This window comes from Thiothrix sp. UBA5583 (genome assembly GCA_002425225.1).
In the GTDB taxonomy this organism is placed as follows: domain Bacteria; phylum Pseudomonadota; class Gammaproteobacteria; order Thiotrichales; family Thiotrichaceae; genus Thiothrix; species Thiothrix moscowensis.
The window spans coordinates 1-53,784 of sequence record DILV01000001.1 but is presented as its reverse complement, the minus strand read 5'-3'; the positions used below and the strand labels follow the sequence as shown (position 1 = coordinate 53,784).

At 52.2% G+C, this 53,784-nt stretch carries 45 protein-coding genes and 1 CRISPR repeat array; of the genes, 17 read left to right on the top strand and 28 right to left on the bottom strand.

Annotation, left to right across the window (positions count from 1 at the left end; translation table 11 throughout):
• Positions 1-3,344, bottom strand: a 3,344-nt coding sequence (locus B2U47_RS00225) for an NBR1-Ig-like domain-containing protein (protein WP_296688187.1), incomplete at its 3' end; no start/stop codon positions are given.
• 247 nt (positions 3,345-3,591) lie between these two features.
• On the opposite strand from B2U47_RS00225, the gene B2U47_RS00220 reads away from it, so the two are divergent.
• Complete coding sequence (locus tag B2U47_RS00220) at positions 3,592-4,554, top strand: hypothetical protein (protein ID WP_296682940.1); 963 nt, start codon at positions 3,592-3,594, stop codon at positions 4,552-4,554.
• 29 nt (positions 4,555-4,583) lie between these two features.
• On the opposite strand, the gene uvrA is transcribed toward B2U47_RS00220, so the two are convergent.
• The 3 genes from uvrA to guaB all read right to left on the bottom strand — a co-directional run bounded on the left by uvrA (position 4,584) and on the right by guaB (position 10,738).
• On the bottom strand, positions 4,584-7,403 hold the full coding sequence (uvrA, locus tag B2U47_RS00215) for an excinuclease ABC subunit UvrA (protein WP_296682943.1): 2,820 nt from the start codon (positions 7,401-7,403) through the stop codon (positions 4,584-4,586).
• A 235-nt stretch (positions 7,404-7,638) separates the two neighbouring features.
• Complete coding sequence (guaA, locus tag B2U47_RS00210; protein WP_296682946.1) at positions 7,639-9,216, bottom strand: glutamine-hydrolyzing GMP synthase; 1,578 nt, start codon at positions 9,214-9,216, stop codon at positions 7,639-7,641.
• Positions 9,217-9,277: 61 nt separating this feature from the next.
• The gene (guaB, locus tag B2U47_RS00205) at positions 9,278-10,738 is read right to left on the bottom strand and encodes an IMP dehydrogenase (RefSeq protein WP_296682949.1); all 1,461 of its coding nucleotides are present in this window, start codon (positions 10,736-10,738) and stop codon (positions 9,278-9,280) included.
• A gap of 146 nt (positions 10,739-10,884) precedes the next feature.
• On the opposite strand from guaB, the gene B2U47_RS00200 reads away from it, so the two are divergent.
• A complete protein-coding gene (locus B2U47_RS00200) occupies positions 10,885-11,295 on the top strand; it encodes a hypothetical protein (protein ID WP_296682954.1) in 411 nt (136 codons plus the stop codon).
• 59 nt (positions 11,296-11,354) lie between these two features.
• Complete coding sequence (gene xseA / locus B2U47_RS00195; RefSeq protein WP_296682960.1) at positions 11,355-12,707, top strand: exodeoxyribonuclease VII large subunit; 1,353 nt, start codon at positions 11,355-11,357, stop codon at positions 12,705-12,707.
• Here the strand turns inward: xseA and B2U47_RS00190 are convergent.
• The 4 genes from B2U47_RS00190 to oppB all read right to left on the bottom strand — a co-directional run bounded on the left by B2U47_RS00190 (position 12,676) and on the right by oppB (position 16,863).
• Positions 12,676-13,683 carry a hypothetical protein gene (locus tag B2U47_RS00190; RefSeq protein WP_296682961.1) on the bottom strand — a complete coding sequence of 336 codons (1,008 nt, stop codon included), beginning with the start codon at positions 13,681-13,683 and terminating at the stop codon, positions 12,676-12,678. The genes xseA and B2U47_RS00190 overlap by 32 nt on opposite strands.
• Complete coding sequence (tsaD, locus tag B2U47_RS00185) at positions 13,680-14,684, bottom strand: tRNA (adenosine(37)-N6)-threonylcarbamoyltransferase complex transferase subunit TsaD (RefSeq protein ID WP_296682964.1); 1,005 nt, start codon at positions 14,682-14,684, stop codon at positions 13,680-13,682. The genes B2U47_RS00190 and tsaD overlap by 4 nt, the downstream gene beginning before the upstream one ends.
• A 417-nt stretch (positions 14,685-15,101) precedes the next feature.
• Positions 15,102-15,950, bottom strand: a complete 849-nt coding sequence (locus B2U47_RS00180) for an ABC transporter permease subunit (protein WP_296682967.1) — start codon at positions 15,948-15,950, stop codon at positions 15,102-15,104.
• Complete coding sequence (gene oppB, locus B2U47_RS00175) at positions 15,943-16,863, bottom strand: oligopeptide ABC transporter permease OppB (protein WP_296682970.1); 921 nt, start codon at positions 16,861-16,863, stop codon at positions 15,943-15,945. The genes B2U47_RS00180 and oppB overlap by 8 nt, the downstream gene beginning before the upstream one ends.
• Positions 16,864-16,978: 115 nt before the next feature.
• Between oppB and B2U47_RS00170 the strand changes: the two genes are divergently transcribed.
• The gene (locus tag B2U47_RS00170; RefSeq protein ID WP_296682973.1) at positions 16,979-17,875 is read left to right on the top strand and encodes a CPBP family intramembrane glutamic endopeptidase; all 897 of its coding nucleotides are present in this window, start codon (positions 16,979-16,981) and stop codon (positions 17,873-17,875) included.
• A gap of 9 nt (positions 17,876-17,884) precedes the next feature.
• Here the strand turns inward: B2U47_RS00170 and B2U47_RS00165 are convergent, their stop codons facing one another.
• Positions 17,885-19,459: a peptide ABC transporter substrate-binding protein gene (locus tag B2U47_RS00165; protein WP_296682977.1), complete on the bottom strand. Its 1,575-nt coding sequence runs from the start codon at positions 19,457-19,459 to the stop codon at positions 17,885-17,887.
• 143 nt (positions 19,460-19,602) lie between these two features.
• Between B2U47_RS00165 and B2U47_RS00160 the strand changes: the two genes are divergently transcribed.
• The 4 genes from B2U47_RS00160 (at position 19,603) to B2U47_RS00145 (ending at position 26,105) form a co-directional block, all read left to right on the top strand.
• Entirely contained in the window at positions 19,603-20,937 is a 1,335-nt protein-coding gene (locus B2U47_RS00160) for a hypothetical protein (RefSeq protein ID WP_296682978.1), read from the top strand.
• A gap of 8 nt (positions 20,938-20,945) precedes the next feature.
• On the top strand, positions 20,946-21,641 hold the full coding sequence (locus B2U47_RS00155) for a hypothetical protein (RefSeq protein WP_296682980.1): 696 nt from the start codon (positions 20,946-20,948) through the stop codon (positions 21,639-21,641).
• A gap of 475 nt (positions 21,642-22,116) precedes the next feature.
• Positions 22,117-25,494 (top strand): CheR family methyltransferase, encoded by a 3,378-nt coding sequence (locus B2U47_RS00150; RefSeq protein WP_296682982.1) that lies wholly within the window; start codon positions 22,117-22,119, stop codon positions 25,492-25,494.
• On the top strand, positions 25,491-26,105 hold the full coding sequence (locus B2U47_RS00145) for a response regulator transcription factor (protein ID WP_296673988.1): 615 nt from the start codon (positions 25,491-25,493) through the stop codon (positions 26,103-26,105). The genes B2U47_RS00150 and B2U47_RS00145 overlap by 4 nt, the downstream gene beginning before the upstream one ends.
• 3 nt (positions 26,106-26,108) lie before the next feature.
• On the opposite strand, the gene B2U47_RS00140 is transcribed toward B2U47_RS00145, so the two are convergent.
• Both B2U47_RS00140 and B2U47_RS00135 read right to left on the bottom strand, forming a co-directional pair.
• Positions 26,109-26,822 (bottom strand): hypothetical protein, encoded by a 714-nt coding sequence (locus tag B2U47_RS00140; RefSeq protein WP_296673986.1) that lies wholly within the window; start codon positions 26,820-26,822, stop codon positions 26,109-26,111.
• 221 nt (positions 26,823-27,043) lie between these two features.
• The gene (locus tag B2U47_RS00135; protein WP_296673985.1) at positions 27,044-27,550 is read right to left on the bottom strand and encodes an Rrf2 family transcriptional regulator; all 507 of its coding nucleotides are present in this window, start codon (positions 27,548-27,550) and stop codon (positions 27,044-27,046) included.
• Between the two features lie 125 nt (positions 27,551-27,675).
• Between B2U47_RS00135 and B2U47_RS00130 the strand changes: the two genes are divergently transcribed.
• Entirely contained in the window at positions 27,676-28,587 is a 912-nt protein-coding gene (locus B2U47_RS00130) for a LysR family transcriptional regulator (RefSeq protein ID WP_296673983.1), read from the top strand.
• Between the two features lie 18 nt (positions 28,588-28,605).
• Here the strand turns inward: B2U47_RS00130 and B2U47_RS00125 are convergent, their stop codons facing one another.
• Positions 28,606-30,105, bottom strand: coding sequence for a tetratricopeptide repeat protein (locus tag B2U47_RS00125; protein WP_296688181.1), 1,500 nt, complete (start codon positions 30,103-30,105; stop codon positions 28,606-28,608).
• A gap of 73 nt (positions 30,106-30,178) precedes the next feature.
• On the opposite strand from B2U47_RS00125, the gene B2U47_RS00120 reads away from it, so the two are divergent.
• Positions 30,179-30,919, top strand: a complete 741-nt coding sequence (locus B2U47_RS00120) for a HesA/MoeB/ThiF family protein (protein WP_296673979.1) — start codon at positions 30,179-30,181, stop codon at positions 30,917-30,919.
• Between the two features lie 47 nt (positions 30,920-30,966).
• Here the strand turns inward: B2U47_RS00120 and B2U47_RS00115 are convergent, their stop codons facing one another.
• The 11 genes from B2U47_RS00115 to fabD all read right to left on the bottom strand — a co-directional run bounded on the left by B2U47_RS00115 (position 30,967) and on the right by fabD (position 41,075).
• Positions 30,967-32,448 carry a DegQ family serine endoprotease gene (locus B2U47_RS00115; protein WP_296673978.1) on the bottom strand — a complete coding sequence of 494 codons (1,482 nt, stop codon included), beginning with the start codon at positions 32,446-32,448 and terminating at the stop codon, positions 30,967-30,969.
• Between the two features lie 90 nt (positions 32,449-32,538).
• Entirely contained in the window at positions 32,539-32,910 is a 372-nt protein-coding gene (locus tag B2U47_RS00110) for a PilZ domain-containing protein (protein ID WP_296673976.1), read from the bottom strand.
• A gap of 54 nt (positions 32,911-32,964) precedes the next feature.
• Positions 32,965-33,903 carry a DNA polymerase III subunit delta' gene (gene holB, locus B2U47_RS00105; protein ID WP_296673974.1) on the bottom strand — a complete coding sequence of 313 codons (939 nt, stop codon included), beginning with the start codon at positions 33,901-33,903 and terminating at the stop codon, positions 32,965-32,967.
• Entirely contained in the window at positions 33,900-34,526 is a 627-nt protein-coding gene (gene tmk / locus B2U47_RS00100; RefSeq protein ID WP_296673992.1) for a dTMP kinase, read from the bottom strand. Before tmk ends, holB begins: the two co-directional genes overlap by 4 nt.
• Positions 34,527-34,537: 11 nt before the next feature.
• Positions 34,538-35,587 (bottom strand): endolytic transglycosylase MltG, encoded by a 1,050-nt coding sequence (gene mltG / locus B2U47_RS00095; protein WP_296673973.1) that lies wholly within the window; start codon positions 35,585-35,587, stop codon positions 34,538-34,540.
• A complete protein-coding gene (gene pabC, locus B2U47_RS00090) occupies positions 35,584-36,393 on the bottom strand; it encodes an aminodeoxychorismate lyase (protein ID WP_296673971.1) in 810 nt (269 codons plus the stop codon). Before pabC ends, mltG begins: the two co-directional genes overlap by 4 nt.
• The gene (locus B2U47_RS00085; protein ID WP_296673968.1) at positions 36,380-37,723 is read right to left on the bottom strand and encodes an aminodeoxychorismate synthase component I; all 1,344 of its coding nucleotides are present in this window, start codon (positions 37,721-37,723) and stop codon (positions 36,380-36,382) included. Before B2U47_RS00085 ends, pabC begins: the two co-directional genes overlap by 14 nt.
• A 6-nt stretch (positions 37,724-37,729) precedes the next feature.
• Entirely contained in the window at positions 37,730-38,974 is a 1,245-nt protein-coding gene (gene fabF / locus B2U47_RS00080) for a beta-ketoacyl-ACP synthase II (RefSeq protein WP_296673966.1), read from the bottom strand.
• An 80-nt stretch (positions 38,975-39,054) separates the two neighbouring features.
• On the bottom strand, positions 39,055-39,291 hold the full coding sequence (gene acpP / locus B2U47_RS00075; RefSeq protein WP_296673964.1) for an acyl carrier protein: 237 nt from the start codon (positions 39,289-39,291) through the stop codon (positions 39,055-39,057).
• 81 nt (positions 39,292-39,372) lie between these two features.
• On the bottom strand, positions 39,373-40,128 hold the full coding sequence (fabG, locus tag B2U47_RS00070; protein ID WP_296673961.1) for a 3-oxoacyl-ACP reductase FabG: 756 nt from the start codon (positions 40,126-40,128) through the stop codon (positions 39,373-39,375).
• A complete protein-coding gene (fabD, locus tag B2U47_RS00065; RefSeq protein ID WP_296673959.1) occupies positions 40,128-41,075 on the bottom strand; it encodes an ACP S-malonyltransferase in 948 nt (315 codons plus the stop codon). The genes fabG and fabD overlap by 1 nt, the downstream gene beginning before the upstream one ends.
• Positions 41,076-41,291: 216 nt before the next feature.
• Between fabD and infA the strand changes: the two genes are divergently transcribed.
• On the top strand, positions 41,292-41,510 hold the full coding sequence (gene infA / locus B2U47_RS00060; protein WP_002706917.1) for a translation initiation factor IF-1: 219 nt from the start codon (positions 41,292-41,294) through the stop codon (positions 41,508-41,510).
• Positions 41,511-41,558: 48 nt separating this feature from the next.
• On the opposite strand, the gene clpA is transcribed toward infA, so the two are convergent.
• From clpA to icd, 3 genes are all read right to left on the bottom strand, one after another.
• Positions 41,559-43,850 (bottom strand): ATP-dependent Clp protease ATP-binding subunit ClpA, encoded by a 2,292-nt coding sequence (gene clpA, locus B2U47_RS00055; protein WP_296673956.1) that lies wholly within the window; start codon positions 43,848-43,850, stop codon positions 41,559-41,561.
• A gap of 4 nt (positions 43,851-43,854) precedes the next feature.
• The gene (clpS, locus tag B2U47_RS00050) at positions 43,855-44,208 is read right to left on the bottom strand and encodes an ATP-dependent Clp protease adapter ClpS (RefSeq protein ID WP_414717874.1); all 354 of its coding nucleotides are present in this window, start codon (positions 44,206-44,208) and stop codon (positions 43,855-43,857) included.
• Between the two features lie 159 nt (positions 44,209-44,367).
• Complete coding sequence (gene icd, locus B2U47_RS00045) at positions 44,368-45,621, bottom strand: NADP-dependent isocitrate dehydrogenase (protein WP_296673952.1); 1,254 nt, start codon at positions 45,619-45,621, stop codon at positions 44,368-44,370.
• Positions 45,622-46,164: 543 nt separating this feature from the next.
• Between icd and B2U47_RS00040 the strand changes: the two genes are divergently transcribed.
• From B2U47_RS00040 to B2U47_RS00025, 4 genes are read left to right on the top strand one after another with little or no spacing between them, the layout of a single operon-like run.
• Positions 46,165-46,701, top strand: a complete 537-nt coding sequence (locus B2U47_RS00040) for a hypothetical protein (protein WP_296673951.1) — start codon at positions 46,165-46,167, stop codon at positions 46,699-46,701.
• Positions 46,701-47,066: a hypothetical protein gene (locus B2U47_RS00035; RefSeq protein WP_296673949.1), complete on the top strand. Its 366-nt coding sequence runs from the start codon at positions 46,701-46,703 to the stop codon at positions 47,064-47,066. The genes B2U47_RS00040 and B2U47_RS00035 overlap by 1 nt, the downstream gene beginning before the upstream one ends.
• Positions 47,056-48,528 (top strand): FtsK/SpoIIIE domain-containing protein, encoded by a 1,473-nt coding sequence (locus B2U47_RS00030; protein ID WP_296673947.1) that lies wholly within the window; start codon positions 47,056-47,058, stop codon positions 48,526-48,528. The genes B2U47_RS00035 and B2U47_RS00030 overlap by 11 nt, the downstream gene beginning before the upstream one ends.
• The gene (locus B2U47_RS00025; protein ID WP_296673945.1) at positions 48,525-49,247 is read left to right on the top strand and encodes a hypothetical protein; all 723 of its coding nucleotides are present in this window, start codon (positions 48,525-48,527) and stop codon (positions 49,245-49,247) included. Before B2U47_RS00030 ends, B2U47_RS00025 begins: the two co-directional genes overlap by 4 nt.
• 36 nt (positions 49,248-49,283) lie before the next feature.
• On the opposite strand, the gene B2U47_RS00020 is transcribed toward B2U47_RS00025, so the two are convergent.
• Both B2U47_RS00020 and B2U47_RS00015 read right to left on the bottom strand, forming a co-directional pair.
• On the bottom strand, positions 49,284-50,798 hold the full coding sequence (locus tag B2U47_RS00020; RefSeq protein WP_296673944.1) for a fumarate hydratase: 1,515 nt from the start codon (positions 50,796-50,798) through the stop codon (positions 49,284-49,286).
• Positions 50,799-50,802: 4 nt separating this feature from the next.
• Positions 50,803-51,642, bottom strand: coding sequence for an ATP-binding cassette domain-containing protein (locus tag B2U47_RS00015; RefSeq protein WP_296673941.1), 840 nt, complete (start codon positions 51,640-51,642; stop codon positions 50,803-50,805).
• A gap of 61 nt (positions 51,643-51,703) precedes the next feature.
• On the opposite strand from B2U47_RS00015, the gene B2U47_RS00010 reads away from it, so the two are divergent.
• A complete protein-coding gene (locus B2U47_RS00010) occupies positions 51,704-52,366 on the top strand; it encodes a TRADD-N-associated membrane domain-containing protein (protein WP_296673939.1) in 663 nt (220 codons plus the stop codon).
• Positions 52,367-52,381: 15 nt separating this feature from the next.
• Positions 52,382-53,302 (top strand): signal peptidase I, encoded by a 921-nt coding sequence (lepB, locus tag B2U47_RS00005; RefSeq protein WP_296673931.1) that lies wholly within the window; start codon positions 52,382-52,384, stop codon positions 53,300-53,302.
• Between the two features lie 92 nt (positions 53,303-53,394).
• A CRISPR array of direct repeats spans positions 53,395-53,718; the repeat unit is 37 nt; unit sequence GTTTCAATCCACTCCCGACTAAATAAGCCGGGAGAAT.
• Between the last annotated feature and the right edge of the window lie 66 nt (positions 53,719-53,784).

The window sequence follows — 53,784 nt, the reverse complement described above, 5'->3', positions numbered from 1 at the left end:
GCAGGTGGTACATCCTTGATGGTCAGGGTTTTGCTGCCGCTCTTGGTTGTGCCGTTGTGGGTGTAGCTTGCCGTTACCGCCACACTTTGGTCACTGCTGACGCTGCTGGTGGTCAGTGTCCCACTGCTGCTGATGCTGGCGTAGCTGGAGTTTTCCGACCAACTGAAACCGCTGCTGGTGGTACTGCCATCACTGAAGGAAGCAATCGCTGAACAAGAAGCACTGCTGTTCTCGTTCACACTGGCTGGGCAGGTGACGTTCACACTGCTCAGGGTCTTCGCCCCACCTTTCACCTTAATGCGTGCATATACGTCATATGTACCTACCCGTACTCCCGCAGCATTGGTTAAACGCCAGTCTTGCCTGTATGTCATTTCAGTTGCTTGAGCTATAGGGGCTTTCATCTTGACAACAAACGTATGGCTGGCTCCCGGTGCTACTGTACCGCTTACACACGCCTTGACTGATCCCAAACTGCTACCACCTGTAACAGGATTGAGACAGTAACTACTATTCCATGTACTTGTACCGGTGTTTTGTAATACCCAACTCTTATCGAACGAATCACCACCATTGAACACTGTGTCGTCTTTTGGTGAATCAGTCACAAACTTCATACTATCAAGTGCGACTACATCCTTGATGGTCAGGGTTTTGCTGCCGCTCTTGGTTGTGCCGTTGTGGGTGTAACTTGCCGTTACCGCCACACTTTGGTCACTGCTGACGCTGCTGGTGGTCAGTGTCCCACTGCTGCTGATGCTGGCGTAGCTGGAGTTTTCCGACCAACTGAAACCGCTGCTGGTGGTGCTGCCATCACTGAAGGAGGCAACCGCTGAACAGGAAGCACTGCTGTTCTCGTTTACGCTAGCTGGACAGGTGACATTCACACTGCTCAGAGTCTTCACAGACGGAACAACAAACTCCAGCACATTGCTATAGCCTGAGTAAGTAGAACCACTAAACGCCCTGACACGGAAGTACACTTTTGTACCCGAAGTTATGCCCACTGTTGAGCCTGATATTTGGGCAATATTAGAAACTGTTGAGCCTACTTCTTGCCAAGCCTTATTATCAGTACTACGTTCAATCTTAAAGCCAGCCTCATTAGAACTATTGTCATTCCATGCAAGTGTGTAACTAGTTCCACTAAAGCTAACCCGCAAATTGGTAGGAGCATTTACGCTGCCGCCCTGTACAGTTACGGTGAACCTTGCTCCTTCTACTGCTTGCCCTGCATTATCTTTTGCCCACAAAGTTACGGTGTACACTCCCGGTGTTCCTGCATAGGTTGAACTACTACTATCAAAATAGTAACTAGACAAACTTACAGACGTACCAGAAAGTGTATTACTGAATCCAAGAATATCGTTGCCTTTTGGCCCACTAACCATCATGCTCAGCATTGACAAACCTTTATCATCAGATAAAGCACCTGTAAAATACAGCTTACCCGGCACTGTTACACTTGTAGGTAAGGTTACGCTACTAAAGGTTGGAATTTTATCTACAACACTTGGTGTTGCGCACGGTGAGTAACCCATGCTCATAAAATACTGCCGATAAGATGAATAAGCTTTAAACAAATTTTCCTCATCATTTGGTGATGTAGCATAATCTGTTGCCCATCTTGCAAAAGACGTACCATTATTCATCTTGCTGGTCATATCCCAGCTTGTTCCTGCTATTTGCGCAAGGAATCCATAATATGTCAGATCTGTACCACTGCCTTTAACGCCATAACCTGTAGCCTCATTTAATTTCTTTAAAAGCACACTGCCGCTATAGTTCATGGAGGCTGAACTGATAAGGCTTTGTTCTTTCTGAAGAAAAGCCAACAATAATACCGGATTCATTTTATTTTCTTTTGCAGTCAAATAAATGAGTTTTGCAGCATCATAACGTTGATTAGTCGGTGTATTATTAGCAAGCTCTTGCAATCCCCAACGTGCTAGTGGGTTAGTAACGGTCGTATAAAACTGAGAAGCAGTTTTCCCACCGCGTTTCGTGTTCTCAACTGGATCAAATGGATAGCTAGAAGTAGCCAGCTTAGCCAACGTCATGTCCAAGCTAGACAGTACACCTCCTTGATTGCTCAAGAAAGCTCTTATTTGGGCTTCAGGTATCTCAAAGAACTTAACTTCATTTTCAGGAATAATAATATTCGGGTTGAAAGTACCCAAACTTGAAGGGCAATTACCTGAAACTGCATTGCTTTTTATAGTGATTTTTTGTTCTCCTAATGTTACCCATGTATTGTTTTGATAAATTTTTGCAATCACTAAGTAATCACCAGCAGTGGGTGTATCTGTCACAATTTTACCTGTCTGCCAAGGTACATTTGGATTAAGATTAATGTTATTAAAAAGTTTCATATCTTTAAGGTAGGTTTTTGCAGCATCTACTTTATGTAAAGCCAAAGCCACTTGTGACAAGAACATAGTTGATGTGGATTTATTTATCAATTTGAATTGGGCATCGAAACCAGATGGGGTTTTTTCGAAAATTTCTCCAGATTTAATCCAGAAATCTTTGATTTCCATGTTAAGTTGATTAGCAGGCTTTGAATTAATAAATTTTAATGGGTCTGTATATCCCGCTTTGTCAACAGACGCAACCCTGCAAGTTAATGATGCCGATGATATATTAGTACAATTGGTTGGTGCAAACCTTTGAAAATCAGCAAGTCCAAACCATTTATTAAATGTCAAGTCGGTATTTGTTCTGATTTCAAAATGTAAATGTGGTGACCACGTAACATCCCAGTACATTGAGTTGGATACACCTGCAAAGTATGGATTATCACTCTTTGAACTGCTACATGTATTTCCCGACTTATCTGCGATATAGCCAATTTTCTGCCCTACATCAACAAAACTACCCTCTTTAATGCTATCAAGCGGTGCAATATGTGCATATTGGCTTACTATTTCCTGATAAACTCCATTTTTATTTAAAAACCGATGTTGAATCGAAATAATCCCACCCCAACTAGCACCTCCGTGAGCAGAAGCAATAACTATACCTTTGCCTATTGCTAATACAGCACGTCCACAGTCATTTGTAGTATTTATATCTTCACCAGCATGAAGTGTGGTATTGCCACTAACCCATTTATCTGCATAATTATACCCATCATTGATAGTGGCTGGGTCATTAAATGTTATATTGGTAGTTGGCAGAATAAAATCCGTTGCAATATGATTTATTTCCGTCAATCGCTTTGATGCTTCTTGAGAAGTCATTTCTGCATTTACTGAAATACTTGCAATTAATAACAGAAAACCTGCTAGGAGTTGATCTAATCTTAGCAAATGAGCAGCAATCTTCTGATATTGATAATACATAACTCTTACTCCTCGTAACCTTAAGTTTTATCCAGCAACCCTTTTTGTACCACTGGTAACGGTATCTAAGGATTATTCATAATATTACGATAATAATTTTCTATAAAAGATCAGTCAACGATATGGCTTAATTATATTTAACAGGAAAAACTCGTTAATTAGGAAAATTAATTGATTATTTATTTGTCAGCCAGATGGGCATTATCTATAATCAGATTTATCTATAGTAAACCTGATTGGATAGTGCATGTACATCCCACAAGACCACACACTACTGAAAACTGAACGCATCAAGTACTTTCCTAAAAGCCAGACTACACTAGCCCAAGCAATGACTGAGGAACTGCAACGCTTCGGGATTGAGCAGATACATCAATCGCGTATTTCCGAGTTGCTTTCAGGCGACAAAACTTTAAGTATCATTGAGTTGCTGGTTATGGCTAAGCTCTTCCACCGTCAACCTCACGAACTGCTCAAGTCGGAGTTACAACACTACTGTGTGGAAGGCGAAGGCATTAGTGTACGAGCATTTGCCAGTGAAGCAGAAAGCGATGCTTATCTGACAGAGTTGGAACATGAAGGAAGGATTCTTGCCTTTGGGCAATTCCCCTCTTTCCTGTTTTACACGGATAGCCAACCGTTGCGGCAAGAGCAGTTCAACCAACCCAGCTTCGAGAACAGGGAATTCTACACGCTGGATGCTTACATCAACTTCCTGTTTTCTGTCTCCAGCCGCTACACTCTGCAAAAACGGATAGACATCCTGACGCGCTACATTGAGTATTTTGACCCAACCAAAAAAGGTAGCCTGAACAAGAAAAACATTGTGTTCTTCTCACGCCACGCCTACCCAACCCTGAGCCGCTTTGCCAATATGGAATTTTTCCCCAAGAAAGAGCTAATCATTGTGCTTGCCCCCATCTTGCAGGAAAGTGAAGGTGATATTTTCCTAGAAATCCGCAACATTGAGCTGTGCCGACAGGTTGCCGAATTCTATTCCGAGAAAATAGAGCCACTCGCTAACCCCATGATGTTACTTCGATTAGGCAGAAAAATCCTGCAACAACGCATCAACGACAAAATGCCGCTCGAAACCGCAATCCGCAGTTTCTACTACGACTGCCAGAATATTATGTTTGACTCCACAGACCCCGATACGATTTTGCGAAACTTTAGCCCTGAGTTTCAGGAAATGTTAACGCAGCCATAAATATCCATCAGCTTGTTTATCGGGGAGATTCACAACATCCGCTTGAGAAACTCCCCGGTAAACGACCCTTCCACCCCCGCCACCTCTTCCGGCGTCCCCACCGCAATAACCTTCCCACCCCTACTTCCCCCCTCCGGCCCCAGATCCACCACCCAATCCGCCGTCTTGATCACGTCGAGGTTGTGCTCGATCACCACCACGGTGTTGCCGCCATCGCGCAAGCGGTGCAGCACCTTCAGCAACTGGTCAACGTCGTGGAAATGCAACCCGGTGGTCGGCTCGTCCAGAATATAAATGGTCTTGCCAGTTTCGCGCTTGGATAGCTCTTTCGCCAGCTTGACACGCTGTGCTTCGCCGCCGGATAGCGTGGTGGCGTTCTGCCCTAGGGTGATGTAGGACAGCCCCACGTCCATCAGGGTTTGCAGCTTGTTGTGGATAGCAGGCACAGCAGCGAAAAATTCGGTGGCGTCTTCCACCGTCATGTCCAGTACTTCGCTGATGTTTTTGCCCTTGTAGCGGATGTCGAGGGTTTCGCGGTTGTAACGCTTGCCGTCGCACACTTCGCAGGTGACGTACACGTCGGGCAGGAAGTGCATTTCGACTTTGATCACGCCGTCGCCGGAACAGGCTTCGCAGCGCCCGCCTTTGACGTTGAACGAGAACCGCCCCGGCTGGTAGCCGCGTGACCGTGCTTCTTGCGTAGCGGCGAAGATGTCGCGGATGGCGGTGAATACACCTGTGTAAGTAGCGGGGTTGGAGCGCGGGGTACGCCCGATCGGGCTTTGGTCGATGTCGATGATCTTGTCGATCTGCTCCACACCCAAGACTTCACGTACTGGGGCAACCTCCACGCTGCTGTCGTGCAGATGCCGCGCGAGGTAGGGGTAGAGGGTGCGGTTGATCAGGGTGGATTTGCCCGAGCCGGACACGCCAGTGACGCAGGTCAGTAGCCCCAGCGGGATTTCCAAGGTGACATCCTGCAAGTTGTTGCCGGTTGCCCCCACCACCGTGAGGGTACGTTGTGGGTTGAAGGGGGTGCGTTCCGCCGGGATGGCAATCTTGCGCCGCCCGGAGATGAATTGCCCGGTGATGGAAGCATCCACTGCCGCGACTTCTGCCGGTGTGCCTTGGGCGATGATATTGCCGCCATGCACGCCCGCGCCGGGGCCGATGTCGAGCACGTAGTCAGCGGAACGGATGGCGTCTTCGTCGTGTTCCACCACGATCACGGTGTTGCCGAGGTCGCGCAGGCGGAACAGCGTTTTCAGCAACCGGTCATTGTCACGCTGATGCAAGCCGATGGATGGTTCATCCAACACGTACATGACACCGACCAGCCCCGCGCCGATCTGTGAGGCGAGACGGATGCGCTGCGCTTCGCCGCCGGACAGGGTTTCGGCGCTGCGGCTGAGGGTCAGGTAGTCCAGCCCGACGTTGACTAGGAATTCCAACCGCAGGGTGATTTCGCGCACGATCTTTTCCGCGATTTTGCCTTGTGTGCCGGGCAACGCCAGCATGTGGAAAAAGGCATGGCATTCACCGATCGGTAGGTGGGTGATGGCAGGCAGGTTGCGTCCGGCAATAAACACGTTGCGGGCTTGTTCGTTGAGGCGTGTGCCACCGCAGTCTGGGCAGGCGCGAGAGGCAAGGTATTTAGACAGTTCTTCGCGCACAGCGCTGGAGTCTGTTTCGCGGTAGCGGCGTTTGAGGTTGTTCAGCACACCTTCAAACGGATGAGCGCGTTTATAGACCTGCCCTTTCTGACCGATGTAGGTGAATTCGATTTCCTTCAGGCCACTGCCGTAGAGGATCAGTTTTTGTACGGCTTCAGACAGATCTTCCCACGGTACTTCAACATCAAAGCCATAATAATCGGCAAGTGAGGTGAGCATCTGGAAGTAATAGGCGTTGCGCCGATCCCAGCCACGTACTGCACCATTAGCAAGACTCAAGTGCGGATTGGAAATTACCCGTTGCGGGTCGAAAAACTGTTCCACGCCCAAACCGTCACAGGTCGGGCACGCGCCTGCGGGTGCGTTGAACGAGAATAGGCGCGGTTCCAGTTCGGTCAGCGACCAGCCGCAATGCGGACAAGCATAGTTGGCGGAAAAAATCATGTCTTCGCCGTCACCGTCCATCCATGCCACGCTTGCCAGCCCGTTGGCAAGTTTTAGCGCGGTTTCAAACGATTCCGCGAGGCGTAGCTGCATGTCTTCGCGCACTTTGAAACGGTCGATGACCACTTCGATGGTGTGTTTCTTGCGCAATTCCAGCGTCGGCGGCGCGTCCAGATCGTAGACCACGCCATTCACCCGCGCCCGCAGATAGCCTTGCGCCTTGAGTGAATCAAACAGTTGCACATGCTCGCCCTTGCGTTCACGCACCACCGGAGCAAGCAGCATCAGTTTGCTGCCTTCAGGCAAGCTCAATACCTGATCGACCATCTGGCTGACAGTTTGCACTTGTAAATCAACGTGATGCGTCGGGCAACGCGGCACACCGGCACGCGCATACAGCAAGCGCAGGTAGTCGTAAATCTCGGTGATCGTGCCGACGGTGGAACGCGGGTTGTGCGAGGTGGTTTTCTGTTCGATAGAAATCGCCGGGGAAAGCCCTTCGATGTGGTCGATGTCCGGCTTTTCCATCATCGACAGGAACTGGCGGGCGTAGGCGGAAAGCGACTCCACGTAGCGCCGCTGCCCTTCCGCAAAGATCGTGTCGAACGCCAGCGAGGACTTGCCCGATCCCGACAGGCCGGTGATCACGATCAGCTTGTCACGCGGCAGGTCGACGTCGATGTTTTTCAGATTGTGGGTGCGTGCGCCGCGAACGCGGATGAATTTTTCCATGAGGCTAGTCGGGTTTGTGTTGGCAAAGTGCGGATTCTAGCAGGTTTACCCCATAAATGAGGTATTCCCCCCAGTGGCAAAATGGTTGCGGCTACACCACAGGAAATACAGCAACGCTCCTAGCACCAGCACAAACCCAATCACTGGCATGAAAATCAGGCACGCCCATGCTAAAAACGTCTTGTGAACATCACGTTCCAAACCACCAGCAAGTCGCAAACGCCATTCACGTGCCTCACTCCCACTCAATCGTAGCCGGTGGTTTACCCGAAATATCATAAACCACCCGCGAAACCCCACGTATTTCATTGATAATCCGCCGCGACAGCAAATCCAGCAACTCATACGGCAAATGTGCCCAACGTGCCGTCATAAAGTCGATGGTTTCCACCGCCCGCAACGCAATCACGTAATCATAACGACGCCCATCGCCCGTCACCCCAACCGATTTTACCGGCAGGAACACCGCAAATGCCTGCGAAGTCTTGTCGTACAGATCATGTTTGCGCAGTTCCTCAATGAAAATGTGGTCAGCCAGACGCAGCAGGTCGGCATATTCCTTTTTCACTTCGCCAAGGATACGCACGCCCAGGCCAGGGCCAGGGAATGGATGGCGGTAAACCATTTCTGGTGGCAAGCCAAGTTCCACCCCCATCACGCGCACTTCATCCTTGAACAGTTCACGCAGCGGTTCGACCAGCCCCAGCTTCATGTTTTCCGGCAAGCCACCGACATTGTGGTGCGACTTGATCAGGTGCGCCTTGCCAGTTTTTGCCCCGGCAGATTCGATTACATCCGGGTAAATCGTGCCTTGTGCCAGCCATTTGGCGGAAGTCAGCTTGGCAGATTCTTCGTCGAAGATGTCGATGAACAGGCCACCGATGATCTTGCGCTTTTTCTCCGGGTCAGTGACGCCTGCAAGGGCAGCAAGGAAACGGCTTTCCGCATCCACACGGATGACTTTCACCCCCATATGCTCAGCGAACATCGCCATCACCTGGTCGCCTTCGCGGTAACGCAGCAAGCCAGTATCGACAAACACGCAGGTCAACTGCTCGCCAATGGCTTTATGCAACAGCGCGGCAACCACGGAAGAATCCACCCCGCCAGACAGACCGAGGATCACTTCATCGGAACCCACTTTCTCACGCACACTGCGGATGTTGTCTTCAATGATGTTGGCGGTCGTCCACAGCCCTTCACAACCGCAAATGTCGCGCACGAAACGTTGCAGGATGCGCTTGCCCTGTTTGGTATGGGTCACTTCCGGGTGGAATTGCAGCGCGTAGAGCTTGCGACTTTCATCTGCCATCCCCGCTATCGGTGCAGAATCGGTACTCGCCATCAGTTTGAAACCTTCCGGCATTACCGTGACTTTATCGCCGTGCGACATCCATACATCCAGCAAGCCGAAACCGTCCGGGGATACATGGTCTTCAATTTCACGCAGTAACTCAGTGTGACCACGGGCGCGGACTTGCGCGTAACCGAATTCGCAATGGCTGGATGCCTCCACCTTGCCGCCCAGTTGCGCCGCCATGGTCTGCATCCCGTAACAAATGCCCAGTACCGGCACACCCAACGCAAACACCGTATCAGGCGCACGCGGTGGTTCGGCGTCGGTCACGGATTCGGGACCGCCAGACAGGATGATGCCTTTGGCTCCAAAGGACGCAACAGCTTCCGCTTCTACATCCCACGGATAAATTTCACAGTAAACACCCACTTCGCGCACCCGACGGGCAATCAACTGCGTGTACTGGGAACCAAAATCAAGGATCAGCACCCGATCCGCATGAATATTTTGTGTCATGACAACTCTCTTGCTCCCCTCTCGCCTTGAGGGAGAGGGGCTGGGGGTGGGGGAAATAAAACTACACCCGGTAGTTTGGTGATTCTTTGGTAATGGTCACATCATGCACATGGGATTCACGCATACCCGCGCTGGAAATCCGTACAAACTGCGGTTTGGTACGCATTTCATCCATATCCTTGCAACCCACATAACCCATGCTGGAACGCACGCCGCCCATCATCTGGTGAATGATCGGTGCAAGTGGCCCTTTGTATGGCACGCGCCCTTCAATACCTTCCGGCACGAGCTTGTCAGCGGCATTTTCCGAACCATCCTGGAAGTAACGGTCGCTGGAACCTTTTGCCATCGCCCCCAAGGAACCCATGCCTCGGTAAGACTTGTAGGAACGCCCCTGGAACAATTCCACTTCACCCGGTGCTTCTTCTGTACCCGCGAACATGCCGCCGAGCATCACAGTATGTGCCCCCGCCGCAATCGCCTTGGCAATATCACCAGAATAGCGGATGCCGCCATCAGCGATCAGCGGTACGCCTGTACCTTCCAGTGCTTTAGCCACATTCATAACCGCAGAAACTTGCGGAACGCCCACACCTGCCACGATACGGGTCGTGCAGATAGAGCCGGGGCCAATACCCACTTTAACTGCATCAGCGCCATACTTGACCAGATCCAGCGCCGCTTCACCAGTCGCAATGTTGCCACCGATCACCTGTACCTGCGGGAAATTATCCTTGACCCATTTGACGCGATCCAGCACTCCCTGTGAATGACCGTGGGCGGTATCAACCACCACGACATCCACACCGGCTTCCACCAGTGCCCGTACCCGGTCTTCCGTGCCGTAACCAACGCCCACCGCTGCACCGACGCGCAGACGCCCTTGGTCATCCTTACAGGCATTGGGAAAATCAGTGGATTTCTGGATGTCCTTGACTGTAATCAGACCACGCAACTGGAACTGGTCGTTGATAACCAGTACTTTTTCGATGCGGTGCGTGTGCAACAGCTTGCGGATTTGACCTTTGCTTGCGCCCTCTTCCACTGTCACCAGTCGTGCTTTCGGGGTCATGATGGTACTGACCGGCTCATCCAGATGGGTTTCAAAACGCAGGTCACGTCCGGTAACAATACCCACCAGATCTTCACCATCGACGACTGGTACGCCGGAAATGTTCTTGGCGCGGGTCAACGCCAATACTTCACGGATAGTGGTGTTGGGACCGACAGTAAACGGATCCTTGATGATACCGCTTTCGTATTTCTTGACTGCACGCACCTGATCAGCCTGCGCCTGAATACTCATGTTCTTGTGGATGATGCCAAGGCCGCCCTCTTGTGCCAGCGCGATTGCCAGACGGGCTTCCGTAACAGTATCCATCGCTGCTGACAGCAAGGGGATGTTCAAAGTGATTTCACGGGTCAAACGGCTTTGCAGGTTGGCATCGGCAGGCAACACGACAGAGTGCGCCGGAACCAGCAAAACGTCATCAAAAGTAAGGGCTTCCTGAAGGATACGCATGAGGCTTATGTCCGTCTGTGAGAAATAAGCGCTTCATTATAGAGTTTGACCTTGAAGCGGTAAACTGCTATCAATACCGCGTCAGATATTTCAGGAAATCCTGACTTATCTCACTAATGTATGTTCTAGAGAGGAGGATTTTTTCGATGAGTTTAAAAGCACTGTTTGTTGCTTCAGCACTTTCCCTGCTGACATCTGTTGCCATCGCTGAAGAGAAAAAAGCAGCGGATGCCAAGCCTGCCGAAGCCGCAGCCGCTCCAGCAGCCAAAGCAGACGCCAAGCCTGCTGAAGAAAAGGTCGAGCTCAAGGCGGATGCAGACCCTGAAGTCAAAGCTGCGATCGAAGCAGCCGATGCTGCCAATGCTGCTGCCAAGAAAGCCGGTTTTGAATGGTATATGGATGGCAAAACCATGTCCCAGCATCTAGAAGGTGCAATCAAAGCAGCCAACGAAGGTGACAAAGAGAAAGCCCTGAAAATCGCCAAGAAAGTTGAAAAGTCTGGCAAAGCAGGTCAGGATCAAGCTGAAGCTGCCAAAAAAGCAGCACCACGCATCTAAGTTACGGCACGATGCCGAAAAAGCCGGGCACGTCCCGGCTTTTTTGTCAGGCTTTCCCCATGCCAACAGAACGCACCATCCTCAGCATTTCCCAGCTTAACAACGAAGTCAGCCAGTTGCTGACGCAAGGTTTCCCTGCCTTATGGGTCGAAGGTGAAATATCCAACTTCACCCGTGCCGCATCGGGTCATTTGTACTTCAGCCTGAAAGACGCCAGTGCACAGGTACGCTGCGCCATGTTCCGCAACCGTAGCGCTTATCTGAAAGCCAACCCACGCAACGGCCTGAAAGTACTCGTCCGGGGCAAGGTTGGCCTGTACGAACCACGTGGCGAGTTCCAGTTCATCATCGAACAGATGGAAGATGCCGGAATCGGCGCATTACAACGGCAATTTGAGGAACTCAAACATAAATTGCAGGCACAAGGGCTGTTTGCTGAAGCACACAAACAGGTATTGCCCACATTTCCGCGCTGTATCGGCGTCATTACCTCCCCAACTGGCGCTGCTATCCGTGACATTCTCAACGTGCTGCAACGCCGCTGCCCGCAAATTCCCGTCCTAGTTTACCCGGTGCTGGTACAAGGCGAAGGCTCCAAAGAACAGATTGTGCAAGCTATCCGTCAGGCAGAACGTGAACAGCGTTGCGATGTACTGATTTTGGCGCGTGGCGGCGGCTCCATCGAAGACTTATGGTCATTCAACGAAGAAATGGTTGCCCAAGCCATTCATGCCTGCCGCATCCCGGTCATCAGTGGTGTCGGGCATGAAATCGACTTTACCATCGCCGATTTTGTCGCAGACCGGCGTGCACCAACCCCTTCGGCGGCTGCCGAGCTAGTCAGCCCGGATATGGCAACCTTGCAAACCCATCTGCAACGCCTGTCCGCACAACTATCGCGCAACCAGCAGCGCCGGATGCAACGGCTGGACGAACACCTGCAACGCCTGCAACAACGGCTGACAAACCAGCGCCCCACCAACCGTTTGCAACAGAAAGTACAACGGCTGGATGAACTGGACATGCGCCTGCAAGCTGCCCTCAATCGCCATCTGCAAGTTCAACAAACCCGACTGGATAATCAGCGCACCCGTTTACAGGCACAAACACCTGAGAGAAAAATTCGCCAGCAGCGCGAACAACTGGCGCGTGCTCAGCAATACCTGAGCCTACAAGTACATCAGCATCTGGAAAAAGCCCGTAATCGCTTGCAAATGCAGGCAGGTCAACTTCACGCATTCAGCCCGTTGGCAACCCTAGAACGGGGTTACAGCATCGTGCGTCATGCGGATAACCACCAGCTTGTACGCAGTATCGCACCGCTAAGGCTGGGGCAAACGGTGGCTGTCCAGTTACAGGATGGTCGTTTCGAGAGTATTGTTACGCGGATTGAAGCAGTTGATCCCAGCTAGCGGCTCTGGTTTGCCAGAATTTCCATGAAGATGGTGGCTGACAATGCAGTATTCGCCCATCACAACTGCTCAGGCTGACTTCAAACTTGCCGGATTTCAGCCCATTGAGCGCAGGCAAAAACCAGTTTTCTGCCAGTTCATGCATGGCTTGCTGCCATTGCTGTGGGTTATCACTCACCGCAGGAAGCAGTAGTTCTTCAAGAATAATGTAGTAATCACCTGATTCAAAACGGCATTCTGCCAATTTATCCGCAGCTTGATGATCAATATCGCCCGCATGTGCAAGGGCTTTGGCTGTTATGCTGGAACCGACAAACCCCGCCTGCATTTGCAAGCCAGGCTGGTGGGAAGCTGCGGCAGCACCCCACAACCACAGTGCATTAGTACTCATATTACCATGGCTATGCAGTACCATCTGGATTTCATTCAACAGGCGATGCCAGTAGCGTTTGTTACCTTGCGGCAAGAGTGGAAAAATACCCTGACCCAAGGCTTGTGACAGCGGCGTAGTGCGCAGGTCAGGATCAGCCACCTTTTCCCCACACAAATACCAGCGCTGCGGGTAGGCAGCACACAGTTGCAAACCGTCCTCAGCCAGATGTTTGTTCAGGACATACAGCAATTCAGTGACCGCATCCATGGCCAGCATTGGCAATTCAGGCCGGAGTAATACCTGATCAATGCCGCTTTGCAAAAACACGGGGTCTGCGCACATGAGTGGTTGTTCCGGCAACGCGGCAAAATCCAGTTGGTAGCGATAATGGGCAAACGGGATTTCTGCCCCGGCAGGATGCCCCAGACAGGACAACAAGGTGTTTTCCAGCCCAATAACCGGCAGTTGTTGCGTCTCTACGCTGGCACACAGTCTGAGAAAACTGTCTGCTACTGGCTGAAAGGCAAAATCCTTGCGCCACAACATCAGCGGCTGGAACAAACCGGGAAGGTAAAAATACAGGTGTGGTCTGGACAGGCTCATGCGGGAGGCAACAATTCGGTCAAAGGCCAGCGCGGGCGTGCCTGAATCACCGCCGCCTCACTCGCCCCCGCCTGCAAGCGGATAGCCCCGGCATAAGCGATCATCGCGCCGTTATCCGTACAAAAAGCCAGACGCGGGAAATACACGGCAGCGTTCAATTCCGCCAGCCGCGCCCGCAAGCGGCGGTTGGCTCCTACTCCGCCAGCAACCACCAGCCGCCTGCGCCCCGCCTGCTCCAGCGCCCGACGGCATTTGATAAACAGGGTATCAACCACCGCTTCTTCAAAAGCCAGCGCAATATCAGCTTTGTCCTGTTCCGTTTGCCCCGAGTTCTGCCAGGTTGTCAGCGAAAAGGTTTTCAGCCCGCTGAAACTGAAATCGCAACCGGGGCGATCCACCATCGGACGTGGAAACCTGTAGATTCCCGGTCTACCCCGCTCCGCCAGTTTTGCCAGCAATGGCCCACCAGGGTAAGCCAACCCTAGTAGCTTGGCGGTTTTGTCGAAGGCTTCCCCGGCAGCATCATCCACGCTTTCGCCCAGAATGCGGTATTCACCAATCTGGGGCACATCCACCAACAGGGTATGCCCGCCCGACACCAGCAAGGCAACAAATGGCAGTTCCGGTGGCGTTTCTTCCAGCATGGGAGCCAGCAAATGGCCTTCCATATGATGTACACCGACTGCCGGAATACCTAGCCCCCAAGCCAGTGAACGGGCAATAGCCGCCCCCGTCATTAAAGCACCAATCAACCCAGGACCTGAGGTGTAAGCCACACCATCCAAATCATTGAGGTTTAGGCCGCAATCTGCCAATACTTCACGCAACAGGGGGAGTACCCGGCGAATATGGTCGCGGGAAGCCAGCTCTGGTACTACACCACCGTATTCGGCGTGCATGGCAATCTGGCTGAACAAGCGATGTGCCAGCAAACCACGCTCAGTATCGTAAATGGCGACGCCGGTTTCGTCGCAGGAACTCTCTATCCCCAAAACACGCATGATGGTATCGAACAGTCAGGAAAGTGGAACAAGGGAGCCATTATACTGGAAACAGCGGCAAGGGCATCTGTGCTCAATAAAAAAGGGGGAAAGGTTCTTTTCCCCCAATTTGCGTTAATCAAACCAAAACGCTCTACGGAAACTTTGGAAGTGCGATGCTGATCTAGTCCATTGATTTTAGTTGTAACCACATCGAAACGCTGAATAACAATGGGAACATTATAGTCTCACCAGACTGCATTTGAGAAGATGAAAAAAAGGCGCAGAACAACTGCGCCTAAAGGTACATAAAGTGACCATGACGTGCCACTTAAATCGCCACCACCCTCGCAAGGCCAGTGACGAACAAATTATAGACAATACAAAGCAATTAATCCAATTTATCAAGTGGTTTGCGCGTAATTATTACAATCAACCTCACAAACTCTTTGGATCAAGTGCATCCCGCAACCCATCCCCCAGAAAATTCAGGCAAAACAGCGTTACCGCCAGAAAACCAGCCGGGAACAGCAGCATCCACGGCTCTGTTTCCATCTGGCGTGCGCCTTCCGCAATCAGCACACCCCAACTGGTCAACGGCTCCTGCACGCCCAGCCCCAGAAAACTCAAGAAAGACTCAAACAGAATCACTTGCGGCACTGTCAATGTCGCATAAACGATCACCTGTCCTAGGGTATTCGGCACAATATGACGGCGAATGATACCGAAATGGCTCACGCCACTGACCCGTGCCGCTTCCACAAACGCTCGCCCTTTCAGCGACAACGCCTGACCGCGCACAATCCGCGCCATGGTCAGCCATTCCACCGCCCCGATGGCAACAAAGATCAGGAAAATGCTACGGCCAAAATACACCATCAGTAAGATGACAAAAAACATGAATGGCAAGGCATACAACACATCCACAAAACGCATCATCAGTGCATCGGTACGCCCTCCCAGATAACCTGCGCTTGCCCCGTACAGGATGCCAATCAGCAAACTGACCGACGTTGCCGCCAGACCTACCATCAGCGAAACGCGCCCCCCCATCAGGGTACGCACAAACAGGTCGCGCCCGTTGGCATCTGTCCCGAACCAGAAACCGTTTTCCCAGTCCGGCGGAATTCCCATGCTGTCCCAGTAAATTTCATCATAAGGGTGTGGGCTGAATAGCGGCCCCAACAGGCACAGCAAACCGATTGCCAGCAAGACCAGCGCACTGCCCACTGCCATGCGGTTGCGCAACAGACGCCGCCACGCCTTGTGCCAAAAGCCGTTATTCATAACGCACCCTCGGGTCAAGCAGGCCATACACCACATCCACCAGCAGATTCATCACGATGATCAAACCACCGTAGAACACCACCACTCCCATCACCAGCGTGTAATCACGGTTCAGCGCCCCTTGCACAAAATGCCGCCCGATACCGGGAATCGAAAATATCTGCTCAATCACCACCGAGCCTGTAATGATGGCTGCTGTCGCAGGCCCCAGCCAGGAAACCAGTGGCAACAACGCCCCTTTCAGCACATGCCGCCACAACACCAATCGCAGTGGCAACCCCTTGGCGAAAGCAGTGCGGATATGCGGGCTACCCAGCGTTTCCAGCATACTGGCTCGCATCATGCGGGCAGCGTAGGCAATCTGCGGCAAAGCCAGTGCCACCACCGGCAACACTGCCGATTTCCAGCCACCATCCCACCCGGCGACTGGCAACCAGTGCAAGAAAACACCAAATACCAATGCCAGCAACGGCGCCATCACGAAATTGGGAATGGTGATGCCCGTCATCGCCAAGGCCATCACCGCATGATCCAGCGGCTGGTTTTGCCGCAGCGCAGCCAGCATCCCCGCCGGAATCCCTACCAGCAACGCCAGCAGCATGGCTGACAAGCCCAGTTGCAAGGAAACCGGGAAACCTTCCGCGATCAGTTCACTGACCGTGTGATCCTTGTATTTGAACGAGGGGCCAAAGTCGCCCTGCAATATGTTCAGCAAGTAATAGCCGTATTGCACAGGCAAAGGTTGGTCAAGGTGGTAAGCCCGCTCCAGATTAGCTGCAATTTCCGGCAATACCGGGCGCTCACTGTCAAACGGCCCACCGGGAGCAAGACGGATCAGGAAAAAAGCCAGGGTCATGATGACCAGCAAAGTGGGCAACGCACCTAGCGAGCGTTTGAGGATATAGCGGAACATGCGGGCAGATCGGTTCTCATTGTCGGTTTGTCCTGATTATGATTGTCTAAAAGCCGTCATGCAATTCAGAATAACACCTACACTTAAGCCAATAATCATTCCAAAAGGACAAATCATGACCACGCCGTTTCTGTCACTTGCTTCCCTTGGTAAAAATCACTGGTGGCGCTACCTTGCCAGCGTTTTCATTATTTTCATTTTCTGGCAAATACTGGGGGGGATCCCGCTAGGGATAATGGTTGTCATGCTGCTGGGGGATGAAAATCCGGCAACAGATGTCAATCTGGAAACGCTGGAATTCACCGGTATTGACCCGTTGTGGCCTTACCTTGCCATCAATTTCACCTTGCTGGGAATGCTGGCGGGTTTACTGTTGAGCGTGCGTTTCCTGCACCAGCGCAGCATCCTGAGCCTCGTAACCCCTCTGACCAACCTCAACTGGCAGCTACTGCTGAAAGGTTTTACGGTTTATTTCCTGCTAACGGCCCTGGCAACCTTTGCCGAGTCACTGTTCCGCCCCGTTGAATATGAAATGACCTTTGATTTTGAGCAGTTCATCATCTTCCTGCCGTTGGCACTGATCATCACCCCGCTACAAGCCGCAGCCGAAGAGCTGTTGTTCCGGGGCTATCTGATGCAGGGGATTAGCATGTTGACCCGTATCATCGCTGTTCCCGTGATTGGTTCATCGCTGGTATTCATGCTGGCTCATTTCAGCAACCCGGAAATGCAGGCAGATGAAACCGCCTTGCTACCCTTGCTGTATTTCCTGCTGGCGCTGTTCCTGGCCATCATCACGGTGAAAAGCAACTCGCTGGAACTGGCGATAGGTGTCCATGCTGCCAACAACCTGTTTGCCGTGCTGGTGATGAACTATGCTAACTCGGCCTTACCTGCTCCATCCATTTTCACCGCCAGCGAAATCGACCCACTGGCAAGCCTGATCAGTTTTGTCCTGATTGCCGCTGCGTTTTACGCCATCGTGTTTGCCCGACAACCCCAGGAAGTGTAGCCATCTTGCCTACTTCAGCCCCAGATAACGGGTTTTGTGGACATCCATCACGTTGTCCTGCCAACCCGTGACCCTGGGGCTGACCAAATGCTGAGTGGTGTAATGGTAAATGGGAATGACCGGCATATCCGCCAGCAGTACCCGCTCCGCCTGCTCCATCGCTTCACGCCGCAGTTTCGGGTCGGTTTGTGTCTCGGACTCCTTGACCAGCCGGTCAAACTCGGTGCTCTGATAGCCTGAGGTATTCATCTCGCCCACATCAGACTTGAAGATACTGAGGAAGTTGTAGGCATCGTCATAGTCACCAATCCAGCCGGAACGCACCACCTGAAACTGCTTTTGCTTGCGGGAACTGAGGTAAACCTTCCATTCCTCATTCCTGAGGCTGGCTTTCACCCCCAGTGTCTGTTTCCACATGGCAGCCACTGCAATCGCCAGCTTCTTGTTGTTGTCGCTGGTGTTGTAGAGGATTTCAAGTTCCAGCGGCTTGTCATCGCTGTAACCGCTTTCGGTATAAAGCTGTTTAGCAAGCGCAGTACGGGCAGTTTTGTCGAGTGCCTTTTCTTCCATGCTTTGCTGGGTGTAGTCGCTGACTGCCGGAACCCATCCCCACGCCGGAATTTCATCTGACTGGGTAATCTTGCCAGTCAGGATGTCACGATCCAGTGCCAATGACAGGGCACGGCGCAGCTTGGGGTTATCCTTAAAAGGCGGGTTTTGCAGATTGAGCGCATAGTAATACGTCCCAATATAAGGCGTACTGCGGAAAGACTCCGCCATTTCTTCCCTGACGCTCTTGATCTGGTCAGCAGGCACGTCATAGGTAATATCCAGTTCCCCGGCACGGTAACGTTTCAGCTCGGTATTCTGGTCTTCGGTGGGAATGTAATGCACCGTATCAATACTGATGTCCCTGGCATCACGGTAATGCGGATTTTTCACCAGTTTGACATGAGATTGTGGAACCCATTCACTCAGGCAGTAAGCGCCGTTGCACAAGATGTTTTCCGGTTTCAGCCAGTCCTTCCCGGCTTTTTCCACCACTTTCTGTGGTACGGGATAAGCCATGTGATGCATCAGCAACCCAAGGAAATACGGGGTTGGAGCTTTGAGGCGGATTTCCAGCGTCTGCGGATTGACGGCCTTCACCCCTATTTGTGCCGGGTCTTGCTGCTCACCCTTGCTGAAGGCTTCCGCACCATCAATCGGCCACAGGATAAAGGCATAATCGGAAGCCGTTGCTGGTGCAAGCGCCCGCCGATAAGCATACACAAAATCATCAGCCGTCACAGGTGAGCCATCCGACCATTTGCTGTCTGACCGCAGATGAAAGGTGTAAACCTTGCCATCAGCACTGATGTCCCACTTTTCTGCTACACCGGGCTGGAGTTTGCCATCAGCACCTTCTGTCACCAGACCTTCCAGCATGTCACGCTGGATATTGGCTTCAGAAACACCGGACGATTTGTGAATATCCAGGGTTTCCGGCTCCGCCCCATTCCCCCGTTTGAGGACAGTTTCTGCCAAAACCAGTGGCGAATGGGCAAAGCAAAGGCTCAACAGCAGTAAGGGCAATATACGCATGGATGATTCCTGTGATTGTTATATGGGTTAGAAGTGTATCCCTTAAAAAACCGGGAACAAAGTGACTTTTTACACATCAATAAAAGTACGAATGGTCTACTATTCAAGACAAACGGGCTTATAACATAAGGGGGAGCCATATTATGGCTACAATCGACGATCATCTGAACGCCGCGCGTCGTGAGCGCGAAGAGGCTATGCGCCAACAGGCATTGGCTATTACCTCCACCCAGAATGTGCAGGCACGTCTGGAGGAAAAGGCAGCCGAAATCAACAAACGTAATGACTACAACCGTCGTAAGTACGAAGCCTTGCAGGCAGCTTCGCGTGCCACCAGCACACAGGAGGCAAACCGCCTACGTTCTGAGGCAGCACAATACGATACCCGCATTACCAACTGCAACATGCGTATTGCCGAATGCGACCGCTTGATTGAAGTCTGGAAGGAACGGGCTGCCAGCCAGCGAGCCAACATGCAAGCCTGCAACGCCCGCGCTGCAGAGCACGAAGCGGCAGCCCAGCGTTTGCGGAATAGCGGCAACACCACGCCCCAACGCCTGCCATTGCCGGAAGACATCAAGGCGATGGTCATCAGCAATCCCGCCAATGCGGAAGGCATCTACAACAAGATGCTGACCTACCTGATGACTCGTTACCCGGATTACCCGGATACCTTGTATACCCTTAACAATGCCAATACTCATCTGCCCACACCCGGCAGCATCCGCCAACCATACATCCGTGATGCTTTCAAAGTCATGCTGAACGGTTTGCAACTGAACGGGTTTGAAGTGCAGGACACCATGCCTGATACCCCATTTGCACGTGATTTCAACAGCCTAATCGAGCAAGCTAATGTCATCATCAGTACCCGCAACCAAGGCGCAGCCCGCCCAGTCCCGTGGCTGAATACATTTGAAAAACTTCCGCACCGTGACGCTTTCCAGCTTATTCCACACTGGACAGTCAACTACGCAGGCGGTTTGCTGAGTGATGTGGAAATCAGCAATAACCGCATTGCTTCCAGTGCCCACTTGCAGGGTATTTTTGCTTCGGATGGGGCATTTCAGAACCTACGCATCCGCAACAACCGCATCGGCACAGCCAGCGCCCACCAGATTGCCATTGCTGGGATGCTGAGTGGTGAAATCAGCAACAACAAGACCCTGCAAGGTGTTGCCCTCAACCACATCGAGTTGCTGCCATTGCGCATTGGTGGTGGGGAAAATGTGTTTATCCTGTCATTCCACCCGTCTTCGCACTACCAGTATCGCCCGATTGCAGGTTTACCGGCGAACGCTGACAAACGCCAGCAAAAACGCACTACGGTATGGAATGCCAAACACTACTATAATTTCCGCATGGATGCCTTTTTGGCAGCCTACAATGAGCAAACCGCTGGTACAAACATGTCAGGCACGGAGCGAGCCAAGCTGGCTGTGCGGCTAGTACCTGAATTTGGAACATTTGCAGCATAGGGGAACCCATGCCAAAAGTCGTTACCGCCCTTCCACTGCTGCTGGCTCTACTGCTGGCAGTTGGGCATACCGCTTGGGCTGAAACACAGACCACCTGCACCTATTATTGTCATGCGATTGAACCAGATGCGGGAAACTCGGGTCATATTTGTTATCTGACGGGAGGAAACGGAATGCCTTCAACACTTGCCCAACACTGCCTCAATCAGCCCGAGGCACAGCTTCCCATCCCTTTGACGGAAGATTTGCAACAGCGGCTGCTGACCGGCAACGTGACCAACACGTTCCGCCAGCATTATCCGCTCCCAGCCGGTGTACCCGCCATCCACTTTGACGCAGCAACCGTTGCCAGATTACAGGCGCTGCCTTTGCAACTGGGTGAACATGACAACACCGAAGAATGGCTGGTTTATGACAGCAGTCCGGCAGCCGCCACCCCCCCACATTTCTGGGTCATTCAGTATCAGGGGCAAGGCATCTACCGCATAGTGCTGGAACATGCCGGACAAATGTTGTGGGTTACACCGGAACGTGCCGATGGCTACTTCAACCTACGCACCGCACGTTTTGCCGAACTGGATGCGGGCAGCAAGACCGGCTCATTCACGGATTACCGCGAATGGCAGTACACCAATGGCGTTTATTCCTTGTTGAAAGCCAGCGGCATGGCAGCAGGTTCGATTGCCAACCCCGAACCACTGTAACCCACGCGCACATCTCTCCTCCTTCAATAACCCAAACCTGACTGGTCAAGTCGGTTTTTTTATTGGATTTTTATTAAGATTCATGCGTGTATTCTAGGGAAAACCCTTGTTGGAGTAATGCATATCCCAGGCTGTCAGGTCTGGGCTTGAGCGTCAATTATGTCTAGAATCTATCCGTGCTTGCGACAAACACTGCGCGTAGACGCAACAGCTAGGAGGAACGCGAGTACATTACTCAACGTTGTGACAACGTCGTGATGAGAATCAAAAACAAATAATCAAACCAAAACTAGAACGAAGCCTATCTTGGGGGCCAGTGTAGAGCTGGCCCCTTTATTTTTTGCGAATGAAGGTATGTAAAACTCCAATCTGGCCTCAAGTTTGGCTACCATTCAACTAGAACGGTTAGAACAAGGATTAACATGCACTTTTGTCATTTTCCCGCTGACAAGCTAGCAAACCGGGGACTCTCCTTATGAGCGACACAGCCAGAACGGATACGCCTGTCCAGACATCAAGCGAAGCACCTCTCATTATCGTCGGCATCGGTTCCTCCGCCGGAGGTCTCGAAGCCTTGCGTCAATTGGTTCCCAACCTGCCGGTTGACAAACGGGTTGTTTACATTCTTGCCCAGCATCTTGACCCAAAACACAGCAGTATGTTGGGGCCAATTCTGTCACGAGAAGTAACCAGTCTGTCGATTCTGGAACTAGAACACGACCAGCAACTGGAAGGTGGGCATTTCTATATCGTCCCACCCGGCATGGATGCCTGTTATGCCAATGGGCGCATCCATCTGGAAAAAGCCACCGGCATTGGCCCCAAACCCTCCGTTGACCGCCTGTTTGCCTCACTAGCAGAAAACCACGGCAGGCACGCCATTGGCATCATCCTTTCCGGGACAGGCATGGATGGCGCACATGGCATCCGCTCCATCAAGGCGGAAGGTGGTATCACCATGGCGCAACTGGAGTCCACTGCCCGCTTCAACAGTATGCCGCACGCAGCCATCAATACCGGGCATGTTGACCTGATCCTGCCACCGGAAGAAATTGCCCAGCAAATCCATGACCTACTGGCACAACCGGAAGGTCCGTTCCTGTTCGTCAACAGCCCTGAACCCTCCGAGGATGAAATCCAGGACATCCTGCGAATGCTGCTTGACCAGACCGGCAGCGATTTTCGCGATTACAAGCGCAATACCCTGCTACGCCGGATTGAGCGGCGCATGACCTTGCACAAGCACAAGAAACTTGAAGAGTACTGCGCCTACCTGCGACAAAAACCGGAAGAACTGTACGAGCTGCATAATGACATCCTGATTTCCGTCACCAGCTTTTTCCGTGACCCGGAGACCTTCATTGCCCTGCGGCAGGCAATGGATGACGTCCTGCCTTCAGGGAGCAACAAGGACATCCGCATCTGGGTAGCGGGCTGTGCGACTGGTGAAGAGGCTTATTCCATCGCCATCATGCTGTCGGAATACCTCGGCAGCCGCATAGGACGCTACAAGGTGCAGATTTTTGGTACTGACCTGTACGATGGTGTGCTGGCTATTGCCCGTCAGGCACGCTACTCCAAAGCGGCGGTCGCCGGTATTGATTCACGGCTTTTGGACAAATACTTCATCCAGAAAGATGGCGAATACCAGCTTACCCAAAGCATCCGCAATATGGTGCTGTTTGCACGGCACGATTTGGTGCGTGACCCACCCTTCTCGCACCTGAATATGATCACTTGCCGCAACGTACTGATCTATTTCAACCAGAACCTGCAACGGGCGGTGCTGGAATCCTTCCATTACGGGCTGGAAGAAGGCGCCATCCTGTTTCTGGGCAAATCGGAAACCGTGGGCAACAATGACCGCCTGTTTGTCACGCTCGACCGCAAGGCACGGATTTACCGGCGGCGCGGTGATGTCAAAGGTCATCTGCCTTATCTGATGCAAAACCGCCCACAACGCGACCTGCGCTCCCTGAATAATGGCGGCACACGCGACAAACCCCGTGCCAAATTGCAGGATGTGTTCGACAAACTGCTGGTTAACATTTACCAGCCCGCTGCTATTCTGTTGGATGATCGACAGGAAATCGTCTATGTACGTGGCAATGTCGACCCTTTCCTGAGTTTCGGGGAAGGTCGGGCAGCTTTAGGCATTCTTGACCTGATCAAGTCAGACCTGCGCCAAGACTTGCGTGGTTTGTTGTACAAGGCTCGTCGTGCCGATGAAACCATCAGCAGTCGCCGCATCAATTTCCGTATGGACGGTGAAGCAGTACGGGTCGTCATGCGGGCGCACCATTTCCCCAATGGTAAACTGACTGAACACGAAGTCAGCATCATCATGTTTGAAATTCTGCCTATCAACGACCAGGCCGGACTTATCGAACAGGAATCCACCAGTATCAGTGATGCCCTGCGCATCCGCGAGCTGGAAGACGAATTGCGTGAAACCCGCGAAAGCCTGCAAACTACCATCGAAGAGCTGGAAACCTCCAACGAGGAGTTACAATCCACTTACGAAGAAGCCCAATCCACCAACGAAGAGCTCTACACCTCCAGTGAAGAATTGCAAACTTCCAACGAGGAATTGCAATCCACCAACGAAGAATTGCGCACAGTCAATCAGGAACTCAGCGTCAAAAGCAGCGAACTGGAAACCACCAACCTGCAACTGAAAGCCATCAACGACCGGCTGCTGCATGAGATTGAAGAACGCAAATGGGCTGAAGCAAGGCTGGAAATTGAACGTGCCAAACTGGCCACCATTTTCCGTAGCCAACCCAACTGGATTAATATTTGTTCATTGGATGGCATCATCCAGGAAATCAACCCGGCAGGCGTCCTGATCATGGAAGGGCACAGCCCGGAACAGTTGATCGGGCGTTCCATGCGGGATTTTGTCCTACCGGAATACCGGAAAGAAATCGATAAATGCGTATCCGGCATCAACGATGTGGGGGAATTTCATGCTATTGAAGTCAAGATCAGCACTTTCAAGGGTAATGTCCGCTGGCTGGAAATCCGCCCTGTGCTGATCCATCTGGACAATGATGAACTGCGCATCATGTCTATCATCGTTGACCATACCGAGCGAGTACTGACACAAAACCAACTGGCAGAACGTCAGCAGGAACTGGCGCACATCATGCGTCTGAACACCCTTGGGGAAATGGCATCAGGAATCGCCCATGAACTGAACCAGCCACTCTCTGCCATTGCCAATTACATCCGTGGCTGTGAACTGCGGATGAAGGGCGACGGATGCAGCGAGCAGGAAATCAGTGAAGTCATGCAACTGGTCAGCACCCAGGTCAAGCGGGCGGGTGAAATCCTGCGTTACGCCAAGGACTTTACCCGCAAGGATCAGGACATCGAATGGCATGAACATGACATCAATGCCATTGTGCATGAAACCCTCTACCTGCTGGACACGACCGAACAATTCAAACAAATCCAGTTGAGCAAGTCCTTGTATGCCAACCCGATCATGGTCAATGTCAACAAAATCCAGATTGAACAGGTGCTGGTCAATATGGTATTGAATGCCCTGGATGCCATTCGTGAAGCCCATCCACCCGGTTCTGGCATGTTGCAGATACGTACCGAACGGCTGGATCAGCATCAGGTAAAAGTTTCCGTGATTGACGACGGAATCGGCCTACCCGAGGATTACGCCAGCAAGATTTTCCGGCCCTTTTTCACTAGCAAGAAAGGGGGTATGGGGATGGGGCTGCCCATCAGCAGTTCCATCATCGAAGCCCATGGTGGCAAACTGGAAGCCCATAACAACATATCGCAGGGAGCTATTTTCAGCTTCACATTGCCCACAAAAGGAACACAACGCCCATGAACTACCCCCCCACCGTTTTCATTGTTGACGATGATCCTGCCGTGCGTGACTCGCTACGCTGGCTGCTGGAATCCATGCATCTGAAAGTGGCGACCTTTGCTTCCGCAGAAGAATTTCTCAAGTTTTATACCATGCACATGATTGGCTGTTTGGTGCTGGATGTGCGGATGCCAGGCATGAGTGGTTTGCAACTGCAACAATACCTGACTAAGCAGAAATATTGCCTGCCGATTATTTTCATCACAGGACACGGTGACATTCCCATGGCAGTACGTGCCATGCAGGCTGGAGCCATGTATTTTCTGGAAAAACCGTTTGAAGACCAAGTATTACTGGACTACGTACACGAAGCCCTGAATCTGGACAAGGAACACCAGCAGTCACGTATCCGCCTGACCATGACCCAGGCACGAATTGCCAACCTAACTGATCGCGAGCGCGAGGTAATGGAACTGGTCATCGACAACCATTCCAATAAGGAAATTGCGGCAAAACTCAACGTCAGCATTAAAACCGTCGAGTTTCACCGCAGCCACATGATGGAGAAAATGCACGCTTCCTCCCTGATCGAACTGGTCAACATGACCAGGGAAACAGCCGATAACGACTAGGGCTTACTCGAAACCCTGCGCAATCCATGAAGCCAGGGTTTCTTGGAACATCAGGTCAACCATTTCTTCATGGATGGCTTCCTCCACATCATCCGCGTCGGGCGTCACCTCTTCGGCACGAGCAGCCTCTTCCATCTCGGCACGCACCTGTTGCAGGTAAGCCAAAATGTCTTCGGCTTCCTTGCGTTCTACGGGCAACAAGCCAAAGCCAAAGGTGCAATCACCATTGGGTAAACGTAGCAGGCGTGAAGCAATACACAAATCCTTGGGCATACGTTCGGCTTCCAGTGGAACCTGTACCGCTGCATCATCAGTCCCCAAGCGTTTGACGAGCGCAGATGTGCCGGACTGAACACTAACGATTTCCCACAACGCCAGTTCGGATTCACTTAAAGCCTTGAGGTACTGGCAGGCAAAGGAGCCGTTTTCCTGCTGCACGCGGGTACGCATGAATTCCTGCAAAACGCTTTCACCATCCTCATTAGTTTCAGTGGTGACGAAATGCTCGAAAACATGCGCATGAGCCATTTGCCCCAGCGGTTGTTCTTCCAGGTAGTCCAGTATTTCGTCGGCTGACAGCTCCAGCATTTCGGCAGCATAGGCGATAGCATCGGTGAATACTTCCACCATCCATTCTTCCCAAGGGTCTTTGGTAATGTAGGTGCTCAAAAGCTCCATGGTGGCGTCGACTTGTTTTTGCTGTTCCGCAGTAATCACGGCTAGATCCTTTGGTTAGTGGGGTTCTGTTGTATTTGTTACATAGTAGCACGAACCAGCTACAAACCGGACGGGAAACAATACTCAAAAAATAATCAATTTTTCCTCGCCTGACGACCGAAAACCAAAAAAAAGCAGGGTTGCGGCTCAAACAACCCTGCTTGGGAAACTGCCTCTGGAGGAGTGTGAGGGAGGCAGTGGTGAAAGCGCGTTCTAATTTCTTACATGGCTGCCTGATGCCCCAGCTCTGGCGCAGGAAAATGTCGTGCCGGGAACATCCGTGCAATCAGGCTGGCTGTTTCGCCCATGTGGTAACTTTTACGTGGCAACTGCTGACCTTCCAACATGGTTGCCAGGGTCATACCTTCCAAAAAATCGTAGATACGGTTACTCAGGCTAGCCCACATCTGTTGTACCAGTCGTTGCCGCTGATCAGCACTACGCTTTGGCAGGCGCTTGACCGTTTCACTGTCGTCTTCTGCCGCTTCCACAATTTCAGCCAGGTTGATGTCTTCAATATGACGGGTCAAGCGATAACCACCACCTGGACCACGGATACCTTCGACTAATCCATGATTGCGCAATCTGGCAAAAATCTGTTCCAGATAAGACAATGAAATTCCTTGTTTTTCTGCCAGATCTCCCAGACGCAATGCACCTTCATCTTCGTGAATCGCCAGAGCCAGCATCGCCATGATGGCATGTTGACCTTGTGTAGACAGTTTCATTGTTCGCCTCCTTAGAGATGTATTCTGTTGCTTGACAGTAACTATAGGGCTGACCGATGATAAGAAAAAGTCGAAATTTATATATTAATACATCGTAAAAATCGAAGTGTACAGTGAGGTAAGTCATGCTGAACTATAAGCACCTGAACTATTTCCATGAGGTTTTCACCTCCGGCAGCATTGCCAGTGCCAGCAAAAACCTGAACGTGACGCCGCAAACCATTAGCGGGCAATTGACCTTGCTGGAAGAAAAACTCGGCATCAAGCTGTTCCACCACAAAGGGCGTTATCTGGAACTGACCGAAGCAGGCAAACTCGTACTGGAACGCACCAGTGTCATATTCCAGGAAGGCAGTGAATTGGAGGAAAACCTCAAACAATTCAGCGAACTGGATGCGCTGACCTCGTTCCGGGTTGGCGTGTCTGACCTTGTGCCCAAATCCATCGTCTACAAACTGCTCGCCCCTGCTACCCAGCTTGAACCACCTGTGCGGATTGTATGTACAGAAGGCAAACTGAGCGATTTGCTGGAACGTCTGAATGTTGCGCGTAACCGCATGGATCTGGTCATTGCTGACAGCCCACATCCGCCAGACATGGGCAACAATGTCAGCCATCCATTGGGTTCCAGTGGAACCAGTTTTTTTGCTACCAGTACGCTACGGCAAATGTTACCAGGCGAGTTTCCCCACATATTGCACCGCGCTCCCATGCTGCTACCTGCGGAAGGCTCGACCTTACGAACAAAATTATGGGACTGGTTCAGCAAGCAAAAGGTCACACCACAAATCGTGGGTGAGTTTGATGACAGTGCCCTGATGCGGGAATTCGGGCACGCTGGCATTGGGGTTTTTGTTGCCCCATCGGTGTTGCGTGACATGCTGACCCATACCCCCGAAATTGTTTATCTAGGAGATGCAGAGGATATTCAGATCGAATTTTTCGCCATCACCGCCCGACGGATGGAAAGCCGGGCGGTCAAGGCGATAACCAAACATGCTCAGGGCTGGCTGCACAAAGACAAGCCGCGTAAATAGCGCCCTTCCTGTAATTGTTTAGCTTTTGCGCAGCATGTCCAGATTACGCTGGGCATTGGCGTTACCCTGGCTGGCAGCATCACTGAACAGAGCCTCAGCTTTCTTTTTGTCCTGTTTGACCCCCTTGCCCAGTATGAACAGCACACCCAGATTGTTTTGCGCTTCGGTGAAACCATCCTTAGCGGCTTTGTTATACCAGTAAGCCGCTTGGGCATAGTCCTGTTTTACCCCACGCCCATCTTCATACAGCAGGCCAAGGTTGTATTGCGCTTTGGTATAGCCCTGTTTGGCAGCCTGTTCATACCAGTAGGCAGCTTCCCGCAAGTCACTGGGCAAACCGCCCAATCCGTCTTCATACAGGGTTCCCAGCATCAGTTGCGCCTGTTTATCGCCTGCATCAGCAGACTGACGGATGGTTGCAGGATCAACCCCCGCCAAGTCCAGTTCGCTGGAAGCATTGGTTTCTTCTGCGGCTGAAGGCAAAGAAGCTGTTGTCACTGTGGGTTCAGGCCGGGTCGCCGGGTCTGCTTCTGGAATGCCGGTCGGTGTTTCTGCTGGTTTGTCGGCAACAGACTCTGGCGCAGGCTCAACAGCCGCCAATTGCACAGATGCCTGTTCGGCTGCCATCTCAACTGCTTCTGGTTTCACGGAGTCAGGAACCGCCAGCTTTTCCGGGGATGCCGTAGCGGTTTCTGCCGGAACAGAGGCTACAGCAGCCGGTGCGCCACTTTCCAGTGACAGTAAGGCCAGACGTGCTGCCCCATGCCCTTGTCCAGCGGCCTGCTGAAACCAGTTGCGAGCCTGTGCCACATCCTTGTCCAAATACTGACCGTTGGCGTACAGCAAGCCAAGACCGTACTGTGCTTCAGCGTGACCAGCTTCAGCCGCTTTGCGTTGCCACTCAAGCGACTGCTTTATATCGGCATTTTCATCGGCACGGTACAACATGGCAAGGGCATACTGAGCGCGAACATTGCCGCCTTGGGCTGCCTTGGTCAACCATTGCGTGGCTTGTGCCATATCCTGCGGCACACCTTTGCCACTCTGATAGGCCATACCCAGTTCGTATTGGGCATTGGCATCATTTTGCTGGGCAGATGCCTGCAAATTTTCCAGGGAAGTGGTCGGCTGGGAAATTGTTTGCCGACGGTTGCGATACCAGTTTTCCATTCTGGACGTACTGCTGGCAGCTTGCGGTGCTGTGGCGACACCCGAAACAGGTGCAAGAGATGCCGTTGCCGGGCTGGATTCACTGACATCGCCTTCCAGCGTCAGCGGCTTGTCTTCTTGCGCAGTATTTTCCGGCTGGGCTTCAACAGGCGTTTTCTCTGCTTTGGCAGTCGGTGCATCCGGGGCAAGCCACGGTGGTGGTGACTCATTCATGTTGATCGGTTTGGCGACTTCCAGTGGGGCTGTTGCCGCAATACCAGACATGGAAGACAGGCAGGCAAGGGAGAACAGCAGCGTTCTGGATGCAAACAAAGGGAATGTCCCGAATGGTGCTTTTATTGTTATCATGGTGGCCCCGATATGCGGTCAAATTTTGGAAAATCATACCCCTGTCAGCCAAACCCCCACTGAATAATACCTCATGAACGATGAATTACTCCTGCGTTATAGCCGCCAGATTTTAATGCCTGAAATTGATGTCAGTGGACAGGAACGTTTACTGGCGGCACGGGTACTGGTAATCGGCATGGGTGGCCTCGGCGCCCCCGTAACCTTGTATCTGGCTGCTGCCGGAATCGGACATCTAACCCTGGCGGATTTTGATAGTGTGGATCTGACCAACCTGCAACGGCAAGTCATCCATACCACTGCCAGCATTGGTCAACCCAAGGTGGAATCCGCCCGTCAGGCTGCGCTGGCGTTGAACCCCCATGTACAGATACAAGTCATTCGTAAAAAACTGGAGTATTCTGAATTGCTTGGCACGGTTTCTGCGCATGACGTAATAGTTGATTGCAGCGATAACTTCCCTACCCGTTTTGAACTTAATCTTGCTTGTCAAACGCTGGGCAAACCGCTGGTGTCAGGAGCCGTGATCCGTTTTGAGGGGCAAGTTACCACTTTTGATTTCCGCGACCCTGCCAGCAGTTGTTACCGCTGCTTGTATGGGGAACAGGGGGAAACGGAAGACACATGCAGCACCACCGGCATCCTCGCCCCTGTGGCTGGCATCATTGGCAGTATGCAAGCCACAGAAACCCTGAAACTGCTGCTGGATCTGCCTACCCTGAGTGGCCGCCTGTTATTGCTGGATGCGAAATACATGCAATGGCGGGAAATGCGTTTGCGCAAAGACACTGCCTGCCCGGTATGTGGCAAATAAGGTTTGCAAAAAAACCTGCCGGGGCTAGCCCGGCAGGAGTCTGGCGCTTACGGTTTTCTGTTTACCGCGATGAAACGGGTTTTACCTGCCTGCATGACCAACATTGCCAGCGGCTTGTCCGTTGGAGCACTGCTGACTACTGACTTGAGTTCCTCGGCTGAACGCACAGGCGCATTATTGACCGAAATAATGATGTCACCCTGTTTCAACCCGGCTTGCTCTGCCGGGCTGTCAACCAGCACATCCTCAATCATGACACCATACTCCAGTTTGTTCTCCTTCAACCCCGCAGCATCCAGCGTGGCAACGGCAACACCCAACATGCCTTTTTCCTGGGCAGTAGCCATCGCCAGCTTGCCGGGTTTGCCATCCTTGTCAGCCAGCTTGTCGATAGTTACGTCCAGCGTTTTTTCTGCACCCGCACGCTGGATTTTGACCGGAACCTGTTTGCCTACTGGCGTGTTACCTACCAGCAGCGGCAAATCCGATGCCGTCTTGACGACACCTTCGCCAAAGCCGATGATGATGTCACCTGCCTGAATCCCTGCTTTGTCTGCCGGGCTACCGCGCTGCACGCTGGCAACCAGTGCACCACTCGGCTGATTCAGGTTAAAGGAACTCGCCAGTTCCTGACTGATGTTCTGGATTTCCACGCCCAACCAGCCCCGACTGACCTGTCCGCCACTCTTGAGCTGATCCACAACATTTTTCGCCACATTGATGGGAATGGCGAAAGAAATCCCCATGTACCCCCCACTGCGGCTGTAAATTTGTGAATTCACCCCCACAACACGCCCATTCAGGTCAAACAGGGGGCCACCAGAGTTGCCTGGATTAACTGCAACGTCAGTCTGGATGAATGGCACGTATGTGCCATCCGGCAAGCTGCGTGACAGGGCGCTGACGATCCCTTGGGTGGCAGTATGGTCAAGGCCAAAAGGTGCACCAATGGCAACCACCCACTGCCCCACTTCCAGCCCGCTGGAATCCCCCAGTTGAACCGTTGGCAAGTTATCGGCTTTCACCTTCAGCAAAGCAATGTCACTGAGCTTGTCAGTACCTATCACCTCGGCAGGCAAGTCACGTTTGTCACTCAAGCCAACCTTGATGGATTTGGCATCTTCCACCACATGGGCATTGGTCACGATATAGCCATCTGCTGAAACAATGAAGCCAGAACCAGTTGCCTGCATACGGCCTTGGGGTTTCATTTCCGGCAAACCACGGAAAAAGCGCTCGAACTCCGGTGGCAAGCCTTCCGGCAGGGCATTAGCCATGCTACCACCTTCCACGCTGATATTGACAACGGCAGCACTGTTTTGCTTGATCAGGGTGGTCAATTCAGGCGGGGAACCGCCGGTTGCAACCGGGGCAGGTACTACGGCCGGGACAGCAGGTGTTGTTGCCGCGATGGGTGCTGAGGGCGGTGCGGCAGGCGGTGCTACTTCAGCCATGACTGGCACGCTGGCAAGTACCACAGCGGAACACATCAACAGACCTGCGACTAGGGCACGTTTGTTTGAACGCATTGGGTATCTCCTGTATTGGATTGTTCTATGGCACAAATAATGCCAGTCAGAACCTTACAGGGGGATTGCGGAAAGGTTACAGAATGTTAATCAGTAATCAGGATTCGTGGCAGGCTGCTTGACCAGATCACCCAACACGTCTTCCAGAAACTGCTTGATGCGAAAACGGTGTTCGCCGGTAAATTGCAGACCGACACCGGGGCTGCCGCCTCTTTGACCAACACCCGTCGAGATCCATACAACCCGCCCAGGAATCAGCAATTTCTTGCCTTCTTCGACCAGACGCAAATGCAGGGTAATCTCATCGTGGAGTTTGAATTTTTCTGTGGTGGGCACGAAAACGGCTCCGTCCTTGATGAACGGCATATAACAAGCGTGCAATGCAGATTTTTCACTGATTGCCATAGACAGGCTGGCAGCAGGTTTTTGTACTCCACCGGTTGCCTGATGCGCTTCGCCCATTGTCCTCCCCAAATATCCCTGATGATCACATAACGGTTGGTTCTGATGAGAATATCAATGCCTTACCTGCCATAACATTAACATGGACTCCACGTACAAACGCGGGTTAAGCGGATGAGTGGCAAGTTGCTTAAGTTCCAGCAGCTTTTCATGCATGTTCCACAAATTTTTAGCGGCGATACCATGTTGTAGGCGGGATAAAACCGGGTCTGCCGAGGCTTCCCGCTTGATAGCCCCCAGCAGACACTCCAGTTGCCAATCCAGCAACAGGCTTTTATCGAACTTTTCCCAATGAGCTGAAACCCCGGTAATGTTGCCGTCGCCCTGCACCATTTGCAGCAAATGCTGGAACCACTGGTTGCGGTTGGTAAGCATGTCTGTGCTGTCTAGTTCCAGTGCAGCCAGGGGTCTGCCGTGTGCGGTTTCCAGCAAGGCCGGAGCAGGATGCTGCAAGGCATGGGTCTGTAACCATGCCAACGCAGCGGTATGTTCCGGCAGTGGCAAGCGTACTAGCTGGCAGCGGCTACGGATAGTCGGTAACAGGCTGGCAGGATGCGCCGTCAGCAGCAGGATATGGGTTCCATCGGCAGGCTCCTCTAGTGACTTCAGCAGGCTGTTGGCAGCATTGATGTTCATCCGGTCTGCCGGGCTGATCACCGCAACCCGGCGGCTACTGTAACTGCGACTCAACCCAAGGAAATGGTTTAGTTCACGAATTTGCTCAATCAGGATGGACTGGCGTTCCTCCTGCAAACCCACAAACAGATAATCCGGGTGTGCCTGCCCTGCGAATACCTGACAATTACGGCAATGTCCGCAAGCGTGCCCTGCCGCATCAGGCTCACTGCATAACAAGGCTGCTGCCATTGCATGAATGAAGTCTTCATTACCGCAGCCATTTTCACCGGTAAACAGCAAGGCATGATGCAAACGGTGGCTGTGACGCATCCGCCGGATTGACTCCCACGCACTGGCTTGCCACGGATAAATCATCCCTGCGTGCACTCCCGCAAGATACGCTCGGCCACCTGTTGCAACTGCACCCTGACCTGTTCCAACGGCTGGGCTGCATCCACCAGTGGATAACGGGCTGGCATCTGCTCCGCTCTGTGTCGATAACCGTCACGGATACGTTCAAAAAAGGCGGCATGTTCCTGTTCAAAACGATCTGCCCGCCCGCGAGCCTGTGCCCTTGCCATACCAGTTGTCACATCCAGATCAAACAGGATAACGTAGTCCGGGCGCAGCGTTCCTTGTACCCATCGCTCCAGTTCCGCGATACGTTGCAAGGAAATGCCGCGCCCATAGCCCTGATAAGCATAGGTGGCGTCGGTGAAACGGTCACAGATGACCCATGTTCCCTGAGCTAATGCGGGCAGGATTTTCTGCTGCAAATGCTCATTGCGGGCAGCAAACATCAACAGCAGTTCCGTATCCGCGTGCATGGCGGGCAAATCCGGGGACAACAGCACGGCACGGATTGCTTCACTGACATAAGTACCACCTGGCTCACGTGTCACCAGTACATCCTTACCTTGTGAGCGCAAATAGTCTGCCAGCCAACTTGCATTGGTGCTTTTGCCAGCCCCTTCTCCGCCTTCCAGCGTAATAAACATACCGCGTTGCGTCACTGCATCGCTCCTTGTGGTGGGGTAACAGGCTGTTTTGCGTTCAGAATGTAACGTTTCACCGCAAGTTGATGTTCTTCATAGGTTGCAGAGAAATAAGACGCACCGCCGGGTGTCGTTGCTACAAAATACAAGACGTTGCTTTTGGCGGGATGCATGACGGCATCAATCGCCGCTTTGCTGGGGGTGGCAATCGGGCTGGGTGGCAGACCCGCACGGGTATAGGTGTTGTAAGGCGTATCGGTTTGCAGATCAGTCTTGCGGATATTGCCTGCATATTTATCGCCCATGCCGTAAATCACGGTTGGGTCGGTTTGCAACAACATACCTTTTTCTAACCGGTTGAGGAATACGCGGGCAATCAGCGGGCGCTCTTCTGGCAAACCTGTTTCCTTTTCCACGATGGAAGCCAGAATCAGAGCCTCATAAGGTGTTTTGATATATGGATTTTGCTCACGTCTATCCCATGCCTTCTGCAAATAGTCCCGCATGGCCTTGTGACTGCGCTGCAAAAATTCCAGGTCGGTGGTTTTGCGCGGGAAATTGTAAGTGTCTGGAAAAAACCAACCCTCCGCCTGCATTCCAGCAGCTTGCCCCAGTTTTGGCATGAGATCGCGGTAATCATCTTCACTCAGAGTTTGCTCTATCTGCGGGTGGGCGCGGATGGCATTCAGAATATCCTTGAAAGTTTTGCCTTCAACAATGCCTAACTGGTATTGCAAGGTTTGCCCGGAAACAAACTTTGCCAGCAGGTCATCTGGCTTCATACCGCTGTCAATTTTGTATTCCCCGGCTTTGAGTTTATGTGCCACATCGGTGATGCGTGCATGGGCAAGGAACAGAAAGCCGTGCTGCACAATCCCTTTTTCTTCCAGTTGGCTGGCAACTTGCCGGATATTGCTGCCGGGCTTGATCTCAAACACCTCTGTTGCCGGAGTCACCGCTACGGGTGTATCCAGAAACGTGTCGTATTGATACCAGAGCAGGAAACCTGTTGTTACTATCGCCGTAACCAGCAGGAAACCCAATAATTTGAATATCACTTTCATTGTAATGTCTGTATTGCCGCCTGCAAGTCTCGCAACAAGGGGGGCACTGGATAAGTTTGGTTGGAAAATTCACGCACAGGCCACAGGCCGATCAGGGAGTTTGTCATGAATAATGCCTGAGCTTGTGCCAACTCGGTTAGTGCTACGGCGCGAATGTCGCACCGCAGGCCAAAATCCGCAAGTGTTTGAATAATAAATCGCCGCATAATACCCGCGATACCACACAGGTGCAGGTCTGGGGTACACACACTGCCATCCTTGTGAACAATAAACAGGTTGCTCATCGTACCCTCAATCACGTGCCCCTGATAATCACAAACCAAACCTTCCTGGTAGTCATTGCCGAATTCAGCACGGGCAAGCACCTGTTCCAGACGGTTGAGGTGCTTGAATCCCGCCAAACGCGGCTGCTGTGCCAAACGGGTTGCACACAGAAACAGGCGAATACCATTTTCAGTATAACCAGCAGGCACTGCCGTGTAGTCACTGGTTTGCAAAATCCGGGTATTCCCTCTGACAGGGTTTGGGTTATACCCCCTTGAGCCTGAACCCCGCGTGATCATCAGCTTGAGCACACCGGACACCTGTACATGGCAGGCATGGTCAATCTCCGTCCGCAGCATTGCCCAGTCAGGTTGATCAATGGCAAGCGCACGCAAACCTTGCTGCAAGCGCTCCAGATGCCATTCCAGCAATTGTGGCTGGCCTTGCGTAACTGCCAGCGTTTCCCAAACGCCATCACCGTACAGCAAACCCCGGTCAGTAACAGACAGGCAGTCGCTAGCAACACCATTAACCCAAATCATGCCCAAGCGCCCTGAGCAAACCGCGTGCCTTGTGACGGGTTTCCTTGAGTTCATTGGCTGGCGCGGAATCAATCACAATCCCTGCACCGGTACGGAATTGCAGATGCTTGCCCTGCAAAGTCATGGTACGGATCAATATATTCAAATCCATGTCGCCGTTATGGTTCAGATAGCCAACCGAGCCGGTATAAGCGCCGCGTGGCGTCTGCTCCAGTTCGGCAATGATTTCCATACAACGCACTTTAGGGCAGCCTGTAATCGTACCGCCAGGAAATACCGCACGTATTACCTGCCCCGGTGTTACCCCATCACACAAGTTGCCCTGCACATTGGAAACAATGTGGTGTACGTGCCGATAACTTTCGACCACCATTAACTCGTTTACCCTGACTGAGCCGTATTCACAAATACGCCCCAGATCATTGCGCTCAAGGTCAATGAGCATAATATGCTCGGCACGCTCTTTGGGGTGGGCAATCAACTCTTCCAGCAATGCCTGATCACGCGCGGTGTCATCACCACGCGGGCGCGTTCCGGCAATGGGACGCGTATCAACCAAGCCAGCTTCCACCTTGACCAAGCGCTCTGGCGAAGAACTGATGATAGCAAACTCACCGAAATCGGCCAGGCACGCAAACGGAGCGGGGTTGGTAGAGCGCAAGCTACGGTACAGAGCAGCAGCCAGCTTGTCTGTGGGCAATTCAGCCCGCCATGCACGTGACAGATTGACCTGGAATACGTCACCAGCGGCTATATAGCTACGGATACGTTCAACACCAGAGAGGAATTGCTCAGGAAGGTCTTCGCTTAAAGAATCCCCACTTAACATCCCCATGTCAGAGGATGGACAAGAAACATACTCATCAATGTCTATCAGAATACTTGAAAATTCCCTCCCAAACCCTTCTTCTGCAAAAACAATTGTTTCATTCGAATGATGATCGACAATCACCACTGCCGGAATTCGTACCGCTAGCGCAATCGGCAAACCAGTCTGTTGTGAAGGCAATTTCAGGCTTGGCTCCAGTTGCCCCACCAGTTCATAGCCAAGATAGAGAAACCACCCGCCCCGAAATGGAATCCCTGATTCCTCCACTGGCAATGAGAAGCCAGCAGATGCTTCCTGTTTCCATACCTCATCCAGTCTGGTGCAAAAACTTGCTTCTGCCAGATCATCCAGACGCAAAGTTTCCTGCGGAAACGCAAACAACAGGCTGTAACGGGCATGGGGAGAGGTGGATACACTTTCCAGCAGGAAAGGATAACGGGCGGGACTTTGCTGGTGAAGGGCGAGCAGGTCATGCCCGCCCTGAAAGGTTTGCTTGTGCAAGCAGACTCAGATCTTCTTGAAAATCAGGGTTCCGTTAGTACCACCGAAACCGAAGGAATTGCTCATGGCAATATCCACGCGGGTTTCACGGGCAACGTTGGGAACATAATCCAGATCACACTCGGGATCCTGATTTTGCAGGTTAATGGTAGGTGGCAACACCTGGTCACGGATAGCCAGTACGCTGAACACGGCTTCAATACCACCCGCCGCCCCCAGCAAATGCCCAGTCATGGATTTGGTAGAACTGACCGCGACCTTGTAGGCATGATCGCCCAAAGCGCGTTTCGCTGCCATGGTTTCAGCCTTGTCACCCGCAGGTGTGGATGTACCATGCGCATTGATGTAGTCAATGTCGGTGGCATTCAAACCGGCATCTTTCATCGCATTGACCATGCAACGTGCTGCGCCTTCACCGCCTTCAGACGGGGAAGTCATGTGGTAGGCATCACTGCTCATGCCGTAACCAACCAGTTCGCAGTAAATGCGTGCGCCACGTTTTTTAGCGAATTCGTATTCTTCCAGTACCAGTACACCTGCACCGTCACCCAGAACGAAACCATCACGATCAGAATCCCACGGGCGGCTGGCAGCTTCCGGGTCATCATTGCGGGTAGACAGCGCACGGGCAGCAGCGAAACCGCCAATACCCAGTGGGGTGGAACCCATTTCTGCACCACCGGCGATCATTACGTCCGCATCACCGTAGGCAATCATGCGGGCTGCATCACCGATACTGTGAGTTGCAGTCGCGCAAGCCGACACGATCGACATGTTGGGGCCTTTCAGGCCGTACATGATGGAAAGGTTGCCCGCTACCATATTGATGATGCTGGCTGGCACAAAGAAAGGGGAAATCTTGCGTGGGCCACCGTTCACAAACGCCATGTAGTTACGTTCAATCGTTTCCAGACCGCCAATGCCAGACCCCATCAGCACACCGATGCGCTCGGCATTTTCTTCGGTTACTTCCAAACCAGCGTCACGAATGGCATCAACACCAGCACCAATGCCGTAATGGATAAAGGTATCCATTTTTTTCTGGTCTTTTGGCTTGATGTAATCGTCAGCGTTAAAACCCTTGACGTTACCGGCAATTTGCACACTGAAAGCACTGGCATCGAACAGGTCAGGACTGATACGGTTAATCCCGCTGCGACCAGCTTTGATATTGTCCCACGCTGTTTCCAGCTTGGAACCCACAGGCGAAACGATACCCAGCCCTGTTACTACTACACGTCGCTTAGACAAACTTATGCCCCTATCTTTGCTTTAAAATCAGGAAAACCGCAGCCTGCTTTCAATACAAACTGCGGTTTGCAAACAGGAAATTAACCCTGTGAGGCTTTGATGTAGTCAATCGCAGCCTGGACAGTAGTGATTTTTTCTGCTTCTTCATCAGGGATTTCAGCACCGAATTCTTCTTCCAGTGCCATAACCAGTTCCACGGTGTCCAGAGAATCCGCGCCGAGATCGTCGATGAAGGAAGAAGAGTTTTTCACTTCTTCTGGATCAACACCCAGTTGCTCAACTACGATTTTCTTGACGCGCTCTTCGATATCGCTCATGGTTTTTCATTCCTCGTAAATAAAAGATGTTCGGTAACAGTGGAGTATTGTATTTAAAACCCGTGCATCATGCCAGCAGGTTTAAGCCATATACATACCACCATTGACATGAATTGTTTCGCCGGTCACATAAGCCCCCAAAGGTGATGCCAAGAACAACACCGCACCTGCAATCTCCTCAGGTTGCCCTAAACGGGTCAGCGGGATGTTTTGCAGCAAGTTGTTGCGCTGCTCTTCTGACAATTCACGGGTCATGTCGGTATCAATGAAACCCGGTGCAACCACGTTGACCGTAATATTGCGTGAGCCAATTTCCCGCGCCAGTGATTTGGAAAACCCAACCACACCCGCCTTAGCTGCTGCGTAGTTGGTCTGCCCCGGATTGCCGGACGCTCCCACCACAGAAGAAATGGAAATGATGCGACCTTTTTTGGCTTTGGTCATGCCACGCAAACAGGCTTTACTCATGCGGTAAATGGAAGTCAGGTTGGTGGTGATGATGTCATCCCACTCTTCGTCTTTCATACGCATCAACAGATTGTCGCGGGTAATGCCTGCATTGTTTACCAATACTGTCACTGCCCCCAACTCCGTACCAACGGCTTTGACTACCGCTTCAATGGAATCCTTGTCGGCGACATTCAGCACCATGCCCTTGCCACTGATACCTGCTTCCGCCAGATAGGCAGAAATGGCTTCGGCACCTTTCTCGCTGGTGGCAGTACCTACCACTGTTGCCCCTGCCTTGCCCAACGTTTCGGCGATGCTGCGACCAATGCCACGGCTTGCGCCTGTCACCAGGGCAATTTCACCCTGTAAACTGATAAGAGAATCCATCAGGCGTTTGCCTCCTCACAAAGTTTCAATGCTTCTTCCAGTGTTTTGCTGTCGTGTACGCAAACCGCACCCAGTTTACGGTCAATACGCTTGCTCAGGCCACTCAGTACCTTGCCTGGGCCAAATTCAATGGCAGCCGTAACTGCATATTCCTTCTGCAAACACTGGATGGTGTCAACCCAGCGTACCGGGCGGTAGAGTTGTTGCTCCAGTGCCACGCGGGTAGCCGCAACATCGGTACGCGCAGCAGCATCCACATTATGCAGGACAGGTACCTGCGCCGCAGCAAAAGCCGTAGCAGCCAGACGTTCAGACAGTTTTTCAGCGGCAGGCAGCATCAATGCACAGTGTGACGGTACGCTGACAGACAACTTGATGGCTTTTTTCGCCCCCATGTCAGTGGCAACCTGAATAGCGCGGTCAACGGCTGCCGCTGAACCGGCAATCACAACTTGTCCTGGCGAGTTGAAGTTGACAGCTTCCACCACATCGCCCTGCGCGGCCTGCGCACAAGCAGCAATCAGTTGTGCATCGTCAAGCCCCAGAATGGCTGCCATAGCACCCTGCCCTTCGGCAACCGCTGACTGCATCAGGCGGGCACGTTCCGCCACCAAGGCAACAGCATCAGCAAAATCCAGCACACCAGCAGCTACCAGTGCCGAATACTCGCCCAAACTATGACCAGCAACAGCGACCGGCTTGCAACCACCCTGCTTGAGCCATACATTCCAGACAGCCACCCCGGCTGCCAACATCAATGGTTGGGTGTTCTCAGTGCTGTTAAGTGCTGCCTCGGGGCCTTCCTGCGCCATTTGCCATAGATCTCTACCCAGAATGTCTGATGCCGTCTGGAAAATTATGCGCACTTCTGGGAACGCTGCACCCAATTCAGACAGCATACCCAGCGACTGGGAACCTTGCCCAGGAAAAATACCCGCGATTGTCATTTGTCGATTGCTCCAACAAGAAAAGTGGACGGACGCCTATGCCCCAGACCGTAAATTGGCCTATCCTAATAAAATCTGGTGGCCATGAAAACCGGCAAAGCAAGAAATCCTCCGCTTTGTCAGGCAAATATGCACAAGCAAAAGAAAAAGAGCTTGTCATCTGGCGTGCGGCAAGGATAATACGCCGTTTAGCATTTTCTACTATTTAAAGAACCTATGGCAAAAGAAGATTATATTGAAATGGAAGGCACTGTGGTTGAAACACTGCCAAATACAACCTTCCGTGTTGAACTGGACAATGGTCACGTTGTGAATGCCCACATTTCTGGGCGTATGCGCAAAAACTACATCCGTATCCTGACAGGCGACCGCGTGACGGTGCAGCTTACCCCTTATGACTTGACCAAAGGCCGCATCAGTTATCGCAACAAATAAAAATGCGCCCCTCAGGGCGCATTGGTATGTCAGCTCCACACCACGGTCTCAGGCTGGTACAGCTTCCGTAGCAGACATTTCAATCACCAGCCCGTCAGCGTCTGCCGATATTTCGACCCGACCACCCTGACTCAGCTCACCAAACAGAATGGCATCTGCCAACGGCTTCTTGATGTGCTCCTGAATGACCCGCTCCATCGGACGAGCACCCATCAAGCGGTCGTAACCCTTTTCTGCCAGCCAGTGGCGAGCAGCTTCATCGACAACCAGTACCACTTTCTTCGGCTCCAGTTGAGCCTCAAGACGGATGACAAACTTGTCGACCACGGAAGCCACCACTTCCGGCGTGAGGGCATTGAACTGGATAATAGCATCCAGCCGGTTGCGGAATTCCGGTGAAAAAGTGCGGTTAACCGCTTCAGAGGCATCCAGCACATGATCCTGCACCCGGAAACCCAGTGACTTGCGGCTGATGTTTTCCGCCCCCGCATTACTAGTCATGATCAGGATGACATTGCGGAAATCAATCTTGCGCCCATTGGCATCGGTCAATGTGCCATGATCCATGACCTGCAAAAGGATGTTGAACACATCCGGGTGTGCCTTTTCAATCTCATCCAGCAGTAAAACAGCATGAGGGTGTTTGTTGACGGCATCTGTCAGCAAGCCACCCTCGTCATAACCTACATAGCCAGGTGGCGCACCTATCAGGCGTGAAACCGTATGGCGTTCCATGTATTCGGACATGTCAAAGCGCAACAGCTCAAGCCCGAGACGCAGGGATAGCTGTTTGGAAACCTCCGTCTTGCCCACGCCAGTAGGCCCGGCGAACAGGAAAGAGCCAATCGGCTTGGTATCATCACGCAAACCGGAACGTGCCATTTTGATGGCGGCAGTCAATTGCTCAACAGCCTTCTCCTGCCCGAAAATGACCATTTTCAGGTCGCGCTCCAGCGTGCGCAGGACTTGCATGTCAGAAGAAGACACCGATTTAGGTGGAATCCGCGCAATTTTGGCAACGATGTCTTCAATGTCATGTACATTGATGGTTTTCTTGCGTGAAGCCACCGGTTGCAACTGACGGTTCGCTCCCGCTTCATCAATCACATCAATAGCCTTGTCAGGCAGATGGCGATCATTGATGTACTTAGCTGCCAGCTCGGCGGCTGCCTTGAGTGCAGGGAAGGTGTAACGCACATTGTGGTGCAGTTCAAAACGGGACTTCAAGCCTTTGAGGATTTCAATGGTTTCATCCACGCTTGGCTCATTGATGTCAATTTTCTGAAAACGACGCGCCAAGGCACGGTCTTTTTCAAAAACGCTGTGATACTCTTGGAAGGTGGTAGAACCGATGCACTTCAATTCGCCAGTAGAGAGCACCGGCTTGATCAGGTTGGAGGCATCCATCGTGCCACCGGAAGTAGCACCCGCGCCGATAATTGTATGAATTTCGTCAATAAACAGAATCGCATGAGGCTCTGACTTGATTTGCCGCAGAACAGCCTTGAGACGCTTCTCAAAATCACCCCGGTATTTGGTCCCCGCCAGCAACGACCCCATATCCAGTGAATAAATCACGGCATTGGCGAGTATCTCCGGTACTTCACCATCGACAATGCGCTTGGCAAGCCCCTCGGCAATGGCTGTCTTGCCGACACCCGCTTCACCAACCAGCAGTGGATTGTTTTTGCGACGACGGCACAGAACCTGCACAGTACGTTCGATTTCCAGATCGCGCCCAATCAAGGGGTCAATCTTGCCTTCCAGAGCATGATTGTTCAGATTGGTCGCATATTTTTCCAAAGGCTTGCCACCTTCCCCGCCTTCCGCATCAGTATCCTGCTGGGAAGCTGAAGATTGCTGGGCATCCTCCTCCCCGCCTCTGCCTATGGGTGGCTCTGACTGACGATCCTTGCGGATACCGTGGGATATGTAATTGACCACATCCAGACGACTCAGGCGATGCCGGGCAAGATAGTACACCGCGTGGGAATCGGGTTCGCCAAAAATGGCAACCAGCAAGGCATCTCCCGTTACTTCTCCCTTGCGGGAAGACTGGGCACTGTATACAGCCCGGTGGATAACCCGCTGGAATCCCAACGTCGGCTGTACATCACGACGGTCGCCATCAGGAATCAGCGGCGTATTTTCTGCCACAAACTGTTCAAGTTCCTTGCGCAGCAGTGGAATATCAACATTACAGGCACGCAATGCTTCGGCAGCACTGGGATTATCCAGCATAGCGAGCAATAAATGCTCGACCGTGACGAACTCGTGGTGTCTGTCACGTGCATCCCGAAACAGGGTGTTGATGGTATATTCTACTTCAGCGCTCAACATAAACTCATGCCTCTTCCATTGTACACAGCAAAGGATGTTGATGTTCACGCGCAAACCGGCTGACCTGCGCCACCTTGGTTTCCGCTATATCACGAGTATAGACGCCGCAGATGCCTTTGCCTTTGGTATGCACATGCAACATGATGCGGGTCGCATTCTCGCGATCCATGCCAAAGAATGTTTGCAGCACTTCCACCACAAAATCCATCGGCGTGAAATCATCGTTCAAAAGTATAACTTTAAAGCGTGGTGGTTCTTTCACCTCCGGGCGGGATTCTTGCACCGCTACGCCGGAATCGTGACCACCTTCGTGGTTGTCTTTGTGTTTCTGTGCCATTCCTGCTCTACCTGGCCCCATTGACGCATTGTTAACAGATGTTATAAACGGTTTGACCGTCCTCTGTCACTATCTATCCATTACATTGGTACTACTTGCACAAATGCAAGCACGTACATAAAAAAACAGGCGACACCAAGGCCGCCTGTTTTGCAAGGTTCAATCCGGTCAATGGATGGCTTACATGTTGGCAATCACATTGTCGCCGAATTCGGAACAGCTCAGCTCTTCCGCCCCATCAATCAGACGCGCAAAGTCATAGGTAACACGCCCGGAAGAAATAGCACCTGCTGTACCCTTGTTGATCAGGTCAGCCGCTTCAACCCAACCCATGTGACGCAGCATCATTTCCGCAGAAAGCACCAGCGAGCTGGGGTTTACCTTGTCCAGACCCGCGTATTTCGGTGCTGTGCCGTGAGTAGCTTCAAACATGGCGACGCTATCGGAAAGGTTTGCGCCTGGTGCGATACCGATCCCGCCAACCTGGGCTGCCAAGGCATCAGAAATGTAGTCACCGTTCAGGTTCAGCGTAGCAATCACGGAATAGTCTTGTGGGCGCAGCAAAATCTGTTGCAAGAAGTTATCTGCAATCACGTCTTTTACCGTAATGGTTTTGCCTGTTTTCGGGTTTTTGAAGGTACACCATGGGCCACCATCCAGTTCCACCGCACCAAATTCTTCTTTCGCCAGCTCATAGCCCCAGTTTTTGAATGCACCTTCGGTGAATTTCATGATGTTGCCCTTGTGCACCAGGGTCAGGGAGCTGCGGTCATTGTCGATGGTGTACTGGAGGGCTTTACGCACCAAGCGTTTTGTCCCCTCAGAAGACACCGGCTTGACACCGATACCGGAGGTTTCCGGAAAACGGATTTTGGTGACACCCATTTCCTTCAGCAGGAAGTCGATGACTTTTTTTGCTTCAGGAGAACCTGATGCCCACTCGATACCGGCATAAATGTCTTCGGAGTTTTCACGGAAAATCACCATGTCGGTTTTTTCCGGTTCTTTTACCGGGCTTGGTACACCATCGTAGTAACGGATCGGACGCAAACACACATACAAATCGAGATCCTGACGCAACTTGACGTTCAGGGAGCGGATACCACCACCAACCGGTGTAGTCAGCGGGCCTTTGATGGAAACGACGTATTCCTGGACGGCATGGACAGTTTCATCCGGCAACCAGACATCTTCGCCGTATACTTGGGTGGCTTTTTCACCAGCATAAACTTCCATCCACTGGATATTGCGCTCGCCCCCGTAAGCCTTTTCTACAGCCGCATTGACAACCTTGATCATCACCGGGCTAATGTCAACACCGATACCGTCACCTTCGATATAAGGGATAACCGGGTTGTTGGGAACATTCAGGGAGTAATCGGCATTGATCGTGATTTTCTCACCAGTGGCTGGAACTTTGATGTGTTGGTACATGAACTCTCTCCAGTTAACAATATTCTTTCTCAGAGCGCGATGGCGATTATAAAGGCGCAGCCCATCAATAACCAGTCAAAACAGTCAGCCAGCCCAACCGTAACCTGCATGTGTCGAAGACACACCTGCCAAAACCTGCCTTATGTCAATACACCCAACTATCTGCATAAAAATTCACAAAACAGGCCAGGAAAATATTCATCCGGCATTCATTCTTCTGCTACACTTCTGAGCGCTGATGCATACTGAAAGACTGTGTATCCCCAAGTTGATTTGATGAGTGTCGTGTTTGGGGAATATGGGTGTGGCTCAATTTTATACACCTGAAACATCTTGATGTTGTGCAATATTTTAGCAAGATGGGCGCGGTGAATAGTGTCGGCTTTCCTTGAATAAATGTCTACATTGCCTATTGCGGTAACTGCGCCATATTGTATTGTTTTTTACCTAAGGCGCGAGGTTAACCCCACCATGACGCAGCAAGTCATTGCTTGTGCATCCCTTACATATTCCTTCCAGTCATCCGTTGCAGGGGGTGTGTAAATGGCCATTTCAACTGTTGTTGAGCAAAAACGCACCCGCATTGCTACCGTATTAAGCACTAAGCCACTGTTAATGGGCATGAGTGCTGTTGATATTGGCTGGTTCTTCCATTTGCTGGCTGCCATGTGGATGGGCTACTTCGCTTTTCACGGGGAAAACCCACTTGAGTTTACAGGGCTTAATGCACCTCCTTACAAGATTGGGGTTGTTGCCATTGCCGAAGGCGCACGCGCCATCCTCAGCATGGCCAATGTCTGGGAAGAAGAAATCAACTGGGTTGCATCCACCGTCCTGGTGCTGGTACTGATGACTGCTGGTGGCGCTGACGTGAACCGTATTCCTCAGGCAGTGCCAGGCTTCCAGTACAACTCCAATATGGCTGTTGTCAGCAACAAACAATACGATATGAGCCAGTGCAGCTTTTACAGTGGCGTGCTCGGCAGACAATTGACCCAGCAGGAAAAGAATGAATGCATCCAGATGAACAATAATGGCAGTCTGGATAGCAAGTGGGCAAAAAACTGCGGGTGCAGTTGATGAGGCAAGAGTTGACTGATGGGCAGCGAGTGTTGATGGGAGAGCTGCTGCCCGTCCAGACATTTTCGCCCCCCCCACAGGAACCGGTACAAGTGCATGTCCATGTCGGAAGCAACGCCAATACGGCGGCTTCCGGCTTTTCATGGCTTGGTCTGATTGGTGCTGTAACAGTGGGTGTACTGGCATACTCCCTTTACCAAGGGCAGCCCGTGTCAGTGACCGTAGGACGTATTGAATCCGCCATCACAACCGCAGCCACACCACAATGGCTGGATGGCATGAAAGACTGGTGGGCGGAAAAAACAGCTCCGGTTGCTGAGAAACCTGCCAGTTCTGTTGCGGAGGCTCGCACTAGTGTCCCTTGAAATATCCAAAAAAATATCCGAACAGCAAAACATCAAAGAAACCTTTCTTGTCTGGTGTACCAAATACAAAGTGGGTGTATTGCCTGAAGCCTGGCGCACTGCCAAGCCCTCAGGCACAGATCTGGTTGACATGGCGAAACCTACCCTGATAGGCGTTCCCGTACTTATGGTGTTGTACCTGATCTGGGGTATCAACGGTTTTGCTACCGGGCTAGCGCTCATTGTCGGTTTTGCCATTCTGGATGCTACCCGCCCTTTACGTGGCGGGCACTGGCTGGGCAAACCGGAAGCAAAGACCAAGGAAGAGGAAGTCAAACGCCGCTTTCTGCTTGAAGAAGGCATGGATCCCGAAAAATGGTGGGGCAAAAAAATCCAGGATGCCCTGAATGCCCACAACATTAAGGCCAATGTGGTTGTGCTGGATACGTCCGGGGCTACACTGGACATGTACGAACTGGAAGTTCAGCAAGGTTACGACATCAACAACGTTGTAACCCTCGGCGACAATTTCGCCCGTTCCCTGAAACTCCCCAAAGGCAGCCATATCAGTATTGATGCCAATATCGGTAATGGTCGTGCAGCCATGTATGTACCCAAAACACAGTACCGCGCCATCCGCACTATTGAGATGCTGAAAGCAGCAGCACAATCAAGCCATACCCTACCGGGTCTGGTGGGTGAAGATTTGGTTGGCAACCCGTTGCTAGTTGACATTACCCATGCTCCTCACCTGCTGGTTGGCGGAGAAATAGGTATGGAACGTGCCGGACAAATGCTCAACATCTTGCTGGGGGCAAGCTATGCCATGTCACCAGACAGATTGCGCATCACCCTGATCGACCCCAAGCTGCTGGAATTGGCGGTATGTAACAACCTGCCCCACGTAGTCGAACCCGTCATTACCGAAATGCACAAGGCTTACAAGCGTCTGCTGCATATCCGTGAAATGATGCTCCAGCGTTGCGATGTGTTCAGGGAAGCAGGTGTCAGCAATATTGCCGCCTACAACCGCCGTTTCCCTGAAAAACCCATGCCCTACCACCTGATTGCTTTCAGCGAGCTGACCATCGGCCTGAAATGCAATGCCCCGGTTTCTGCGGATGATGACCGGGAAATTGGCGAAACCATCAAGGCGTTGCTGCTCGACATGATTGGTGCTGCCCCCACGCAGGAAGCCGGAATCCACTTCCTGTTCGGCATCCAGTGCTATGACCCCAAAACCTGCGGCGAAACCCTGCGTCAGGGTATCCCTTCCAGTATCGGAATGCGGGTACGTGCCCATGAGTTCAGTGAATTGCTGATCGGACAGAAAGGCTGCGAAACCTTGGGCGAACAAGGCGAGTGCTACGTGTTCATGTCAGGAGATGCAGCACCGAAACGGGCATTATCTGCCGCTGTTTCGGGCGAAGAAATCGAGCAGGCAGTAACAACCATCCAGGAAAAGTGGCAGCCGCAGGAATGAACAGCATCCATTACCATGTTGGCTCCCCTGTCAGAGCCTTCTCCCGGCATTGGCTGGCATTCACTGCGGGCATCGTCTTGTCCCTGCTGGCGGCGGGAACTGGCCTGCACTACAGCAATAGCCACGCGCCCCCTGGCACACTCAAGAAACTGATTCTGGAAGGTGAATCAGGCAGCCGTGGCTATAACAGTTACAACCGGGGTTCCATGCGTTGTGCCAAAAGCAACCGTGCGCCTTTGAACCTGACGGGTATGACGATTCGGGAAATCCAGTACTATCAGTCGTTGCCTTCCTGCTCCACACAAAAACTGCTGGCTGTCGGACACTACCAGATCATCCCGGAGACGCTGAACCACGCTGTCCGCGAACTCAACCTCCACCCTTCTACGCCCTTTAGCCCAGCCGTGCAGGACACTATTTTTGCCCTGTATCTGGCAAAGGAAAAACAGCCAGCCATTGACCGCTGGGTCAGGCATGGTCAGGATTTATATTCTGCCAAATATGCTGTAGCCCGCGAATGGGCAGCGTTCAAAGCGCCCAGCGGACGTGGGCTTTACGATGGCAAAGGCAACAACAAGGCGCGGATCAGCTCAACCCGTGTCGAAGGCGCTCTACGCAAAGCCAGGGATGATTTTCAGAAGCTGGTGGATGCCGGGCTTGACGAAGACACGGCTTATGCGAACGCATTAGGTATCCCGGTAGTGAAAAAGAACGGGTAAAGGCACAATGCTTGTTGTGCCTTTACCCTTCAGCAGTTATTTGCCAATCACACGCGCGTCAATGATCTGCTTCCACTTGGCGGGGCCGGTGGTATGCACAGATTCACCGTTGCTGTCGACGGCTACCGTCACAGGCATATCCTTGACCTCGAATTCGTAGATGGCTTCCATCCCCAGTTCCGGGAAAGCCAGCACTTTCGCACCGATAATCGCCTTGGAAACCAAATAAGCCGCACCACCAACTGCCATGAGGTAGACCGCCCCGAATTCCTTGATCGCCTCAATCGCTACCGGGCCACGTTCGGATTTACCAATCATGCCCAACAAGCCGGTTTCAGCCAGAATCTGGCGGGTAAACTTGTCCATACGGGTGGAAGTGGTCGGGCCAGCCGGACCGACAACCTCATCACGTACCGGGTCAACCGGGCCAACGTAGTAAATGAAGCGACCTTTCAGGTCAACCGGCAATTTTTCGCCCTTATTGAGCATGTCTACCATGCGCTTGTGGGCAGCATCACGCCCGGTCAACATCTTGCCCGACAGTAGCACGGTTTCACCTGGTTTCAGGTTGCGCACGTCTTCCGGGGTAATGGTGTCGAGGTTGACACGGGTAGCTTGCGCACCGCCTTCCAGCGAGATTTGCGGCCAGTTGGCAAGATCAGGCGGCGTTTGCAAGGCTGCGCCGGAACCATCCAGCACGAAATGGGTGTGGCGGGTAGCTGCGCAGTTGGGGATCATACACACCGGCAAGGAAGCGGCGTGGGTGGGGTAATCCTTGATTTTGACATCCAGTACCGTGGTCAAACCTCCCAGACCTTGTGCTCCCAGCCCCAGGTTATTGACCTTTTCAAACAGTTCCAGACGTAACTCTTCGATGCGGTTTTGCGGGCCACGCGCCTTCAGTTCATGGATGTCGATATGTTCCATCAGGGCTTCTTTCGCCATGACGGCGGCTTTTTCTGCCGTGCCACCGATACCGATGCCGAGCATACCCGGTGGACACCAGCCCGCTCCCATGGTTGGAACCGTTTTCAATACCCAGTCAACAATGCTGTCAGACGGGTTGAGCATCACCATTTTGGACTTGTTCTCGGAACCGCCGCCTTTTGCAGCCACATCGAATTCCACTTTGTCGCCGGGGACGATTTCGTAATGGATAACCGCAGGGGTGTTGTCTTTGGTATTTTTCCGCGCACCGGCAGGATCAGCGAGGATAGAAGCACGCAACACATTGTCCGGTTGCATGTAAGCGCGGCGCACGCCTTCGTTGATCATGTCAGCAAGACTCATGTCGCCTTGCCACTGCACATTCATACCGACCTTGACGAATACGGTGACAATGCCAGTATCTTGGCAGATCGGGCGGTGGCCTTCGGCACACATGCGCGAGTTCACTAGAATCTGCGCGATGGAATCCCTGGCTGCGGGGGATTCCTCACGTTGCCAGGCTTCATGCATGGCTTCGATGAAATCCATCGGGTGGTAATAGGAAATAAATTGCAGCGCGTCCGCCACGCTGGCAATCACGTCATCCTGTTTAATGATGGTCATGGCTCTACTCCTTGGGTGGTTGGTTGACTGCGGGCGGAGTACATTGTTGTTGTGGCGCACAATCGTAGGCGAAACCAGAGGCTGACAGCAAGTGTTGTGTATAGGAATGTTGCGGGTGGTAGAAAACATTTTCCACACTATTCTGTTCCACTACCTGACCGTGGCGCATAACGGCAACCCGGTCACACAAACCGCCTGCCAGTGGCAAATCGTGTGTAATCAGGATTAACGCCATCCCACGGCTGTGACCTATTTCCCGCAACAAGGCCATGATACTGGATTGTACCGTGACATCCAGCGCGGTGGTTGGCTCGTCGGCAATCAACAGTTCCGGCTGACACAGCAACGACATGGCAATCATCACCCGCTGGCGCATTCCGCCGGAAAGCTCATGTGGGTAGCTGCTGAAACGGCGAGCAGCATCGGAAATCTGCACCTGATCCAGCATGGCAATCGCTTGCTGGCGTGCTGCGCGTGGCTTTACGCCCTGATGTACTTCCAGCACTTCTGTCAATTGTCGCCCAATGGTCAACAGCGGGTTCAGCGCAGTCATGGGATCCTGGAAAATCATGCCAATGCGCTTGCCACGATAACGGTTGAGCACACCGGCTGGCTGATTCAGTAATTCTGTACCTGCAAAACGGATACTGCCGCTGGTACGGGCATTACGTGGCAGCAACCCCATCGCTGCATGGAACAGTTGGCTTTTGCCTGCACCTGATTCACCGACGACCGCGAGTGTTTCACCCGGCTCCAATGACAAATCCACTCCACGCACGGCTTCAACCCGGCCTTCTGGCGTATCGAAATGGACATGCAGGGACTCAATGGCTAATAACGGCATAACAGACTCTTTATTTTCAATCAGCTATAATGGGCACATCACCATAGGGAGACAAGCATAAATGATGAAGTCATCCGAAACCGAACAATTTAGCGTCAAACAACAAGCGGTACTGGAAAGCTTGTCCAAGACCGCTGATAACGATGTCAAGGGCATCGCAGTCAACCAGTTGAAACAGCTCAAGGAATACTATTCCCTGGCTCTTAATCAGGCAGCCCGCAGTTTCCGTATTGCCTTGATTGCCAGTGGTGTTGGGCTGGCGTTTTTCATGGTTATTATCGGCTACATGGTAATTAAAGAATCCGCTTCCGTAGAAATCTCAACAGCCGGAATCATCGGCGGGGCTTTATCCTCCTTCATTGCCGCCGTCAATTTTTTTCTGTATGGCAAAACACTGGAACAACTCAACACGTTTCAGGGCAAACTGGAAAACACCCAGCGTTTTCTGCTCGCCAACAGCCTGTGTGAAAATCTGGAAAACGCCCTGAAACAGAAAACCCGCGCTCGCCTGATTGGTAAGCTGGTGGGAGTTGACGACACCGATTACCTACGGGAACACAAAACATTTCCTGTTGGCAGCCACTCTACCGAAAACAACAGGCATGAATTCCATCCTGATCTGGACAGCAGCGGTGCGCCGTTACCCACTGAAGAGATAGCAGACAACGCCTCAGTACCAAGTGAGACCGTAAACACTAGTACGGTAGCAGCACGGGCGCAGTAACCCCCTAAATACCCGATGACAAACACTCCCACCACCAAACGCCGCAAGCCACTTGCCGCCTTGCTGATGTCGCTGATCCTGCCTGGTTTGGGGCAGTTGTATAACGGTGCAATCAACAAAGCTGTCTGGCTTTTTTTGATCATTACCTTGCTGAGCGTTCCCGCAGTCTTGCTGGCAACACTTTACTTGCCAGCCGACTGGATGATTCCCACCCTGCTGGGCAGCATCGGGCTAGTCTTGCTGGTGTGGTTGTATAGCATGGTGGATGCGTTTCGTAGCGCCCGTCGCCAGCCGGATTACGCCCTCCTAGGGTGGCAATGCAGCGGGGTTTATGTGCTGGTATTCCTTTTGTGGAACATGCTTGCCCTGCCCTTGCTGCTCGAATACGTGAGCAAGTATCAGGTGGAGTCATTCAAGGTTCCGTCAGCCAGCATGGAACCAACGGTAATGACCGGCGACATGCTGTTTGCCGACAAGCGTTACAACCGCCCCGGAACACGACAGGCTGTGCAACGTGGCGACATTGCCATTTTCGTTTACCCGAATGACCGTACCACCTATTTCATCAAGCGCATTGTTGGCTTGCCGGGCGACAAGATCCAGATTCGGAGTAATGAGGTATTGATCAATGGTAAATCCACCCGTGTATTATCAGAAAACGTGGCAGGCGGTCTGCGCGTAACGGAGACGGATGGCAAACGTAACTGGCAGGTTTTCTGGGCAAGCAACAAACCCACCTTGCTGCCCTCTGAGCTGACTGTGCCGCCGGGACAGGTATTCGTGCTGGGCGATAACCGCAATGACAGCCACGACTCGCGAGTATTCGGCACAATCCCCTTGCAGGATGTGATCGGCAAGGCACGACAGGTATGGCTGTCACTCGACAATAAGGCGCAACAGGTGCGCTGGGAACGTTCAGGCAAAGTGTTGCAGTAAACTGCCGCTATCATCCTTGATATACCAGCGTCAATTCACCAAAAAAGCCGGGAGAATAAATTAAGCACGTAATAAGATTGCAACATCAGCTTGTTTCAATCCACTCCCGACTAAATAAGCCGGGAGAATACCGCGTCAAGTTGAGGCGAGGCGGTTTGTAAGCCGTTTCAATCCACTCCCGACTAAATAAGCCGGGAGAATACCTCCGCCCATAAGCGGGGGTTTTCGCACATCAGGTTTCAATCCACTCCCGACTAAATAAGCCGGGAGAATGCTCGAGCAAATTGTCATGCCCGCGCATGACCCAGTTTCAATCCACTCCCGACTAAATAAGCCGGGAGAATGCGCGCGATACCAGTGGCACATTCAAAAACTCGTGGTTTCAATCCACTCCCGACTAAATAAGCCGGGAGAATACCATCAAACAAATCGGCACGGACTGGTAAGGGGGTTTCAATCCATCTCCTTATACACAAGTCAGC

What these genes read in the sequence shown, in the direction of transcription:
- B2U47_RS00220 (WP_296682940.1), top strand. Translation starts at nt 3,592, where the DNA reads ATGTACATCCCACAAGACCACACACTACTGAAAACTGAACGCATCAAG.
- uvrA (WP_296682943.1), bottom strand. Translation starts at nt 7,403, where the DNA reads ATGGAAAAATTCATCCGCGTTCGCGGCGCACGCACCCACAATCTGAAA.
- guaA (WP_296682946.1), bottom strand. Translation starts at nt 9,216, where the DNA reads ATGACACAAAATATTCATGCGGATCGGGTGCTGATCCTTGATTTTGGT.
- guaB (WP_296682949.1), bottom strand. Translation starts at nt 10,738, where the DNA reads ATGCGTATCCTTCAGGAAGCCCTTACTTTTGATGACGTTTTGCTGGTT.
- B2U47_RS00200 (WP_296682954.1), top strand. Translation starts at nt 10,885, where the DNA reads ATGAGTTTAAAAGCACTGTTTGTTGCTTCAGCACTTTCCCTGCTGACA.
- xseA (WP_296682960.1), top strand. Translation starts at nt 11,355, where the DNA reads ATGCCAACAGAACGCACCATCCTCAGCATTTCCCAGCTTAACAACGAA.
- B2U47_RS00190 (WP_296682961.1), bottom strand. Translation starts at nt 13,683, where the DNA reads ATGAGCCTGTCCAGACCACACCTGTATTTTTACCTTCCCGGTTTGTTC.
- tsaD (WP_296682964.1), bottom strand. Translation starts at nt 14,684, where the DNA reads ATGCGTGTTTTGGGGATAGAGAGTTCCTGCGACGAAACCGGCGTCGCC.
- B2U47_RS00180 (WP_296682967.1), bottom strand. Translation starts at nt 15,950, where the DNA reads ATGAATAACGGCTTTTGGCACAAGGCGTGGCGGCGTCTGTTGCGCAAC.
- oppB (WP_296682970.1), bottom strand. Translation starts at nt 16,863, where the DNA reads ATGTTCCGCTATATCCTCAAACGCTCGCTAGGTGCGTTGCCCACTTTG.
- B2U47_RS00170 (WP_296682973.1), top strand. Translation starts at nt 16,979, where the DNA reads ATGACCACGCCGTTTCTGTCACTTGCTTCCCTTGGTAAAAATCACTGG.
- B2U47_RS00165 (WP_296682977.1), bottom strand. Translation starts at nt 19,459, where the DNA reads ATGCGTATATTGCCCTTACTGCTGTTGAGCCTTTGCTTTGCCCATTCG.
- B2U47_RS00160 (WP_296682978.1), top strand. Translation starts at nt 19,603, where the DNA reads ATGGCTACAATCGACGATCATCTGAACGCCGCGCGTCGTGAGCGCGAA.
- B2U47_RS00155 (WP_296682980.1), top strand. Translation starts at nt 20,946, where the DNA reads ATGCCAAAAGTCGTTACCGCCCTTCCACTGCTGCTGGCTCTACTGCTG.
- B2U47_RS00150 (WP_296682982.1), top strand. Translation starts at nt 22,117, where the DNA reads ATGAGCGACACAGCCAGAACGGATACGCCTGTCCAGACATCAAGCGAA.
- B2U47_RS00145 (WP_296673988.1), top strand. Translation starts at nt 25,491, where the DNA reads ATGAACTACCCCCCCACCGTTTTCATTGTTGACGATGATCCTGCCGTG.
- B2U47_RS00135 (WP_296673985.1), bottom strand. Translation starts at nt 27,550, where the DNA reads ATGAAACTGTCTACACAAGGTCAACATGCCATCATGGCGATGCTGGCT.
- B2U47_RS00130 (WP_296673983.1), top strand. Translation starts at nt 27,676, where the DNA reads ATGCTGAACTATAAGCACCTGAACTATTTCCATGAGGTTTTCACCTCC.
- B2U47_RS00125 (WP_296688181.1), bottom strand. Translation starts at nt 30,105, where the DNA reads ATGATAACAATAAAAGCACCATTCGGGACATTCCCTTTGTTTGCATCC.
- B2U47_RS00120 (WP_296673979.1), top strand. Translation starts at nt 30,179, where the DNA reads ATGAACGATGAATTACTCCTGCGTTATAGCCGCCAGATTTTAATGCCT.
- B2U47_RS00115 (WP_296673978.1), bottom strand. Translation starts at nt 32,448, where the DNA reads ATGCGTTCAAACAAACGTGCCCTAGTCGCAGGTCTGTTGATGTGTTCC.
- B2U47_RS00110 (WP_296673976.1), bottom strand. Translation starts at nt 32,910, where the DNA reads ATGGGCGAAGCGCATCAGGCAACCGGTGGAGTACAAAAACCTGCTGCC.
- holB (WP_296673974.1), bottom strand. Translation starts at nt 33,903, where the DNA reads ATGATTTATCCGTGGCAAGCCAGTGCGTGGGAGTCAATCCGGCGGATG.
- tmk (WP_296673992.1), bottom strand. Translation starts at nt 34,526, where the DNA reads ATGTTTATTACGCTGGAAGGCGGAGAAGGGGCTGGCAAAAGCACCAAT.
- mltG (WP_296673973.1), bottom strand. Translation starts at nt 35,587, where the DNA reads ATGAAAGTGATATTCAAATTATTGGGTTTCCTGCTGGTTACGGCGATA.
- pabC (WP_296673971.1), bottom strand. Translation starts at nt 36,393, where the DNA reads ATGATTTGGGTTAATGGTGTTGCTAGCGACTGCCTGTCTGTTACTGAC.
- acpP (WP_296673964.1), bottom strand. Translation starts at nt 39,291, where the DNA reads ATGAGCGATATCGAAGAGCGCGTCAAGAAAATCGTAGTTGAGCAACTG.
- fabG (WP_296673961.1), bottom strand. Translation starts at nt 40,128, where the DNA reads ATGGATTCTCTTATCAGTTTACAGGGTGAAATTGCCCTGGTGACAGGC.
- fabD (WP_296673959.1), bottom strand. Translation starts at nt 41,075, where the DNA reads ATGACAATCGCGGGTATTTTTCCTGGGCAAGGTTCCCAGTCGCTGGGT.
- infA (WP_002706917.1), top strand. Translation starts at nt 41,292, where the DNA reads ATGGCAAAAGAAGATTATATTGAAATGGAAGGCACTGTGGTTGAAACA.
- clpA (WP_296673956.1), bottom strand. Translation starts at nt 43,850, where the DNA reads ATGTTGAGCGCTGAAGTAGAATATACCATCAACACCCTGTTTCGGGAT.
- clpS (WP_414717874.1), bottom strand. Translation starts at nt 44,208, where the DNA reads ATGGGGCCAGGTAGAGCAGGAATGGCACAGAAACACAAAGACAACCAC.
- icd (WP_296673952.1), bottom strand. Translation starts at nt 45,621, where the DNA reads ATGTACCAACACATCAAAGTTCCAGCCACTGGTGAGAAAATCACGATC.
- B2U47_RS00040 (WP_296673951.1), top strand. Translation starts at nt 46,165, where the DNA reads ATGGCCATTTCAACTGTTGTTGAGCAAAAACGCACCCGCATTGCTACC.
- B2U47_RS00035 (WP_296673949.1), top strand. Translation starts at nt 46,701, where the DNA reads ATGAGGCAAGAGTTGACTGATGGGCAGCGAGTGTTGATGGGAGAGCTG.
- B2U47_RS00025 (WP_296673945.1), top strand. Translation starts at nt 48,525, where the DNA reads ATGAACAGCATCCATTACCATGTTGGCTCCCCTGTCAGAGCCTTCTCC.
- B2U47_RS00020 (WP_296673944.1), bottom strand. Translation starts at nt 50,798, where the DNA reads ATGACCATCATTAAACAGGATGACGTGATTGCCAGCGTGGCGGACGCG.
- B2U47_RS00015 (WP_296673941.1), bottom strand. Translation starts at nt 51,642, where the DNA reads ATGCCGTTATTAGCCATTGAGTCCCTGCATGTCCATTTCGATACGCCA.
- B2U47_RS00010 (WP_296673939.1), top strand. Translation starts at nt 51,704, where the DNA reads ATGATGAAGTCATCCGAAACCGAACAATTTAGCGTCAAACAACAAGCG.
- lepB (WP_296673931.1), top strand. Translation starts at nt 52,382, where the DNA reads ATGACAAACACTCCCACCACCAAACGCCGCAAGCCACTTGCCGCCTTG.